Below are 49613 nucleotides of genomic sequence, written 5' to 3'. Positions count from 1 at the left end.
CGCCGAGCGGGCGACGACCGAACCAACGAACCTGAACACCCGTCAACCCCTCCTGACCAGCTGATCAACATCTCTCGCGCAGCGGGGGAACCTCAGAGTTGAAGGCGGAATGAAACCACCGTGTGACGTGCGACATATTCAGTTGACCGCGTGAAGTGAGGATGTCTTTACTTTCCGTACCTTTACATGATCCATACAAGGGGGGGCTCGGTGAGGGTGGAGCAAGGCACAGGTGTGTCTGCGTCCGCGAGACGAAGAACGCGGGGGGCGTTGCTGGGAGGTGTGGCGGCTTCTCTGATGCTGTCGCTGCTGCCTGTACTTCCAGCGGCGATGGCAACAGCGGCGTCGGTATCCGGAGAGGCAGGGCCGGAGTCGGCTTCGGCTCGGGCCCAGGCGTCGGGTGAGTCGGTCGAAGTGACATCGGAGCGCACCGAATACACCACGACGACGGCGAACCCTGACGGTACGTTCACGCTGACGCAGTCCACAGCGCCGCAGCGCGCTAGAGCGGCTGATGGCGGGTGGCGTGACGTGGACTCCACCCTGGAGCGTCGTGCGGACGGCAGCATCGGGCCGAAGGCTGCTGTCGTGGACCTGCGCTTCTCCGATGGCGGGGACGGCGACGGCATCATTCATCTGGGTGGCAGAAGCGGTTCACTCACGCTCGATTGGCCAACGGCTCTGCCCGTGCCGACGTTGTCGGAGGACACCGCCACATACTCCGAGGTGTTCGACGGCGTTGACCTGCAACTGACGGCGACCCCTGAGGGGTATCGCGAGGTACTGGTCGTCAAGACGGCTGAGGCAGCCACGAATCCGGCGCTGGCACAGATCAAACTGGATGTGCACGCGGATGGCCTGCGAGTGGTCGCGGGTGCGGGTGGCGGTATCAGCGCCTTGGACGAGAACGGCAACGCCATCTTCAAGGGGCCTGCGGGGCTGATGTGGGACTCTGCCGGCGCATCGGCTTCGTCGGCAAGTCCGCAGATGGTGACCACGAAGACCGTTGGATCAGTGTCTTCGTCACAGGCCACGTCGGTCGAGGAAGTGGGAGAGCAACCGGAGGACAAGGGTGTCGCCCCGTCCAAGGGTGATGCCAGTGCGGTTCTTCCGGTCCAGGTGCATGACGGCGCGGTCTCCGTCGCTCCCGACCTCGGCCTGTTGCGCGGTACGAGCACGGTCTATCCGGTCTACATCGACCCGCCCCTGGGCCTGGGTTACTCGGAACGCACGGTGCTGTCCTCCGACGGCGACCGGTTCTGGCAGTTCAACGGTGAGTACGGCGTGGGCCACTGCGGCAGCGCGGACGGCTACTACTGCGGCAACAACTACACCAACCGCATGTACTACGAGTTCGCGCCGACGAAGCTGGCGGGCAAGAAGATCCTCGACGCCACCTTCCGCGCGTACGAGACATGGTCGTTCAACTGTGACGCGCACTGGGTGGATCTGGTCCGCACGGACAACATCTCCGAGGCAACCCGCTGGCCAGGACCGACGCAGCGCGACTGGATGGGCGACCGTTACGTCTCCAACGGGCGAGGGGATCTGTGCAGTCCGTCGCAGCCCAAATCCTGGGTGGAGTTCAACGACAATCCGGCTGAGCCGGACGAGAACCTGACGCCCGCGGTGCAGGCGTTGGCGGACGGCAGGATCGCTCGCCTGACGCTGATGCTCCGGGCAAAGGACGAGGGCGATCCGCGTGCGTGGAAGCGCTTCAACCAGAACGCCGAGTTGCAGATCCAGTACGTTCCCAAGCCCGGGGTCCCCACTCAGGTTGGTGTGATCCCCGGCGACGGAACGACCGCGTACTGCGAGCCCGAGGCCAAGCCCACGATCGTCACACGGGCGGACCCGATCGTGCAGGCGGCAGTCCAGACACAGGTGCAGCCGGCGTCCGGTGAGTACCAGGGTGCGCTGCGTTCCTTCCTTTCCGTGGAGAAGAAGGGGGCTGACGGAAAGTGGGGTTCCTCGTGGTCGGCGACGTCGCCTTCGACGGGGTACCACGTGGACAACACACTGGAGAAGGTGCGGATCTCGGCCCGCGAAGACGGTGCACTGTACCGGTTGAGGGCGCTGACCCAGTCGCACTGGACGTATGCCGGCGTCACGTCGAGCGCCTCGTCGTCGTATTCGCCTTCGTCATGGTGCTACTTCAAGATGGACACGACCGCCCCCAAGGCTCCTCAGATCACCCCTGCGGAAGGCAATCCGTACACGTGCACGGCAGCGGCCACCTGCGCGGGTACCGGGGGTCCCGGGGTGGTGGGCAAGTTCAAACTGACGCCTAACACGAGTGACAAGGACATTGAGGGGTACCGCTGGTACCTCCAGGATCCGCGTACGGTCCGGGAGACGGATCCGGCCCAGCCCGCCTCGGAAGCGGTCGTCGACGTGACACCTCGAACGGGTGGCACGCTGACTCTTGTCGTCGAGGCACGGGATGTACGCAAACGGTGGGGGCCGAAGGCGGAGTACTCGTTCAAGGTGGCGCTGCCCGCAGGACCCACCGGCGAGTGGAGGTTCTCGGAAGGAACCGGAACGACGGCCGCCAACACCAGCCCGGACGGATCCCGGCAGCCCGTCACGCTGTATACCCAGTCCGATGCAGCCGCAACGTGGTCCGTACAGAGCCGTCGCGGTGAGGGCGACCACTCCCTGCGACTGAACGACGACCTCAGCGACCCCGCGAAGCGCGTCGGCTACGCGACGACTCCGATCCCGGTGAACACCGCGAACTCCTTCACCGTGTCGACGTGGGTGATGCTCACCGACGCCTCCTCCACCAGAGCGGTGCTGGCGGCTCCCGGCACGAACGGCGTCGCATTCACCGTCTACTACTCGGCGGGGGACAAGAAGTGGGTCCTCAACCGCACGAACCACGACGGCACGACCGGACTGGTCGCAATCCGGTCCGTGGCCGACTACACCAACCCGCCGGTGAACGTGTGGACCCACCTGGCCGGTGTCTTCAGCACAGGGACCTGCACGCAAGCTCCGTGCGCCAATGGCCAGCCGGTGGAGGCGGACGACACGCTGCAACTGTTCGTGAACGGCCGTCCGCAGGGCTCGCCGGTGAACCTGAAGAGCACTTCGTCCACGTACCAGCCGTGGTCCGTCACCGGTGACATGCAGATCGGGCGGGCCCGGGTGAGCGGTGCCTACACGCAGTACTTCATGGGTCGCATCGACGAGACCAAGGTGTGGCAGCGCGCTCTGGACGAGGAAGATCTGCGCTGGGAGAGCGCGCTCAAGACGGACAACGTCGCCGCCACGGAACTCGTGGGCCAGTGGAAGGCAGACACCGCCGCCACGGGTGCGACGACGATCAGTGAATCGACCCCGTACCCGGCGGGCGACCTGAAGCTCACCAACGCCACCGTGGACAGCGACGGCGTAGTGGCGCTGAACGGCACTTCCGCCTACCTGAGCACGACCGGCCCTGTGACCGACGAGTCCGCCTCCTTCACGGTCACCGCGTTCGTCAAGCTCGACAGCGCCAAACTCGCGGACAAACCGGTCGGCTACCGCGCGCAGGTCTTCGGCCAGGCCACCCCGGCAGGCGGCCAGTCGTCCTGGGCGCTATGGGTGGAGAAGCTGGAGGCGAACACCTTCGTATGGCGTTTCGGCCGCACGGCGGTCGACGGCACAGGCAAGGTCGTCGCGACCGCAGTAGTCGGCAGCGACGATGTGGCGGTCCTGGACGACGGGGTCCAGATCACCGGCGTCTACGACGCGACGGAGATGACGGATTCGGGCTCCTTCGGGAAACTGCATCTTTTCCTGAGTGACGCCGAACAGGTCACCGACACCGCAGCCGCCGACTTCTCCGCTTACGGCCAGGGCAGTGGAGAACTCGCTGCCGGACGTGGTGCGGCTGCCGGAACTGTCGGTCACTACCTGCCTGGTTCGATGAGCGACGTGCGGGTCTGGGCCGGGGCGATGTCCGCCAATCAGATTTCCGCACAGGTCCTGCTCCCTGTTCCCACGGCGTAACACCCGATTCAGGTGGGCGGCGGTACGACAGACCGCCGCCCACCGCGACAACGGGCCCCGTTCTGTCGGGCCCATCTGTGACGACGCGCCATGTATCGCTGAGCTGTGCCTCCTCGGGTGCTCCCGCGATGCCTGGCGCCCGACGAGCGGAAGAGGATGAACAGACACAGATCCCTGCTGCCGCGCAGTGACAGCACGACGAGAAGACGTACCTGGACACGCCGGACAGCCTTCGTCGCCGGCTTGCTGCTGGTGCCGGAACTCCTGGTGCCGGTCGCCTCGGCAGAAGGAACCGCCGCTGCTCTGGGGCGGCCCACGCTCCCCGCCCACCAGGCGGACAAGGTCTCCCCGTTGACCGCGAAGGTCGACAAAAAGACCGAGGCCGAGATGAGAAAGGCGGCGGCGGAGACCCGCGCGGCCATCGCGCGCGCCGCCACCGACCAGGCGAAGAAACCGATATGGCCGCAGGTCGGCAAGGCCACTTTGACCGTGCCCGTCTCCGGAACGGCCTCCGCCAGGGCCGGTTCCCTGCCCGTAACTCTGTCGCCCCCAGCAGCCACACCGAAGAGCAAGAAGAACAGGGCGTCAGGCTCCCTCACGGTCGAGGTCCTAAGCCGTGCCGAGACCAGCAGGCTGGGCGTCAAGGGACTGGTCGTCAAGGTGACCGGCCCGGCGGCCGGCGGCTCGGCAGCGCTCGGCGTCGACTACAGCGGCTTCGCGTCCGCCTACGGTGGTGACTGGGCGGGCCGCCTGGAAGCCTCGCGCCTGCCGGACTGCGCCCTCAGTACCCCCGCCGCAGCCAAGTGCCGCGCTCTTACGCCTCTCACGTACGCCAACGACCGTGCCGATCACCAGCTCACGGCACAGCTCGACTTCCAGCCCTCAACCGCAGGCCGTCAGAGCCAGGCCGTGACCGCCGCCTCCGGTCCGACGATGCTGATGGCCCTAGCCGCCGGTGGCGCTTCCGCACGTGGTGACTACAAGGCGACGCCCCTGTCCGCGTCGTCGTCGTGGGAAGCCGGCGGCTCGTCAGGCTCCTTCACCTGGTCCTACCCATTCAGGACTCCGCCGGCCGCGGCCGGCCCGAGCCCGAGCCTGTCGATCTCCTACGACTCCGGCAGCGTCGATGGACGCACCGCGTCCACCAACAACCAGGGCACGGCGGTCGGCGAGGGCTTCGACCTCACGTCGTCCTACGTCGAGCGCAAGTACGGCTCCTGCGACGACGACGGCCAGAGCGACAAGTTCGACCTGTGCTGGAAGTACGAGAACGCCTCCCTCGTGCTGAACGGCAAGGCCACCGAACTGGTCAAGGACGACACCTCGGGTGGATGGCGGCTGAAGAACGACGACGCCTCCACCGTCACCCACTCCGTAGGAGCCGATAACGGCGACGACGGCGGGACCCTCGACAAGGGCGAGTACTGGACCGTCACTACCGGCGAGGGCACCAAGTACGTCTTCGGCCTGAACAAGCTCGACGGCGCCGCAGCCGCCGACCGCACCAACTCGGTCTGGACCGCCCCGGTGTTCGGCGACGACGCGGGCGAGCCCGGCTTCACCTCCGGCGACACCTTCGCGGAACGAGGCAAGAAGCAGGCGTGGCGATGGAACCTCGACTACGTCGAGGACACCCACGGCAACGCCATGTCGTACTGGTACGAGGCCGAGTCCAACAACTACGACCAGCTCGGCGACGACAACACCGGCACCTCCTACACGCGCGGCGGTTACCTCAAGGAGATCCGCTACGGGCAGCGCAAGGGCGCCCTCTTCACGACCACGGCGACCGCTCCCGCCGCGTCCGGCAAGGTGGTCCTCGGCTACGACAAGCGGTGCGTCCGCGAACTGGGGTCGTCCTGTGCCGAGCTGACGGAGGACAGCAAGGACGAGTGGCCGGACGTCCCGTTCGACGCGATCTGCAAGGACGGCGACAAGTGCACCGGCAACGTCGGCCCGGCGTTCTTCACCCGCAAGCGACTGACCACCGTCACGACCTACGCCTGGAACGCGGCAGCAGCCACGCCTGCGTTCGAGCCGGTCGACGAGTGGAAGCTGAAGCAGACCTATCTCGACCCCGGCGACACGGGTGATTCGGCGGACCAGTCCCTGTGGCTCCAGGAGATTCGCCACACCGGCAGACACGGCACAGCGCTCACCCTCGACCCGGTCACCTTCACCCATGAGTTCCTGTCCAACCGCGTCGACGGAACCACCGACGACATCCTGCCGTTCCACAAGCCCCGGTTGAAGACCGTCACCTCGGAGAGCGGCGCCCAGACAATCGTCAGCTACCTGCCGGAGGACTGCGTCGCCGGACAGACTATGCCGGCGGTCGACAAGAACACCCGGCGTTGCTACCCCGTCCGCTGGGCCCCCAACGGCGGCAAGACCACCATCCTCGACTGGTTCCACAAGTACCCGGTCCAGGCCGTGTCCACCACCGCACCCAAGGGCGGCCTGGAAGCGGTCGAGCACACCTACGCCTATGGCCCCAGCGGGGGCGCCTGGCACTACGCCGACGACCCGCTCACGAAGGAGAAGGACCGCACTTGGTCGTCCTGGCGCGGATACGACCAGGTCACCCACGTCGTCGGCAAGGCCGGCGGCACTCAATCCAAGACCGTCACCTACTACCTGCGCGGCATGAACGGCGACCGCGTCCTGGGCGCCGACGGCACGCTCGACCCCGACGGGCGCAAGACCGTGTCCGTCACCGGTCTCAAGGCTGCTGCCTTCACCGATCAGGAACAGTTCGCCGGCTTCACCCGTGAGAGCGTCGTCTACAACGGCGCCACCGCGATCACCAGCACGGTGAACACTCCCTGGTCCAGGCGCACCGCCACCCAGCACAAGTCCTACGCCGACACCGAGGCGTACTTCGTGCGTACCGCTGCGACCACCACGCACACATACATCACGTCAGGCGGCACACCGTCCTGGCGCACCCGCACGGTGAACACCACCTTTGACGACACGTACGGCGTGCCCGTCACGGTCTCCGACCGCGGTGACGACAGCAAGCTGGGTGACGAGACCTGTACCCGCACCTGGTACGCCCGCAACAACGCGGCCGGCCTCAACAACCTCGCTTCCCGCACCCGTGTAGTGGCGAACACCGAGACCAACCCGGTCACCGACCCCTGCACCATCAAGGAAGCGGACCTGGACCTGCCCGCCGACTTCGGTAGGCCGGGGCAGATCATCTCCGACACCGCCACCAGCTACGACACGGCGTCCGAGTGGAGCGCCACCCAGACACCCACCGTGGGCGAAGTCCGCTGGACCGGCCGTGCCAAGGGCTACACGAACGACGACCAGCCCCAATGGCAGAAGACCGCCACCCTCACCTACGACACGCTCGGCCGCACCGCGACCACGGCGGACACCAACGGTCTCATCACGACGACCACCACCTACGACCCTCCCGCCTCCGGTCCCCTGACGTCGACGACGGTCAAGAACACCCTGCAACACGGCACCACGACCCTCGTCGACTTCGCGACCGGGTCCCCCACCAAGGTCACTGACCCGAACGGGAAGATCACCGAGACGGAGTACGACGCCCTCGGACGCCTCACCAAGGTGTGGCTGCCCAATCAGCTGAAGGCCCTCAACCGGTCCCCGAACCAGGTCTACACCTACAGCGTCACCAACGCGGCCATGCCCTGGGTGTCCACGGCCACCATCAAGGGCGACGGCTCCGGCTACAACACCAGCTACGTCCTGTACGACTCACTGCTGCGCCCGAGGCAGACCCAGACCCCCTCCCCGGCCGGTGGCACGGTCATCGCGCAGACCCTGTACGACTCACGCGGCCTCACCGTCTCCGCCCAGGCGGACATCTGGGCCAACAACCTCCAGCCGTCCGGTACCCCGGTCGAGATCGACGGCGGACAGCCACCCGTCCAGACCGACACCACCTACGACGGCGCCGGACGCGCCGTGAAGACGGTCACCAAAACCCGCAACGTCGCCCGCTGGACCACCGAGACGGCCTACCTCGGCGACACCGTCACCACGACCGCACCGGCCGGCGGCCAAGCCACCGCCGTCATCAGCAACACCCTCGGCCAGACCACCGAACGCCGCGAGTACGGCGGAGCGCAGCCGACCGGCAGCGACTACACCACCACCAACTACACGTACACCCCCGCCGGGAAGCAAGCGACGATCACCGGTCCGGACAAGGCCACCTGGTCCTACGCCTACGACCTGTTCGGCCGCCAGACCTCATCGACCGACCCGGACAAGGGCACCTCGACCAGCGTCTACAACGAGCTCGACCAGATGGTCAGCGCCACCGACGTCGGCCGCGGCAAGACCCTCGTCAACGCGTATGACGGCCTCGGCCGCAAGACCGGACTGTGGGACGGGATCAAGGACCAGGACCACCAACTTGCCGCCTGGGAGTACGACAAACTTCTGAAGGGGCAGCAGGACACCGCCATCCGCTACGACGGAGGATCCGGCACCACCGGCAAGGCGTACACACGGAAGGTCAACAAGCGGGACAACCTCTACCAGGTCACCGACAGCAGCCTCGTCCTACCCGATGGTGACGCCCTGGTGACGGCGGGCGTTCCCAAGACCCTGACCTCCACAGCCGTCTACCTCCTCGACGGCAGCGTCAAGCAGGCAAGCAATCCCGCCGTCGCCGGGCTCGCCGCCGAGACCGTCTCCTACAAGTACAACCCCATCAGCGGCCTCCAGACCGAGGCAACAGGCGCCACCGGATACCAGCTCGGCGCCACCTACGACCCCCTCGGCGACCTCACGCAGGCCGTCCTCGGCACGGACGGCACCAGCTCCGCCAAGAAGGCGTACCTCAACTACTCCTACGAGGCGGGTACCCGTCGCCTCACCCGGTCCTACGTCACCACCGACGCCCACAGCTATCCGCTCCAGGATCTCAACTTCACCCAGGACGACGCGGGCAACGTCACTTCCATCCTCGACACCACCACACTCGGCGGCACCGCCAAGGCCGACAACCAGTGCTTCACCTACGACGGCCACAGCCGCCTGACCGAAGCCTGGACGCCGAGAACCGCCGACTGCGCGACCGCGGGCCGCACGACCGCCAACATCGACGGCGCGGCGCCCTACTGGACGTCGTACACCTACACCCAGGGCGGCCAGCGCAACACGGAGACCCAGCACACCTCCACCGGCGACCAGAGCACCACCTACACCTACAACGACATCACAGACGCAAAACCCCACACCCTCGACAAGACGACCGGCGCCCGCGCCGCCAGCTACATCTACGACGCGGCCGGCAACACCATCGCCCGCCCCGGCCCCACCTCCCAGCAGACACTGACCTGGAACTCCGAAGGCGAACTCGCCAAACTCACCGAGAAGTCCAAGGAAACCGGCTACCTCTACGACGCCGACGGTGAACTCCTCATCCGCAGAGCCAAGGCAGACGGCGACACCGTCCTCTACCTGGGCGGCACCGAGGTCCGTCTGACCGTCACGGGTACAGTCAAAACCCTTACGGGCACCCGCTACTACACTGCCGCCGGGCAGAACATCGCGGTCCGCACAGCGACATCGGGAGTGTCGGGCACCAAACTCACCTTCCTGGCCGCCGACCACCACGGCACCTCCAACATCGCCATTGAAGCCAACACCTACACACTCACCAAGCGCTACACCACCCCCTTCGGCGCCCCCCGAGGCACCACCACCAACTGGCCCGACGACAAGGCATTCCTCGGCAAACCCGCCGACGAATCAACAGCACTCACCCACATCGGCGCCCGCGAATACGACCCGGCAATCGGCCAGTTCATCAGCGTCGACCCTGTACTCGACCCCAGCCAGCACCAGTCTCTCAACGGCTACGCCTACGCCAACAACACCCCCGTCACCTCCAGCGACCCCACAGGTCTCTGGATCGACGACGGAACAGGCCACAGCGAACCCAACCCCGGCGGCGCTGGCGGCCCCACAAGCCCCACCCCCGGAGTCCCCTCCGGCGGCAAAGGCCGGCCCGCTTGCTATTACTACAATTCCTGCGGCCAGTCTCACAGCGGTGGCGGAACAGCCTCTACCGGATCAGGGTCTAGTAGTAGCGGGTCATCGACCTGTATTCCGATGACCTACTGCGGAAGAGCTCCGCTCGGCCCTGCCGTCGGACCGAAGTCCACTTTTACCCCCTACCTGCCTCCAGGCGTTGCACACCCTGACTACTTGCAGATGCGCAAGTGCGCCGGACAACCCATTTTGCTTGAGTGCAACCCGGAGGACGCGACTCTCGGTGGGGGAAGCGACGATCTCCGACTGATTGGAGTCAAGTGGTTCACTGGCGATCTGGAATCGAGCGCCCTCTACGGAGAAGACAGTCGAGTGGCTGAGCAGGTAATGATGAGCGATGTGTCTGCCAGCCAGCGGACTGCGATTGTTCAGAAATGGATAAATGGACAAACAGAAGGATCTCTTAAATCCTATTCAATCGGGGAGAAGTCCGGAAGGGAGAAATTTCGACAATTCCTCTCCGATCAATGGTCCATCGCTACTGGAGATCACAATACGGCAACCGCCGTACTCGGCTCCTATACCGCCAAGTATAAGATCCTTCGAGCTAATACGACGGGAATACAGGCGCGAATCACGATAAAGAACGATATGACCTTGTCGTCTTTCGCCCATATAGCCACTGGCTACGGAACCCTGGCGGATAAGGCTGTCCAGAAGTTCGATTCGGACGGTATACCAGTCTCACCGTACAGCTTTTTCGGCTCCGGAGCGTCACATCAGATGACCATCACGTTTCGGATCATGATCCCCTTCTAGATAGAAGGTCGCACCACTAGTCCGGCGGACGGGCCGCTTGGGTTCGGGTAACCTTACCGTGCTTCTTCGGCCCGCCGCCGAACTGGCTACAGGTGTCTTCATTGTGAAATCCGACAGGGAGCGCAGAGTGGTAAAAATATTGCATAAATCGAATAGTGGGAGCGCTTCCGGCCTCGCCTTTGGAGGCATGCTGACTGTGGTTGCCATTCTCACTTCCGGATGTTACGTAGATACGGGCCAGGGGAAGTATCCCGAGAGTAAATACATGGCGAGCGAGTCTCTCGTTGGACGATGGAAAGGAAGCGGCTCCATCGAACTTGACGCTGCGGGTAGATTTTCCACCAAAGAGCTCAAGATTGAATATTTCCAATGCTCACCCAGTGGGCTATCGAAAAAGACGGGTGTTGGATCCTGGGATGTCGAAGAAGAGGGTGGCGGCACCACGGTGAGCCTCCGCTTCGATGACGGCTGTTCAGCGTCTCTCTGGGCTGGTGAGTCACATGGTAAAGCTGTTCTTTGGAGTGTGGATACGGAGACAGATCAAGTTTCCATTTTCGAGCCCTGAGGCAGAATATCGATAAACCCGTCAACCGAAGAACAATTCCGTAGCGCCCAGATCACCTCCTATGCAATAATTTTCGGGTAGGTCGATTCGTTACAGAACCCTCCAGAAATCCACCGCTACAGCCGTTTTGGTAACACCAGCGCAGAGGCCGAGGAACACTCAGGAAGCCCAGATCGGCAACAATGCACCCTCGCATCGGTCGCGCCCGACCAGGGCTCTTCAACAAGATCGTGTCACGAGCTCTAAGGAGAAGTTCTACCCATGCCAGGGTTGAAAGTGACCATGTGTACCGGAAATCCGGGTAAATTCCGGACGGCGCAGGAACATCTCTCCCCCTGGGGGATCGAGGTGGAACAGGTGGCTGTGGACCTGGACGAGATCCAGACGACGTCCGTCTCGGAGATCGCGCACCACAAGGCCCGGCAGGCGTTCGCGCTGCTCGGACGGCCGTTGTTCGTAGAGGACTCGGGCTTCTACATCGAGGAGTTCGGCGGCTGGCCGGGCCCGATGGTGAAGCAGGCGTTGGAGGCGTTCGGTCCCGAGGGGTTCACGCATCTCGCGGACCGTACGGCGACGCGGGCGTGCAGGTTCGCGAGTGCGGCCGTGTACGTCGATGCGGAAGGCGCGCTGCACACGTTCGCCGACGATTCCCGCAAGCCCGGCACCATCGCGAAGACGCCGGACCGGGGCAGCGGTGAGCGTTCCTGGTCCGACCTGTGGTCGATCTTCGTCCCGGAGGGCGCCACGACGACGCTCGCGGCGCTCCCGGACGCCGAGCAGGAGCGGGTGTTCGCGGAGTGGCGGTCGACGTCCGTCGTGGCCGCACTCGGCGCGTGGCTGGCCGAGACGCCGTCCCGGGCCTGACCAGCCCCCGCCCCCTGTCGGCTACTTGGTGGCGACCACGTACACGCTGGCCCATTCCCGCTTGGGGTTGGCGATGCTGGGGTCGAACGGCCAGGGCTCGACCGTCGCGAATCCGGCCTCGGTGAAGAGCTGGACGAGTTTGTCGTGGTCGTAGGCCCAGTAGTGCGGGTGGTAGACGGGGTCGTCGTCCTGGTCGCGGAACACGTAGTTGATCAGGTCGAGTTGGGTGTTGATGTGGTCGAGGCAGTCGCGTCTGCCGTACCACTTCTTGATCATCGTGCGGGTGTCCGCGTCGCCGGACGGGTAGCGGGAGAGGACGAAGCCGGCGTCGGGGACGCCGGTGACGACACGTCCGCCCAAGGCGAGGACGCGGTGGGCCTCGCGGACGTAGTGCTTGGCGGAGTTCGGGTAGTCGATGTGCTCCAGGAAGTGTTCGGAGAACAGGTCCTCGACGGAGTTGTCGTGGAGGGGTATCCCCTCGCGGACGTCCCACAGGAGATCGGCCGGGGGTACGGCATCGATGTTGAAGTAGCCGTCGATGCGGTGGGCACCACCGCCGATCTGGACCTTGCGAGGCGCATCGTCGATCCGCCCGTCGGGCCACGCCTTCAGTGCAGCCGTGTGGGTGCGGTGGACGTCGAGTTCCTTGAGCGCGGCGCGCAGAGCGCGGGCCAGGCCGTGGGTGGTGGTCGGCTGTGCGAGCAGCTCGGCGATCTGCTGCGACACGGTGTCAGTGGTCATGTCGAGGGTCTCCTTGCGGCTCAAGTCCTGGACAGGCTGCGGCTGTTGCGCATGAGGGTGTGTTTGATGTCGACGAGGCGCGGCGCGATCGTGAGGTCGAGTTGCTGTACGGGGTGGAGGTGTCCGGCGTCGTCCTGTTCCGCCCGCCAGACCCGGTAGGCGAGGTCGGGGTAGGCCGGGTTGATGCCGATCTCCCCTTTGGGGATCGTCCCGTTGAACGGCGTGAGGATGTCCATGTGGTTCCAGTAGTTCCACGCCTGGAGCGCCTTGTGCTGGTCGAAGTAGAAGTAGAAGTGGGGGTAGCGGCCGAAGGTGCGCAGTTCGCGGTGGATGAGGTGGCCCAGGAGGGGGCCGAGGTGGGTGGCGAGGCTGTCGAACTCCCAGCGGGTGTGCCGCCATTCCTCCGGGGTCTGGCCGGGGGTGAAGAGGCGTGCGGCGATGAGGTGGCTGACGCGTTCGGTGAGGTGGCGGCGGGCGTGCTGGGGGTCGAGGCTCGGGTCGACCTGCGCGAGGAGCGTGGCGAACCGGGCGGGCGGAGGACGGAACTTGGCGAGGTCGAAGGTGCCCGCCATGGCCAACTCGGAGGAGAAGATCAGGTCCTTGTAGAGCTGGTTGTTGAACTCCCCGAGTTCCGCCAGGCGCCTGGTCTCGGCGCTGGTGGAGTACAGCATCAGGTACTCGGCGAGCGCCTCGAAGTACACGTACCCCAGGATCGGCAGGCGCGGGATCGCCGAGTCGAGCAGTTGCAGGAACAGCTCGGGGTCGACGGTGGTCTGCCCGTGGGCGACCGCGGAGGCGAGCGCGAGGAACCCAGCGGAGTTCTTCGTCCGGCTGGTGATCGTCTCGCGGAGCTGGTGGCGTTCGGTCTTGGAGAGGAGGTATTCGAGGAGGCTGTAGATCCGCAGGTGGATCCCGCCGAGCCGCAGGTAGTCGATACCGGCGAGTCCGCGGTACGCCTGGTGCGGCACGTCGATCTCGAAGACCAGCGGCGTCGGCACCGCGCCGGGCCGTCCGATGCGTCTGAGGAACGCCGGGGCCTCCCGGTTGAGGACGTATGCGGCGAGGTTATGCATCCGCAGGCCGTTGCCAGTGGGGGTGAGCGGGGCGCAGTAGATGCTGCCGACCAGGCATCCGCCCGAGGGGTAGAGGACCCCGTGTTCGCTGATCTCCTCCAGCGCGTGTGTGACGTGCAGGAGGTGCAGGGTGGTGTCGTTGGTGAGGGCGTCGAAGAGCGCGTTGTTGTGCAACAGGGCGCCGTTGGGGGCCTCTTGGGCCAGCCGGGTTTCCCACGCGGCCGTCGGTACGACGCTCTCGGCAGCGCCGGGGAGGACGGACGCGCCGTAGAACTCGTGGGCGTCGGCCCATAAGTGGTACGCGTCGAGGAAGTCCATCAGCCGATCAACTCCCGCCGCGCGAACGCCTTCAGGACGGCGGACGTGCTGTCCGTCCCCGCCACGTGATCGGCCTCGGACCACAGCACGAGATCGAAGGCGACGGCCTTCAACTCCTCGAACGCGTCCACGCGCACGTGCCGGGCGTCGGGCCACCATGTGAGTTTCGGCAGGCGGTAGCGGTCGAGCGCGTCGGCCGCCTTCACCACGTCGGTGACCACCCGAGCCGTCGCATAGTCCGTCTCGTCGTCCGGCGTGAAGTCCGGATACGGCACTTCGTGCAGCCGGACCGAGACGGCGGCCTGCCGCACGGCGGCCGGTGCCATCTCCAGCCGGAAGCGCCCCCACACGTCCTCGGCGTTCACGGTCAGCCAGCGCGCGGCCCGCGCACCGTGTCCCCGGTCGTCCTGGTCATGGAGGCGCCGGCAGTCGTGGACGGCGGCGGCGACGATGACCGTGGCGACGTCCGCCTCACCGAGACCGGCGGCCTCGGCGAGGAGCGCGGCGAGCGCGGCGGTACGCATCCCGTGCCGCACACCGTGCAGGGAATCGTGGAGCCGGGGTTCCGCGAGCCACGCCGCCGGCATCGCCGTACGCACCAGGAGCCGACGCGCTACAGGACCCAACCTCGGTGCACCGTCGTCGAGTTCGCCAGGCCGGTGTTCCGCGATCCACCGCACCGTCTCGGCGTCGGTGAACTGGTGCCGGGGAAGCTCCTTGCGCGCCGCCAGTTCCACCAGGCTCGGAGTCGTACTCATCACGACTCGGAGGCGGACCGCGCCGATTCGAACGCGGCCGTGAACTCGGCGAGTTCGCTCTCACTCATCAGGGTGACGCCCAGCTCGCGGGCGACCGCCGCGATACGCTCGTGCGCCGCCACCACCTCGGCCGGGTCCGGCTCCTCGTCGAGGAGCACCTCGAACTCCGCATGATGCCCCCACGCCTCGCTCCACTTCACGGCGATCTCGACCTCGCCGAAGCGGAAGTTGCGGCGCGCGTTGTACGCCTCGTGCATCGTGCTCTCGAAGCCGAGCGTGTTGAAGATCCGGACGGCGGCGGGGACGTCGTCGTGCGCGATGGCGATCTCGGTCTCCGGGAAGGCCGAACCCTGGCCTATCTTCCCGTCCTTGAGGGTGATCTTCGCGGTGGTGGCGGTGATGTTGTCGGTGACCTTCAGCAACCGGTCGGGCAGGACGTAGAAGTAGATGTACTTGTCGTCCTGGCCGAGGTCCTCACCGTCCCGTTCCAGACGCGCGACCAGCCGGTCGTGTACCTCCTGGCTGAAGCGGGCACGCATTTCGATCTCGACAGGCACGGAAACCTCCTTGTTTCGGGCATGGGTGATCCGCCCGGACCGGCCCAGGGGTGGGGCCTGGGGGTCCGGCGGGGCGCGGTATTCAGATGGGGCGGCGCGGACGATGTCCACGCCGCCGGTGAAGATCGGTCAGGCGATGTCGCCGAACCGGTCCCGTACGACGCCGTCGTGCAGGTAGTTCGGGAGCAGCACCCCGCCCACCGACACGCGCCGGGTGGCGACCTGCTCCAGGGAGTCACTCGGGAACCCCTCCAGCAGGCGCAGGCACTGCTGCACCCACTCGCGCGAGGTGTTCCAGTCGGCGGCGTCGCGGTAGCGGACGGCCAGCGCGTACGCGGTCTCGGCCGCCGTCCACCGGTCGGTGCCGATCTCCCGCTGGAAGCAGGTCTCCAGCTCCTCGACGGAGGCGACGCGGGTTTCGCTGGTCATGGTGCCCTCTCTCATCCGGTGGTACCCGGTGGTGTTCAACGCGGCGACGGCCCGCCGGTGACGAGGCGGCCGTCTAGTAGGTGAAGAGCTCGGCGAGGGTGCGGTAGTCGTGCAGTTCGTCCTTCTCGAACCACAGGCCCACCTCCATCTCCGCCTCCTCCTTGTTCCCCGAGGCGTGCACAAGGTTGGCGACCGCCTTGCCGGAGGCCACGCTCGCGGCCCGGCTGTAGTGGGAGAAGTCGCCGCGGATCGTGCCGGCGGGGGCTTCGTTGGGGTACGTGCTGCCGACGATCTTCCGGACGGTCGCTACCGCGTCCGCGCCCTCCAGCACGAACGCGATGACCGGGCTCTGCTGCATGAACGTCGCGGTGAGGTTGTAGACCTCGGCACCGAGCCGCTCTTCGAGGTCGAAGTAGTGCTTGCGCGTGAACTCGGCGTCCATCTGCTTCATCTTGACGCCGACGATCTTCAACGCCGCGTCCTCGAACCGGGAAATGATCTTTCCGGCGTATCCACGCACCAACGCGTCCGGCTTCAGCAGTACGAGGGTGCGCTCCACCGGCTGTTCCTGATCCTGGGCCATCGGTTCCCTTTCAGCTTTCAGGCAAGCGATATGACGGACTTTCAGCTTGTCATCGACCCGGGATCACCGGGGCCGGAACAAGTGCTCCGGAGCGAAGCGGAAATCGAAAATCCCTGGATGAGCCCCTGAGCCACGCAGGGCCGCGTAGTCCCCAACCGTGCCGCCCTGCGTGGCCGTGCAGTGAGACTCCCACCGGACACCGCCCGTGAACGGACAGACTGTCCGCGTGCTTCTCGTGCGATTCGCTGCGAAGAGAACCTTCTTGTGATAGGGAGTCAACTTCCTTTACTAACAAGTCAGTTGAGCACTTCGCCCTCTGTCAAGGCTCCGCGCGACCGAACGGTACGGACAAGTTGTCCGCGCACCGGCCCTCGCGGACTGGAAAGGTTCCTGGCCGGCGGGGTGGCGATCTTCCGGACGGTGCCGCGAGCCGTCCGGGAGGCCGTCACCACGTTCACACCGCCGAGTGCCGGGAACCCCCACGAGCGGTTCCCGGCACTTCTCTCCGGTCAGACGAAAAGGAGTCCGCGTGCTTTCTGTGGAAACCCCCGCGAGGACTGAGCTGGGCAGGTTCTTCGAGGTCTCGGCCCAGCAGTTCGCCTCCGATCAGCCCGTACCCGAGATGTTCTCGGCCGCCGTCGACGCGGAGTGGCACCGGCTCCTGAACGACCCCGGGTACGCGGCGTTCTGCGCCGAGCACGCGGGCCGACCGGTCCGCCACGTCGAGAACTCCGGCTTCGGCAGGATCTCGTGGGTCGACGCGTACGAGGAGATGTTCGGCCAGCTGCCGCAGGTGTGGTTCACCGACGCCGACGGGGTACTGAACGAGCGGGCGTTCACGCGCTACCGGGAGACCGGCGAGGTGTGGGCGGAGTGGGACTGCACCCCTCTCCCCAGCGACGACGTCGTACCACCCGTTGCCGGATGACGACCGGCCCACGAACAGGAGCGCCCCGGACCCCCGTCGGGGCGCTCCGCCTCGTCGAGGCGCAGACGACCGAGCCCCGGACGGTGGACATCGCGGGGTACGTGGACGCGGTGTCGGCGCACTGCCCCTACCTCGCGCCGTCCGTACGCCGTGGCCTGACCACCTGGACGGTCTACGAAGTCGCGAGCGACGACCGCGAGTTCGTAGAAGCGGGGCTGTTCCACGCGGGCGTCCAGGCGGCGGAATGGGTCCGCCCCCTCGCGGCCCGTCCGCACGGCGCGCTGGTGTGCGAGAACGTCGTCGTCCTCGGGGACACGGGCCGTCTCCTGGACTGGCCGCACTGGGCGCTGAAGCACCTGTACGGTCCGGTCGGCCTGATGATCGGCAAGTTCCACCACGGCGAAGAACGGCTCGACCGCGAGGACCGCCCCATCCCGCCCCCGCCGTACTCGTTCCTCCCGGTCCGCCCGGCCGTCCGCGTCCGGGACCCCCGTTTCCTCGCGGACACGCCCGAACTCGCGGACGCGCTCGCGGTCGCGGTGGACGATGGCCGGGACGTCTTCGCACACCTCTCCCACAACTGGCAGGCGGTAAAAGCATGGTCACGTTCCCTCCCTGTCCCGCAGAAGCACGAGCGGCAGCGGAAACCGCCTGCGGAGGCCCCGTAGAGCTGAAGGAGCTGACGAACCGCCGGGGTTCGGCGGTCTGGAAGGCCACCGGCCCCACCGGCGCGGTCGCGGTGAAGACCGGCTACGACGACGGCGTGAGCGTCACGGTGAGGGAAGCGGCGATGCTGACGGCCCTGCCCGGCCACAAGGTGACCGCTGGCGGATACGACGGCGGGGCGTGGCTGGTCACGCCCTGGTACGACGGCCCCTCGACCTGGAGGAGCTTCACAGCAGCACGAGCGGGCGACGGCGACCGTGAACCGGCCCTCCGCGCGGCCGTCGCCCTGTGCCTGGCCGTCGCCGACCTCCACGCCTCCGGCTGGGTCCACGCCGACCTCCAGCCCGCCCACGGCATCCACACCCCCGACGGCGTCCGCCTCATCGACTTCGCCTGGTCCCGCCCCGAAGCCCACGGCCCGGTCGACGGCTACCGCGGAGGCATCGTCCACCTCATGGCCCCCGAACTCGCCCTCGCTGCCCGCGACAAGCAACCTGTCCTCGCCACCCGGCACAGCGACGTATACGCGCTGGCGGGCGCGCTGTGGACCTGCGCGTCGGGAGCCTGGCCCCTCGACTACCAAGCCGCGGGCATCGACCGCCAGGCCGTGGGCCAGGACGGCATCCGCGACGCCATCGCCACCGGCGGCATCCCCTTGTCCCCGGCCACCTGGCCCGAGTTCCACAACGCCCTGCGCCCCGCCCTCACCGCGTCTCCCGAACACCGGCCGACAGCAGCCGAGTTGGCGCAGATCCTGTGTGCTGTTCCGGCGTGATCTCGCTCCGCGAGCTGCGCCCGGACGACGCACCCGCCGTCCAGCGCATCTACAGCGAACCGTCCGTACGCCACCTGCCGAGGCCGGCCATGACCGCCGCCTCGGCCACCGCATGGCTGATGGCCTGCATGGCCGAACAGCGCGCGACCCCAAGGACGTTGTACTGCTTCGGCATCGACCACACCGGCGACCTGATCGGCGTGATCAAACTCCGCGTTGAGGGAACGACCGCCGCGCTCAGCTACATCCTCCGCGACGACACCTGGGGCCACGGCCACGCGACCACGGCGGTGGCGCTCGTCCTCGACTTCGCGTTCAGGACCCTCCACCTGACCTCGGTCAACGCCAAACACCACCCCGACAACCACGCGTCAGCACGGGTCCTGGCGAAAACCGGCTTCACCTGCACCGGCCACTGCACCTACAGAGTGGCCACGGTGCGTAGCTGAATGGGTCCCGTCGACAGCGGGGACGGACCAGGGATGCACACAATCTGTCCGTAGACACTTTTCGGCAACCCCTTGACGACCGGCATACGAACTCACCTCAAAACTGGCCCATTTAACACGAATAGCACCGCTTCAACCTCTTCACGAACACGCGATGCGAGCCCTCGCCCTGACATCCGCAGCCTCCGCGCTCAAGGCGCCGCGCTGTCGATCCCGTTAACGCTCGGCAACCACAGGCGCGGGACAACTCCCTTTCCGTACCCTGATTCGAGTCCTCCATCGCGAAGGGAAAGAACCACCGATGAGTGAAAACCTGACGCTGGGACGCCGACTCCGCACGGCACGCAAGACCCGCCAACTCTCCGCCGCCCAGCTGGCGCAGAAGGTCGCGGTCTCCCCGAGCTACATCCAGAAGCTGGAGTCCGGTGCACGGAAGGCTTCACCGTCGCTGATCCTGGCGCTCGCCAAGGCGCTGCGCTTCGGCCCGGAGGTACTGACCGGCCAGCCGTACTACGGGGAGCCGGAGGCGGAGGACCGCGTCCACGCCGTCATCCCCGAACTCCGCCGTCTCCTCCTCTGCTACGACAGCCCGGACGACCTGGAGATCGCACCGCGTTCCCTCGCCGTGCTCGCGTCGGAGGTCGACCAGGTGACGACGCTACGCCGCGACGCGCGGTACGCGCCGATGGGCCCCCTGCTCCCGCCGATCATCACCGAACTCACGCACGTGGCCCTCAACAGCCGGGGAGAGGAACGCAGCAAGGCGTTCTGGCACCTCGCGCGCGTCTACCGCGCGGTGAACTCCCTCGCGCACAAGATGGGTCACCACGACCTGTCGAGTACGGCGCTGGAGCGGGTCCGCTGGGCGGCGGACCGTTCCGACGACCCGCTGATGCAGTTCACGGCTGGCTACCTGGTCACGGGGGCAATGCTCCGCCAGGGCGCCTACACCACCGCGCGCCGCAAACTCCTGCAACTGCGCGGGGAGTTGGAACGCCTCCAGCCCGAGCGGTCGTACTCGGACGACGCCCTCGCGATCGACGGCGCACTGCTGCTGAAGCTGGCGGTCCTGGAGGCGCGGGAGAACAACGCGGACCGCGCGGACGCGTACCTGCGGGAGGCCGAGCAGGTGGCGGCGCTGGCGGGCAACCGGGACTCGGCGGCGTACGAGATGTCCTTCGGCCCGACGAACATCCACATCCACGAGGTCCACGCGATGATCGACATGGGCGACACCGAGCAGGCGCTCGCCCGGCTCACCGAATGGGCCCCGGCCTCCGGCGGCGAGTGGACCCCACCGGTGACGACGGTCGGGGAGCGGTCGAGCCACCACTTCATCGACGTGGCGTCCGCGAAGCTGGCCGTCGGGGACAGGGCGGGCTCCTTCGCCGACCTCAAGCGTGCGAGGAAGGTCGCTCCGAACCACACCCGCTTCCACCCGTCCGTCCGGGAGACGACGGCGGCGCTGCTCAGGGTGGAGTCGCACCCCTCCAACGAGCTTTCTGCGTTTGCGAGTTGGACGGGCCTAAGCTCAACGTGACCCGTTGTCAAGGCCCTTGGGTCATGGACCCTACGGACTATCTGTCCGCGCACCGAACTCGCTGAATGGAATGGTCTCTTCACACATAGTGGTGAGGAGGCCATTTCCATGTCCGACGTCAATCCCGCGGCCCACGTCCGTCCGCCGCGCTGGATGCCCATCGGGGAAGAGTCCGAGCTGTGCTCGGTGGGCGTGTGGTGGGACGTCGTCCGTGCCGGGGAAGCCGTGGGCCGCCGCGCGGTCGAGATCCTCCGCGAGAACCGCGAGCCTCTCGGACCGGTGATCATGGACTTCGGGGGCGCGGAGCCCCGGTTGTACTTCCTGGTCCCCGTGGGAACGGCGGCGAACTGGACGGAGCCGGAGACGGTCGCCCTGGGCCAGAACTGCCACGTCGTCGTCCCCTCCGCCGAGACCACGGCGCCGCCGGGGATGCACTGGTACGTCCCCGCGAGCGGCCCGCGAACGCTGACCCTCCCCGCGGCCCTGCGCCGCGCGCTGATCCAGGCCCGCGCCGAACAGCGCGGCCCCGCAGGGGAACCGGCGCCCTGATGTCCCTGAGCATCTCCTTCGCGCTGCTGTTCGGGGTCCTCGTCTTCGTCCTGATCCGGAGCAAGACAGTGAAGCCCGGTCCCGCGACCGTCTGCGTGCTCTTCGGGTTCTTCCTCGCGAGCACGTCCATGGCCCCGAGCATCAGCCAGATCGTGACGAGCTTCGCGGACGCGATCAGCGGACTCCGGCTCTGAAACCCCCTTGCATCTCCCCCCACTCCCGTCCGAGGTCCCCGATGTCACCGACGTCCGATTCCCTCCGCCCGGCACCGCCACCCGTTGCACCGCGCCGCCCCCGCTGCTCTCATCATGGGAAGGCACACTGATGCGCCTCGTGTACCACCCGGCCGGCCACGACGACGAACTCCGCGTGGCCCTCGTCGAGTTGGAGGCGGGCCGTTGGAGAACGGCACGGGAGCTGCTGCTCGCCACGGGAACGCACGGCGCGCTGCGGACATCGCGTACGCAGGCGCTGGCCGTGGCCGCCGCGAGGTCGGACGTGGTCGGCGTATGGCTGCGGGAGGAACCCCACCACTACGACGCACACCTCATGAGCGCACGGGTGGCCGTCGAACGCGTCCTGCGCGCACACCGCCAACACCACCCCCGTACCTGGGAGTTCGAGGCGGACGCGCGGCGCGAGGTCCTGGCGGCGGCCCGCCGGGCACCGGACGACCCCGTCCCGTGGGTGTGTCTGCTCGCGCTGGCCCAGGTCGACACCCGCCAGCAGTACTACGAACACCGCATCCCCGCACCGGAGTTGATGCTTCCCTCCGGCCCGTGGGGCATCCTCGACCAGGTCGACCGGCGCGACCCCTACAACCGCGAGGCGTACCACCGAACGGTGCAGTTCCTGCTCGCGCGCGACGCCCTGCCCACCGCCTCCCAAGCCGCCGTCTTCGACCTCGGCCGCAGCGTCGTCTCCCAACAGCCCCTTGGCTCACCGCTGTTGCTCCTCCCCGCGTACGCGCTCGTCGAGCAGCGGCGGCGCATCAAGGTGGACCCTCTGTGGCGCCGCCAGTGGCTGGAGGAACCGCATGTCGGCTACAGCCTCAACGCGTTCCGCAACTGGTTCCACCGGGCATCCCCCACCCTGCGGTCGGTCGCCGACCTGAACCTCCTCGCCTACGCCCTGTGGGCCGGCGCCCAGTACCAGGAAGCCGCCGAGGTGTTCGCCGCACTCGGCCCCTACGCCTCCCGCGAACCCTGGTCGACCGTGTGCGAACGCACCACCGGGCCCGACTCCGGTGAAGCGCTCCTCCTGCGGGCACGTGCGGAGTCCCTCGCCTACGCACGCCGCACCACGCACCACCCCTGATCTTTATTGGCATGAACCTGACCATTCTGTTTTCCGATCCCTGGAGGTGGACCTGTGAGTCCCAACCGCCATTCCTCACACCGAAAATCCGATGATGCCTACCTGCGGGAACTGGGATACGAACCCGTCCTCACCCGCCGCATGGGCCCCTTCGGGAACTTCGCGGTCAGCTTCTCCGTGATCAGCGTGCTGTCCGGGTGCATGACCCTGTACGGGTTCGGCATGAACACCGGCGGCCCGGCGGTCATGCTGTGGGGCTGGGTCGCCGTCGGCGCCATGGTGATGTTCGTCGGCGCCGGACTCGCCGAGGTCACCTCCGCCTACCCGACGTCCGGCGCCCTGTACTACCAGGCCGAGCAGCTCGGCGGACGGAAGTGGGGCTGGTACACCGGCTGGCTCAACCTGCTGGGGCTGCTGGGCGCGATCGCCGGGATCGACTACGGCGCCGCCCTGTTCACCGGAGCGTTCATGAACCTCCAGTGGGGGTTCGAGCCGACGCCGGGGAAGATCATGGTGATCTTCCTGTGCATCCTCGCCCTGCACCTCACGCTGAACTGGTTCGGGGTGCGGCTGGTGAGCATCCTCAACAGCATCAGCGTCTGGTGGCACGTCGGCGGCGTCCTCGTCATCGTCGGCGCCCTGGCCATCGTCCCCTCCCGCCACCAGTCACCGGAGTTCGTGTTCGGGGAGTTCGTCAACAACACCGGCTGGACCAGCCCGGTGTACGTCGCCCTCCTGGGCCTGCTGCTCGCGCAGTACACGTTCTGCGGCTACGACGCCTCGGCGCACCTCAGCGAGGAGACCACCGACGCCCAGGTCTCCGCCTCGCGCGGCATCATCCACGCGATCGGCTGGTCCTGGCTCGCCGGGTTCGTGCTGCTGGCCGGGCTGACCTTCGCGATCCAGGACTACGCGGGAACCGTGGGGACGGCAACCGGGGTTCCGCCCGCTCAGATCTTCCTCGACGCCCTCGGCCTCACGGGGGCGAAGCTGCTGCTCCTGGTCGTGATCGTCGCCCAGCTGTGCTGCGGCAACGCGGAGACGGCCGCCGCGTCCCGGATGGTGTTCGCGTTCTCCCGGGACGGCGCCCTCCCCGGCTCCGCCCACTGGCGGCAGGTCGACACCCGCACCGGCACCCCGCGCAAGGCGGTCCTGCTGGCCGTCGTCTGCGCCGCGCTCCTCGCCCTGCCGAGCCTCTACAGTCCGGTCGCGTACGCGGCGATCACCAGCATCAACGTCATCGGCATCACCCCGGCGTACGCGATCCCGATCTTCCTGCGGGTGAAGAACCGCCACCGCTTCCGGCCCGGACCGTGGAACCTCGGGAGCTGGGGCGTGATCGTCGGGACGATCGCGGTGGTCTGGGTGGTGTTCGTGACCGTCCTGTTCTGCCTCCCTCAGACCAACCCGGTCTCCGTCGACACCTTCAACTACGCACCCGTCGCACTGCTCGTCGTCCTCGTCCTGGCCTGGGCCTGGTGGCGCAAGCAGGGAAGTTCGTACGAGGTCCCGGCCAGCAGCTCCGACCGCTCGACGTCGTCCTACGAAAGCGAGATCGTCTGATGACGGCCACCGTCAACAACACCCACCTCATCCCCCAGCGCGAAGCGGGCCTTCCTCTCGCCGACCTCGTGAAGGCGGGGACGATCGACACGATCCTGTTCGCCCTCCCCGACCTCCAGGGCCGCCTGAAGGGCAAGCGCTACGACGCGCGCCACTTCCTCACCCGCATCGCACCCCACGGCGCCGACATGTGCGCCTACCTCCTCGCCACCGACGTCGACATGAACCCCGCCGACGGCTTCGCCCTCACCTCGTGGGACACCGGCTACCAGGACCTCCCCGTACGCCCAGACCTCACGACCGCCCGCCGCATCCCGTGGATGCCCCGCACCGCGATCGTCCTCGCCGACGCGATGACCCCCGAGGGAACCCCCGTCGAGATCGCGCCCCGCCACATCCTGGACCGCCAACTCACCCGCCTCGCCCGCCACGGCCTGCACCCCAAGACCGGCATCGAGACGGAGTTCGTCCTCTACAAAGGCACCCACAACCAGCCCGGCCCCCGCCTCCTCCACCCCCTCACCACCGAGAACCTCGACTACGCCCTCGACCACGATCCCACCTCCGACCGCTTCTTCCGCCGCCTCCAACGCGCGCTCGCCAAAGCCGGAATGCCGGTGGAAGCCATCAAGACCGAAGCAGGCCCCGGCCAGGTAGAAGTCACCTTCCCCTACGGCCCCGCCCGCGACGCCTGCGACAACCACCTCCTCTTCAAACACGCCGTCCGCACCCTCGCCACCCGAGCCGGCCTGACCCCCACCTTCATGGCCGCCCCCGAAACCGGCCGCGCCAACGGCCTCCACCTCCACCTCTCCCTCTGGTCCAACAACACCCCTCAGCTCAACGCCCCCGACGGCGACCTCTCCGACACCGCCCGCCACGCCATCGGCGGCCTCCTCACCGCCCTCCCCGAACTCGCCCCCTTCTACGCCCCCACCACCAACTCCTACAAACGCTTCACCCCCGACTCCTTCGCCCCCGCCACCTTCAACTGGGGCCACGACAACCGCACCTGCGCCGTCCGCGTCATCGGCCACGACGACACCCTCCACCTCGAAATCCGCGTCCCCGGAGCCGACGCCAACCCCTACCTCGCACTCGCCGCAACCCTCGCCGCCATCACCCACGGCATCGACCACAAACTCGACCCCGGCCCACCGGAAACCGGCAACTCCTACCGCACCCACCACATCCCCGTCCTCCCCACCCTCGCCGACGCCCTCACCGTCTTCGAAGACAGCACCCTCGCCCACGACGCCTTCGGCACCGACGTCATCGACCACTACGCCCACCTCGCCAAACTCGAACTCGACCACGAACGAACCCACGTCACCGACACCGAACGACGGCGCTGGCTCACCCGCGCCTGACACAGGCACATGTCCCCTCTGCACCGAGCCGCCCTCTGCCCGGCGGCGGGATCTCGTCTCGCAGACGGGACAGATACTCGAAAATGTGTTCGCACGCCGCGTGCCACCATGCTTGGATCAAGGGGACCAGGCATGGACACGACATCACAACGTGTTCATGCCGCTTGCCCAAAAACAAGGGGGGCACAACTTGAGATTGAAGAATCTGTTGGCCACCGGGGTCATCACGCTGGGTCTGCTGAGCAGTTGCCTCAGCGCTGCCCAGGCAGCCGACGACCCCACCGTGGCGGAGATACCCACGCAGGTCGTGAGCCAGGCCACGGAAGACACCATCCCGTTGCCGGAGGACCTGGACGAGTCGTCGGTCGAACTGGACGACCTGGTCTCCTCAATGCCCGATCCGCACGAAGACACACCGACGACATTGGACACCCCGTCGGACGGGATGTCCCAAGAACAGAGCATCGACTCCGATCCGACGGCGACCGCCGGTGAGATCCAGTCGAGTTGCCTCGTGCAGAGGGCCATCGCCGCTGCCAAGGGCAGTGATGAGCCCGTCTCGTGCGCGAACTGGAGCACGGACATACCCGAGGCCGACATGCGCAAGGCGTCTTCCGCCTGGCCCACACCGAAATGGTGCGGCGAGTCCGGCATGAACAGGTGGCTCGTCAACCGGTTCAGGGCTTGCGCGGTCTTCTCCGCCAAAGTCACCATCTGGGACCCGCGCAGCGGTGCGGTGGTCGGCACTCTCAACTACCTCGTGCGCGCTTATGCCTACAGCGCTCGGGACTCGAAGAACTGGGCCTACCAGGTCGAACTGATGGAGGTCTCCAGCACCGCCCGGGCCAAAGGGCTGACTGTCTCCGGCAGCACGACGTGCTCTGGCAAGTGCAGGGTGACCAAGAGCACCTTCCCCGCCCAGGTCATGAGCCAGACCAAGGACGTTGTCGGGCAGTCGTTCATGGAGCCCACGATCGCCCTTTCACCCAAGGGACAGAGCGGCTGGGGACAGGCCACTGCCGGGTGGGTCTTCACCCGCCCCGACATAACCCCGACCAACCGCATCACACTGCCCACCCCGGGCGTGCGGTGCGACAACGCCTTCCCCGGAATGTCGAAGCCCGGCTGCGTGATGCCGTACATCCCGGAGCTGGCCTACGCACGGCACGGGGAGTACCCGGAACTCGCCGATCACATCCAGGACGCGCAGAACAGCGGTCTGCCCGGCAAGCACGGCACAAAGAACTACCTCACCCGGGTCACGAACAAGACGCGGATGAGAGAGAACCGGGACGCATCATGCCCCACAAGCCTGCCCCGACCGACCGGCAAGGACTGCGACGAGTACCCCATGGCCTCGACGTGGCAGGGCGGCAAAACCGGCAAGTTCAGCCGACGCATGATCGACAAAGACCAGAACCGCAGCGGCGGCCGTGCCCTGGCCAACTTCTACCTGTACAACCGCATCATCGAGAAGGACCGTTTCCTGGTGTGGATCAAGTAGACGCTACAGACAGGCGAGGAACGTAGTAATGGGCAACGAGGCGGTCGAGCGACGCAACGGCGACGTTCCGGTTCAGTACCACCAGTTCGACATCAAGGACGAGGACGGCCCTACCGGCCCCGAACTCGACTACAGACAGAACGGGATCATCGGAGTCCTTGACGGCGTCATCGTCGTCACGACCGGCATCCACACCGGATCCGTCGATGTCGACATCGCCCTCCACGAGACGGAGCCCGCTCCCGACGACGGAGCCTGGGAGGAGATCGTGGAGATCTCCGCGCACTCCGTCTCCGGTGACCTCCAGGTCCGCGGAATGATGGACGATCTAGACGAGGAACTGCCCGTCCTGGCCTTCCAAGGACCTGGCGACTACCGACTGCGCCTGCACGCACGCGGCAGGGACACCGCCGTCGACCTCGCCCCGGACGAGACCACCGAGTGGTACCTCATCCAGGTCTGGCCGGAGCCCAACCGACCGATGACCGTAGTCCGCCAGACCGACAGATTCGGTGCATCCAACCGCGGTTGATGAAGCGAACAGCCCGTCTGCCCGTCCACAACACAGCCCTCTGTGGACGGGCAGACGTGGCCGACTGGCAGAGCCCGGTACTCCACGGCCACGAACTCAGAGCCCCTCCACGGGCAGTGGATGAGACGGCTCAGGACCGGGGAAGTAAGTGGCTGCCTCAGTTCCGCGCTTATGCGCGACCTCGTGCCGCCGAGAGTCTTTGGCGACAGAACCTGAGTCCTCGAACCTGTCGTCACCAAGCGTTCGGCTTTCCAGTTCGGCACGGAGTTTCGCCTCCCGCTGAGCCGCGCCCTGCGCCAGGCTCCGGGCCCTACGCGCCTCCACCTTCAGCTGCTCAGCGGCCTGTTCATCATCACCGTGAGCACGGTGAAGCAGGACAGCTTGATCATTCCGGCTCCTCTCCTCGTCAGCAAGAACTCCTTCGTGTTCTTCGACTGGCCCAGCCGGGACAGCCAGTCCAGGGAGACGACCGTGCAGAACTCGTAGATCACGAGCCGCTTGGGCGTCGTACGCACGCAGGTTGTCTCGTTCGGTCTCAGCAAGGACTCGCTCCTCGCCACGCAGAACGCGTCGGCCGAACCGACCGACAGCGGCCAACCGCTGTTCGAGTTGGTGCAGCCGCTCCGAAGCCCTGATCCGGACGCTGGTGCACTGATCAATGGCGGTGGTGATCGTCCGGACCTCGCAGATCGCCGCAGCGCGCACAGAGAGATCCTCTTGCTGTCGCCGGAAAGCCAGCACCGCAGGGCCAGTGCCGGCCAATGTCTGTTGAGCGGCGTGAGCAGCCTTCGACTCCGCCCTGTCCGCTGCCGCCGAGGTACTGCGGGCGGCCGTCGCTGCCTTGCGGATCGCATCGCGCAGGGCGTTGTTGCTCAGGTGGGCGTACGGGCGGTTGGTGGTCGGCGCGGTGGCTTCCGGGGACGGTGTTCCGTGGGTGCTCGGATTCGCGGTCTCCGGCTCGGCATCGTCGTGGGCGGGTTCAGCGGCCCCCGGGGCTCGCGGAACAGGTAGGTCGGCAACGGCATCGCGGATGTGCTTGGGGACGGCGTTGTTCGGCAGCTCGGTGAGGATCATCCGCTCCTCGGTCCCCGACTCGACCTCGCGGATGAGCCCGGCGACCGCGCGGTCCAGTTGCTCCCGCTCGCTCTCCGGTTCCCCCTCACGAGCACGGTCGGCGTCCATCTCGTAGACGGACAGCGGAAGGAAGAGATTGGACTCCTTCTTGTCACGGGACAGCATCGTGTACAGGGCGTTCGTCTGCGCGCCGGGGCCGTAGACCAGTGCTTCCTGGACGCTGAGGCCCTGGCTCTTGTGGCCGGTGATGGCGTAGCCGAGGCTCAGGCCGCCGTGGGCGATGTAGTCGGTGTCGACCCATTCGGCGTGGTCCTGGTGGCCGTCGGGGGTCTCCTCGCGCCACTCGACGAGGACGCGGCGTTCGTCGTCGACGGCACGCACGATGCCACGGAAGCCGTTGAGGACGTCGCCGCTGGCGCCGCCGGTGCGTCGGGCACGGTAGTCGTTGGTGCGCAGGAGGACTTGGTCTCCGACCGACAGGACGAGTTCGCCTCCGCCGGCGAGCGCGTAGGTGTGTTCGGGGCCGACAAGGTCGCCGCCTGCTTTGCGTAGCGCGCGGGCGCCGAGGTTGAGTTCGTCGACGATCTCGTTGGTGGCGGCGAGCATCAGGAGCTGCTGAACGGCGGTGTGGTCGTCGTCGTACGCGATCCGCTTGTCGGCCCAGACGGTGAGCATCGCGGCGAGCGTCTCGTCCTTGTCGGCGAGAGCGTGGACGCGGCCGGTCGCGGCGAAGGTGCGCAGGGACTCCATGCGCTTGTTGTCGCGCCAGAGCTGGAGCGCACGGCGTTCGGCGGCGTCCTTCTGCCGGAAGTTCTCGGTGAGGGTGAGGCCGCCGACGAGGTGGTGGACGGCGGCGAAGTGGCCGCCGACGCCGGGTGAATGGAGCTGTTTGGGGTCGCCGATGCCGACGACCTTCGTACCGGTCTTCGCGGCGTGCGCGAGCAGCTCCGCGATGTCGCGGTCGTCGCACATCGCGGCTTCGTCGACGACCAGGACGTCCACGCCGGCCAGGCCGGGGCCGTCGGCACGGATGCCGGTGAGCCAGGAGGCGAGGGTGCGGGAGGTGATGCCGGCTTCCGCCTTGAGGTTGGCGGCGGCGACGGCCGCCGTGCTCGCGCCCGCGACGACGAGCCCGTGGGCCTGCCAGGCTTGGCGGGCGGCGTCCATGATGGTCGTCTTGCCCGCGCCCGCGACGCCGATCACGCCGTCGATGCCGTGCCCGGCGGTGAGCAACCGGTCGAGGACGGCGCGCTGTTCGCCGGAGAACGCGAAGCCCTGCTGGGCCTCGACGGTGGACAGGGTCATCGCGACCGTGTCGGTGCCGACGACGGCGGTCTGTTCGCCGAGGCGGCGGGTCGTCTCGGTGACGATCAGGGTCTCGGCGGCGACGATGTCGGCGGTGGTGTAGCGGGCGGCGTGGGTGTAGTGCTGGGCGCCCTTGGGCTTGAGCTGGACCGCGTAACCGGCGTGCCGGAGAACGGAGTTCGTGAGCTTCTCGGCCTCGTCGGCGGTCGCGATGCCGTAGGGGAGGGCGTCGAGGACGGCCGCGATGGCGGCGGCGTGGGTGAACTCCTTGGAGTGCGCGGTGAGTCCGGTCTTCGGGTCGAAGACGGTCGCGCACAGCTCGTCCAGACCAGGGTTGGACACCTGGTTGTCGTCGTGGACGGCGGCGGTGATGGCGTCAGGGTCGTCCCCAGCAGCGCGGCCTTCGGCCTGCCAGTACGCGCGCAGGACGTCGTCCGCAGCGCCCGCCGCCTCGCCGTTCTTCGCGGCCTTGGAGACGGCGGAGGCGGCGGTGCGTTCGCGCAGGGTGGCGCTGTCGTAGTCGAGTCCGAGGCGGGTGAGGAGTTCACGGACCTGGCTGTCGCGCTTGCTGAAGAGCCGGATGGTGGGCTTGGGGATCGCTGCTATCTCCCAAGCGCCGGTGCGGTCCTCGCGGCGGAAGCGGATGCCGTAGCGGTCGGCGAGTTCGCGTCGTACGCGGGCGTTCATCAGGGCCTGCGTCGCGCGGGCGTGGCGGTGCAGGTCGCGGCCTCCGGCGGCGACGGTGGACCACTGGCCGTCGGTGCCCTTGACCATGTTGGCCAGGGTGAAGTGCAGGTGGAAGTGGGGATCGCCGTACGGCGCACCGCCGACCGGGCGGGCCGCGCGATGGATCATCATCCAGCCGGAGAACCCGCTCGTGCCGACCGTGCGCGCCTCTTCGCCGTCGCCGTGCCGGCCGCGCATCGCGTACGCCGTCCACCGCTCCAGCGCGTCCACCGACTCCCGGCCCGCCGCGACGATGACCGACTCGACCTCGGCGGCCATCTCCTGGGGCGCGTACGCGAGGAACACCGACTGCGACTTCGGGAGGTCGAGGGTGACGTCCGCGCCACGGTTGCCGACCTCGACTCGTCCCTCCCGCATCGCGGCCTTGATCTCCTCCGCGTCCCAGACCTCGGCGGGGTCGACGCCCGCGGCCTTGGCCATCGCGACGGCCTCGCGTACCGCCATCGGCAGATCCCGCAGACGCCGTCCGGCTTCGGCCTCGGTCTGGAGGTAGCGGCGTTTCATGGACGCGGAGTTGAAAAGGTCGGTGGGCTGGCGGTCTGCTTCGCGGGCCTTGTTCTGTACGGCGTGCAGGAGCGCACGGGCGTCGAGGCGTCCGCCCGCCTCGGCGCGGAGGGCCTGCTCCAGGGGCTGTTCGCCGTACAGCTCGACGGCGTCGATGCCGATCGCGTCCGCGAGGGTCACCAGGGTGGAGGCGGGGACCTTGTGGGCTTCGCCGTACCGGACGAGCTGGCGTTCCATCCGGCCAAAAGCGTCCTTCTTGCGCTTCGAGTCGAGCAGCGTCTCCGGCTTCACGCCGCGTTCGGCGGCGGTGCGGCGGATCGCGCGGACGAGGGGTGCGGCGGGGAGCTTCGCGGCGGGGGCGACGGCCAGCTTGGGTTCCACCAGCGTCTGACCCGTATGCGGGTCCTCGCCTCGCATCAGGCGGCGGGCCGCCGGGAACTGGTCGGGGGACAGCACGCTGCCGGGGGTGATGTCGAACTCGGTGAGGCCCTTGCCGATCCACACCAGCGGACGTTCGCTCGCATCAAGGTGGTAGTCGACCTGGCCGTCAGCGGCAGGAGCAGGGAGAACCTCCTCGCCGTACAGCGTGCGGGCATCGAGCCCTGCCGCGGCGGCGACTTCGACGGCGTCGAACCCTGTGAACCTCGCGCGTCCGGTGTTGCGTATCTGGGAGCGGGCGCGGAAGAACGCCTTCTTCGCCTCGGTCGCGCCCAGGAGCCCGGCGACGGAGGTCCCGGTCTCCTCGGCCTTGGCCTCGATGGCGGCGATGAGAGGCGCGGCATCAACGGTGGTCGCCTTCCCACACCCATGACCTCCGGTCAGGCGGTACTCGACCTGCCCGTCCGACGGGCCGATCATCGTCACCCACCCCACCGGCCCACCCACCCCCGTTCACGAACCGACCAGATCCGGTCATCTTGGCTAATTGTATCGTCGCGAAGCGACGATACCTTGGTCCTCCAGATCTAAAAGGGCAGGTCAGACGGACTAAGCAGTGCCCTGGGAGCTGAGACTTTCTGGATGATCGCCATCGAACTGTTACCGCTGACGGGGCAGGGTGCGACATCGGCCTGCTTCTTCAATGGCAGACGCCATGCGCCTCGCCAGATGACCGCACATACCCCGTTCTGCTGTGCCACGATGAGAATGCTCGATTCAAAGAACACAAGGCTGACGGCGGGGGGCGGCACCCCGTCTCAAGTCTTCGCTCTCCTGGGGTCGACGTGCCAGGAGAACGGAACACCCATCGAAACCCGGCCCGGAGGCGATGGCGCTGACATCCTTGGGAGGCGGCCAGTAGATGCGGGTCGGCTCCGCGCGGATCTGAAACGTCGGCAGGTCCTCAGCTAGTGGCCACTGTTGTCAGGTGGTCGAGCTGAGGCTGCCATCGCACCGGGTTCGACCACCGCTAGTCGGATTGGTTGAAGGTCGAGATCCGCATGCTGCCGCACTTCAGGACCCGGCTGATGCTTGTCGTCATCGCCGTGCTCTTCTCCCTCGTGGTCGCTCTGACCACGGCTCTCCTCTTCTACGCCGCGAAGGGGAGCCTTCTGTTCGCGTTGACCGCCGGGGCCGGCGCGTTCGTCGCAACGATGACCTTGGCACTCGGCGTTCTCTCACTACTCCTCCCGTAACGAGGGACGCCGAACTCCTCATATCCCAGTGGGGCGGACCCTAGGGTCCACCCCACTCAGCTTCCCGGCATGCTGCCGCAGAGTCAGCCCGCCCGAAGGGGCCAGTCGTCGAACGGGATCGGTGAGCGGCCGGTCGCTTCGCGAACCGCTTCGTCGGTCCCGCACGGCATGCAGATCAGGACCTCGCGGTCTGCCGTCAGCCGGGAACGCGCCGGCCTTTCGCCGAGCGGCCCGCCGCAGCGCGGGCAACGGCTCTCGGGCACGGTCACTCCTCGGGGTTCTCGCGGGCCGACTTCAGGATCAAGTGCCAGACGGTGCGGGAGGACTCCTTCTCCGAGAGCCCCTGCAATTGCCCGATCAGCTCGGCATTCTTCGCCCCAGGATTCTCCGCGAGCACCCGCCGGGCGAGGGCAAGCCGTTCATCTCCCTGATAGGGGTAGGCCAGTCCGCGGCGTCCCTTCGGCCGTCCGCCCGCGTGACCGCGCCCCTTGCGCTCCGCGAGGTACTGCCAGAGCCTCCAGCGCTTCCACTTCGGCCGCCGCCGGGTGGGGAGGATGTCCCAGTCGTCGGGTTCGGGCCAGCCCTCCGGCGGGTTCTTGACGTAGTGGGAGACGGTGGCGGAGTCGGCGAACCCGCAGATCTTCGCCGCTTCGGCGGGGCCGACCAGTTCCTCGGGGTCACCGTCGAGCTTCGGCGGGTTCGTCGTGCTCGCTGCGGCCCGCCGGCGCTGAAGCTCGTGGTGCCACTTCGCCCAGGTGTCACCGTCCCAGTGCATGACGCCGTCGAGGGTCGCGGTGACGGGCGGGTGCCCGTTGTTCTCGCGGTCGGTCCAGAGGTTCTGGAGCGTCGACTCGCTGATGTTGTGGACCTTGCGCAGGTCGGCTCGTGAGTAGAGCGTGCGGCCGGTCTCGGGGGCCAACGTTGGTCTCCTGTTCGGGGTGGTCATGGGAGGTCGTCCGGTTCCGGGGCCGACGTCCACGTGCGGGTGCCGGTCGGCTCAAGTCTGGTGAGGGTGGCTATCTCGCGCAGAGGAACGGCGGCGGCCCAGTCGGCGCGGCCGGGGTGGCCAGCGGGAAGGTTGAGCACGAGGTGCCGGCCGGTCGGCGGGAAGTCCTCGACGATGACGAAGTTGTCGGTGTCGTCGGCGCTGATGCTGTTACCGCTCTTGAGCTGGGCGAGGTCGCCGGGCTGGGGACAGTCGGGGTGCCGGTCGCATAGCATGGTCGGGTCTTTCTGGTGAGAGACATCGACGGCCAGCGCCTTGTTGCCCTTGTGCGCTGGCCGTCATTTCGTTGTGAGGGTTGGTGCGGCGCTCGGCCGCCCGGAGGTTGCCCTGCTCCGTTGACAGCCGAGTAATTAAACCACCTTTGAGGTGACCGGGGTGGGCCTCTGGCCCAGGGGACGGCGGCCATCAGAAGAGCGCCCCTTGATTCGCCGGGCCGTCGTCCACGAGGTCCGGCGGTCGCTCGACGCGGAGTTCGTAGCGGGGACGTCCCGCGTGCGGTGGAGCGTGCTCTTCGCGGCAGTAGCGATTCCAGACCAGGACCGGAGCGCCCTGGTACACCCACCCCTCCGGGTACTGGGACGTCAGCTGAAGCCAGCGGTGCCGGCTCTGCGGGATCTCCCACCTGTCCTTGACGCTGGTGATCGGCGGAAGCGTCCGCCACCCCGGGAACGCGTGGTCGTGGGCGTCCTCCACTGCCTCGTTGTCGCCGTCGCGTACGGCGCCTTCCCAGTCGCAGGCGAGGCATCCGCCCCGGAACTCCTGCTGGTACCGCCGCCCGATCAGCTTGCTGCGGGTGAGCAGGGTGGGGGTGTGGTGCGTGGGCGGCTCCAGCTCGTGTCCGAGGTCGCAGTACGCGCCGCCCGGGTGTCCGGCCTGGATGTGCCACATCCCGAACGCGCTGTGTGCGGGAACGCGTGCACGTCCGTTGCGCACTCGCCAGTGATACGTCTGGCGCGCTCGTGCGCCAAGGGGCTCGGTCACGACTCCTCGCTTCGGATGGCGGCGAGGACTTCACGAAGAGGGTCGGCGAGCAGGGCCTGTTCGGCGGGGGAGTCGAGAAACCGCAGGCCGTACGCGCGGCGAACCGCACGGCGGGCGTCCTGGTGGCGGCTGCGTTCGGGGTCGTACTGCGACCGTTCGAGCACGTCGTAGCCGTGCTGGGTGAGTACGTCGGCGATGAGAGATCGGATCTGTACGGCGTCGACGGTGCGGAAGTCGGTCTCCGTGGGGGCCGCGAGGAGTACGCGGATCAGCTCGGACGCGCTGAGGCGGGGGTGGAGGGGGACGGCGATCCGGTGGACGCCGTCCCGGCTCGGGGTGGCGCCTCCTCGGCGGCTCGGTGTCCTGGTGGTGCTGCGGAATTCCATCGTGTTGACCTTCGAGTACTCGGCGGGCGCTGTCAGAACAAGGCGCGACCGGCGGCGATGCGGAACGCGCGGGCGGCGTCGGCGGCGGTACGACCGGGCTCGGCGCTCCAGCGGTCGATGACCTCGCGGTGCAGAGCTTTCGCGGCGGCGGGCTCGGCGGCGGTGACCGGGGACCCCGTGAGGGTTTCGGCGAGGATGCCGAACGCCTCGTCGCGGGCACGGTGGATGCGGTCCCAGTCGTACCTCCGGCCGGCGGGTGCCCGCCCGTGTCCGGCGGCGACTTCGAGAGCGCCGCGCGGCCAGCAGGGCAAGGTGACGGTGCGTCCGGGACCGTCGAACAGCCGGGGACCCTGGTGGATGCCGACGTGTTCGATGTGGCGGGCGGCCCATTCGAGGATCTCGGCCGGGGTGTCCGCGATGACGACGCTTGCGGGGCTGTAGTGCATGGTGAAGTCCGTTTCGGGGACCGGGGGCGGCAGCGCACCGCCCCCGGGGTCGGTCTACTGCTGGTAGGCGGGGATGAGTTCACGGACCCGGTCCTTGCCGACGCATCCGCCCTCGTGACGGTGGGCGCTCGGCGGAGCACCGTTGCGTCCACGCAGGTGGCTCCAGAACTTCGGCCCCTCCCACGGGCACAGTTCGCAGGAGAGAAACCAGTGGTTGTCGGATCCCGGGAACCCCGTGAGGACCGCCCGCCAACGGTGAGCCGCGAGCCCCGCGAATGCCGTCCGCGCGCTCCGGATGTTGCGGTCAGTGGCGGGCATCCGCGGGTGAAGCAGGGGCACCGGTCCGTGGAGCGGCTGGAGAGCTTCGGCGCGTACGTGGTCCAGGGGGACGGCGGTGATGCGTCCGGCGGCGTACTCCTGGACGAGGTGGGCGGCGGCCATCTCGATACCCGGTACCCCCGTAGGCGGGCGGCGGAGGTTGCGCTCCCCCGTGTTGGTGTCGACCCACCAGTCCCGGTGCCACCTGTAGGCCCGGCCGATGACCTGGTCCTCGCCGATGATCACGGGGTACCGGCATGCGATGTCCGGGGTTCCGATGCGGTACGGCAAGGCGGTCTGGAGAGAAGGGTGCGCCGCGGATTCGCGGGTGTCCCGCTCGGCGTCGGGGACGGTCAGGGACCGTTCGAGAAGTTGGGTGGTCATGGTGGTGCCCTGTTCTGGTGAGAGAGGGACCCGCACCAGCGGCGCTCGGCCGCCGGCGCGGGCGAGCGGTCGTTACGCGGAGTCGGCCGTGGTGGTCTGCCGCATCTCGTCAGCGCTCCGGCGTCCCGAGACGTCGTCGTAGGGAACCGTCCAGGTCCATCCGTCGAGCCGGTTGCCCTCGGCTCGTACGACGTCCCGTCCCACGCCGTTGTGGATGTGCGGGATGGTCACCGACTTGAGGTTGACGCGCAGGACCTCGTACCAGGTGCCTCGGCAGCGTACGAAGTCCCCGCGCTGGAAGTCGGCCCGCGACCAGACCTTGAAGCCCTTGGCTTCGGCGTCCTTGATGACCGCTTCCCAGTGCTCGATCTCCTCGGTCAGCTCCTGGTGTTCGGTCACCAACTCGGGGTTGGCCGGGTTGCGGGAGTATCCCTTGGCGGGCTCGCCGCGCTGCCACTTCTCGACCGCGCGGAGGTCGGCCCGGAGCTTGGCGAGACGGCGGAGGGTGCGGCCGGGGTCCTTGCGGAACCGCTCGTAGTTGGCGGCAGCTGCCTCGCGGTCGGCCCAGTACCGGGCACGGTCGCGCTCGCTGATGCTCTTGCGCATCGCGTTGTCCATGCGCTCGTGATCGCGGCGGGCGCGGCCCTCGGAATGGTGACCGACAAGGATGGGCTGGCCGAAGGCGAACCGTTCGGACATCTCGTGGCTCGCCTTCCATGCGGCCTCGGAGTTCCGGGCCGCGTTGCCGGCGTATCCGCCGAACCGCTCGGCGCGGCTCTCCGCTCGCTCCTCCCGCTCCTGCTCGGCTTCGCTGAAGCTGCGGCGGTCGGCGTTGTCGATGGTCAGGGTGACCTCGAAGTCGGCGTCTCGGAGGCGCTGCGCGAGGAGTTCGAGGGAGGGGGTGTGGGTGGCGTGGTCGCGACTGTGGGGGAGGTACCAGCAACCGAGGTTCCTGCTCCAGCGGAAGGGCTGGCGGCCGGTCCTGCCGTACTCGCGGAGTTTCAGGATCGCTGCTGTCTTGTCGCCCCGGGTCGTGCCCTCGACGAGGGTTCCTTCCCTGCGGGTGTGCGTGATCTCGATAGTCACTGAACTGATCTTCTCTGGTGATGAGTTGGGTCTGTCCGGAGGACGGACCTTGTGTTGGAGACGGTCCGCACCACAGGCGCGGGCAGTGAGGGACGAGCGGCTCGCGGGCCGTCGCGCCTGCGCGACGGCAGAGGCTGCCGCGTCCCCGCGGGACGCGTCCTTCACGGTCCGGTGCCCGTCGGCGGTCGACGAAGTCGGCCGGCGTCGGTGAACGCACCGGACCTGTCCTGCCACCCCTGAAGAGGTGTCCGCTCTAGCGTTGAGGGCCTGCTGGTCCGGGGGTGTTGCCCTCCCCCGGACCAGCGGGACCGTGGTCAGCCGTGGTGGAGCGTGCGCCGCGCGGCGAGTTCGGCCAGCCCGGTCCGCTCGCGCCACGCGTCGAGAACGGCGGCACGGAGTGCGTCCCCGTCGTCGTAGGCGAACCGGCCGTGGCGCATCTTGCGGACGATGTCGCGGAACGTGTCCTGGTGCATCGTGGTCAGCGTGTCGTCGATCGGGGTCAGCTCGTGCGGGAACATCGCCTGGACGCTGTGGCCGGGCTGCGGGGCGCCGAGAGTGAAGTACCAAACGACCGCCATGGTGGCACTGTCCGCGAACTCCGGTCCGCCGAAGGGGCAGACGACGACGGCGGGGAGGGTGTTGTACTGGCGGGCCTGGTGCCAGGGTCCGGCCAGTACGAGCGTCGCAGTGGGGAAGTCCTGGACGGTGGGGATCTGCTGGGTGGTGAGCATGTCGTTTCCTGTCTGGTGAGAGGTTCCGCCGGGGCCGGTCGGCCCCGGCGGGGGGTGTCGGTCGGGGGTGTTGCCCTCCCCCTCCAACATGTTTAATTAAACCATGTTTTTTGATGAAGGTCAACCCACGGGGGCAAGTTCGCGTTGGCGCTCGACGGCCGTGGCGACGGCGTCGGCAATGGCACGGCCGGTCTCGATGACGCGGACGGCGGACTCGTGGACCGGGGGCCTCCTGTCCTGGGTGACGATGCCCGCGAGCGGCGGCATGACGGCCGGTCCGGGGTCGATTCCGAGGATCAGCGCGGCGACGTGCGCCGCCGACGCAACCTCGGACGGGTGCTGACCAGGGAGGGGGGCCTCAACCTCTGCGATACGTCGCCACGCGTGGCCGTACAACAGGATGCGTACGGCGGCGTCGGGGGCCTCTCGGCTGAAGTCGAACCCTCCGGCCTGCTCGGGGTCCTCGTGATACCAGTCCCGGAACTGCCCGACCAGAATGTCCCGGACGGTCTCGGCGGCGAGCGAGGTAATGACGGGCAACTCGTGGGCGTCGCCGTCGGTTTGGCTGATGTCGAACACCGGCCCGGCCTTGTAGCCGGACACCCGCCGCCCCGCCCCCTCGACTGCGTCAGCAACAGCCCCCTGCTGCCCACCGTCGGCCGTGGCGTCCTGCGCGCCTTCGGTTCGGCGCGTGATCGGCGTCCATATGCGGATGGAGGTGGACCCCTTCACCGGGAAGCGCCCAACCTTCCGCCAGTCTCCGGCGCTGAGTACGCGGGTGACATGGGGGCACTGGGCGGCAATCGCGATGGAGTTGACGGGGCTGCGGTCCGTCAGGGTCGCGGCCGTTCGCATCACCGTGGCCCAGAATTCCTCGTCGGTGACCATCGCGCCGTACGCGCGGTCCATCACGGCTTCGAGTTCGCCGCGCATCTTGGCACTGTAGGCGCGGCGCTCTTCATCGGTCATCTTCGGCTTGCGGGGCATTTCTCGGTCCTCCTGGTGAGAGTTCGATATCCGGGGCCGGTCGGCTCCGGCGGGGTGCCGGTAAGGGGGTTACCCGCCCCTTCCAACATAGTTAATTAAACCATATTTATGAGGTAGGGGCAACCCTCGCGGCGAGATGGAAGGGGTTACGGCGAACGCGGAACACCGTCCCATCGTCGGCAGTGACGCACTCGCCACGCGCCATATCCTCCAGGAATCCGCCGAGTTCGCCGGTAGCAAGCTCGGCCGCCTGCATCAGGCGCATCAACGATGCCCCGGCCTCGCGCGGCTCGTCGCCCTCGTCCACCCCGACCCACGCCCGATATCCGACCGGCAGCACCTCCGCGACGTATGCGCAGGTGCGAGGCGGAAGCGGCACGCCCTCAAACAGGCCGAACCGCTCTATGCCGTAGTCCTCCACCGCCCGCTCCGCCACGTAACGGCCGCCGCCCGGATAGCCGTCAACGTCGGCCAGATGCAGCAGGTCCGCTATCAGACCATGAATCATGTCCTTGTGCGAGTCGCAGTAGACCTCCCACGCCCTACGCGCACGATCGGCACTCTCCGACGCGGTCGAGTCGCCACTCGACACGGTGTCACCCATAACCAGCCCTTCCAGCAAGAGACCCCCGAACCGGTTTGACCCGGGGCGGTCGGGACACTCACCCTCCCGATGTCATTAATTAAACCATATTCTATGGGTGAGGTCAAGCTCCACACCCCGCTGACCTGCCTTTCCCTCGCCGCCGGACTGGCACCGCTCCGCCGGGCCCGGCCACAACGGGCCTCGGCGGGGTTCCCTCCTCGGTCGGACAGCTCCGCCGGATCAGGGTTCCGGGCGCGGCGTCCAGGCTCGCGAAGCGACCGCGAAGCGGCTCGGCCTGGATGCCGTGTCCGGGTTCCTGATACGCCCCCTGGGTGTCCGACCGAGGAGGGAACCCCGCCTTTCCCCACCCGCACCACGACGTTCCCGCACCCGACCGACCGGCCCCCTCCGAGGGAGGACCCGCCGGAGGCATGAAGTCTTTGAACCGACGCCCAGCATCTCCGCAAGTAGGGCTGTACGACAGGCTTCCCTCTCGCCCAGCTACGAAAGGTGACCGGTACCTGGTCCCTGAACGCGCTGGAAGGGGGCCGCCCCCAGAAGGCCAGCCCCCGGTGCCAGGCCGGGATCAGCAGGACGCTACCCAGCGGTGGGAACGGAGACTGGCGTTGAAGCTGCTGTCCCGTCCCCCGTTCTGCGACAGACAGCCGCTGTAGTTGGTGTAGTTGGCGCCGTGGTAGAAGGCGACGCCGTCATAGGCGGACGAGGTGCCACGGTTCCAGGCTGACCGGGCGTTCTGTGTGTCGGACCACGAACACTGGACGGAACCACCCCACCAGTCCGGGTCGGCGCTGGACCAGGCGCAGCGGCTGCCGGTGCCGTTGGTGCCGCTCCAGACGCACACGTACCCGACGGGACACTCCCAGGCCCGCACTGCGGCGTTCGCCGTGCCGGGCACTACCAGGCTCAGGGAGGCCAGAGCGCCGGTGAGGCCGACGACCGCCAGGCCCCTGCGGAACCGACGTCGCCCGGGCGTGCTCTCGTGCTTGTTCGAGGACATACCGATCCCCTTCTCATGGTCGGTGCCGAGATCCGCTGTGGACACCACGACCGCGGTCGAGCGACGGCGGCGTCGGATGATCCGTATCCCCGTTCCGGTCGGCGGATCCGGCTGGCGTGAACTTATGTTCCGCGCGCCCTCCACCTGCTGTCATGCTCGTGCGAGCCCACTGAAACATCGCAGATGGCAGAGGGGCAGAGAAGAGGAAACGGGATGCTCCGCTTCCATTTCACGCCGGAGGACCTGACCCGCCTCAGAGTGGCCGCCGGGCCTCATCCACTCTGGGAGATCACGGTCAGTCTGCACCGCTTCCAGACCCGCGAGGGCCGCTGGGCCCACGCGTCCTGGTACCGCACCGCCTGCTCCACGCTCCGCGAGACCGGCTTGGACCGTACTGTGATGCCACTGCTCCTGCCGCTCTTCCCGCGAGCCCGCTACTTCCCGGACTTCCTCACGCCGACCGAAGGCATCGAGGGGCTGGACGCCGGTCTCGACAGCATCCTGTCGACCCCGCGCCGCCGAGTAGCCGACGAGGTCGCGCGACTCCAGAGCACCGTGGGTGCGCCGGCCTGGGTGCACCGGGTCGCCGAGGGGGAAGCGAGGAGACAACTCGTACACGCCCTGCGCACCTACTACCGTACGGTGATCGCCCCGCACGAAGAACACATCCACGAACGCCTGCACGCCGAGCGGGCCAGGTACACCCGCACGCTGTCCCGCGTCGGCATCGAGGCCGTGCTCGCCGACCTGACCCCGGCGATCCGCTGGCGCCACCCCGTACTGGAGATCCCTGCCTACCCGCACCGGCGTGACGTCCACCTCGACGGGCGCGGGCTGTTGCTGATCCCCTCCTACTTCTGCTGGAACACCCCCGTCGCCTTGGCGGACCCTGGCCTCCCGCCCGTCCTGATGTATCCCGTCCAGCACATCCCGGCGACGGCGCCCCCTACCGCCTGCGCACCTCTGAACGGCCTGCTCGGCCCCACCCGCGCGGCCATCCTGCGCGCAGCCGCGTCCGGCTCCACCACTACCGAGGCCGCCCGGCACGCCGGTGTCACCCCCACCACGGCCAGCCACCACACCACGCGGCTACGCGACGCCGGGCTGATCACCAGCCACCGGTACGCCAACACCGTCCTGCACACGCTGACCCCGCTCGGCGCCGCCCTGCTTCAGCGCAACAAGCGGAGCCAGGCGGGCGCATGGCAGTCCCTGGACACTGACACCGGCGAATCGGGCACCTGACCGGACGAAGCACGAGCCGCGACCGGTCAGCGAACCTGGCGGGCGTTGAGGCTAGCGGCCTAGCGTGTTCTCGGGCTTGGGTTGTTCCTCATGGATGTTCGGTGGTGCGGCCGGGCGCGCGCCACGCCCGACGGGGGGGTGGCCGCCATGGTCGCGCGGAGCGCGGCAGACAGCACCGTCGTGCCCTCCAGGGCACGCCCTTCGGCCCGGCGTCCGGACGGTCCGGTAGGGCCGCCTTCGGCCCGGACGTTCCGGCCGGCTGCGAGCCGGGCCAGGCTGAGCCGTCCTTCCGGGACGTCCTTCGCGGGGTTCCCGCGCTGTCGGCCGCGCTCGCACCAGAAGCTCGGCCGGCGATAGGCGCGCGGGACGCGGGCGGCTCGATGCCGGCCGGGTCCCGGCCACCCGCCGGGGGCCGGTCGGGCGGCGGCAGTGCCGCCCGACCGGCGCCGTCACGCGGCGACCAACTCCCGTTCCTCGATGGCCTCGCGCTCGGTAACACGGCACCGGGTCAGTACGGTCTGTGCCACCTCGCCGTAGGTGTTGTGGTCCTTGACCGTGCCGGTCACCTCGACCTCGTCGCCCTGGTCGGGAACGTCGGCCGCGCTGCTGAACCAGACATAGACGTTGCCGCTCGCGTCCTGGAACTTGACCAGTCGACGGCGCTGGGCGCGGTAGCCGTAGTGGCGCTCCTCCAGCTCGATCACGGTCGTCACGGTGGCGGCGACGGTGAGCCGTTCTCCCACTTTCCCCTGAGGGACCGAGCAACTGGCCGCGCGCTCGGCTGCGGCTCTCTCCTGGTCCCGGTGCCATCCGGCGATCGCGGAAACCAGCGTCGGAAGGTGCCGTTGGCCGACCGTCTCTCCCTTGGCCAACTGGGCAATCTTGTGGCGGTAGTCGTTGGTGCTGCCGTACCCCTGAACGGCCCACTCCCGTACGGCGGCGGCCGTGGCGTCGGCGCCGGGCTGGGCGTTGACGTCCGCGCGCCACTCCTCGGAGATCCGGCGGTCGAAGAAGTAGGCGGACACGCTATCGGCGGTCGGCGTGGCCTTCTTCCGCTCCTCGGACCGGGCGTAGAAACGACCGTCCATCGACACGACGGCGGCGGCCACCTGGAGCACCCTGTCCACGGGCAACCGGACGTCGGCGGGAACGCCCTCGGCTCCCAACTCGTCCCAGTCGGTGTCCTTGATCTTCTCCAGCTTCCACAGTGCCTGAAGTCCCTTGATCGGCAGGCCCGTGTACGGCTCGACGCACGTGGTGCCCAACTGCCGGTACTCGCCGTTCTCGTGGCGCGCGAGGTAGGTGATGGTGCGGTCGCGCTCGACCTTGCATCCGTAGCAGAAGTTCTCCAACACCCGTATCCCGAGCGCCTCTTCGGCAAGCTCGTCGGAGAGTCCGGGGAAGGTGCTGAGGATCGTCTCGCCTTCGTCGTCGTGGTCGAGTCGGGCGACGACCGTCCACCCGGCGTGGCGGGGGATTCCGCCGGTGAGCGTGACGGTCACGAAGTACCGCTTGCCGATCACCCGGCCGTCGCAGTCCCTGTAGTCCGCGAGGAACGGCGGGGACATCTCGAACGCGTAGGGGTTCAGACCGTGGATCGCGGCGCGGGCGTTGGTGGCCTCGACAAGCTGGCGGACGTGGCTCTCCGCCGTCTCCGGGACGTCGAAACGCAAGACAGAGCTGTTCATCGGATTGGTGCTCCTGCTGGTGAGAGGGGGATCGAGTGCCCGGCCGGGCGGGTTGCCCTCCGCGTGCGGCCGGGTGTCGGGCCGATGGCGGCCCGCGTGTCGGAGGGGGTGTTGCCCTCCCTCTCCGACACATTTAATTAAACCATGTTTTCAGCTCTGGGGCAAGCATCCCGACCAGGAATCTCCAGTGCGGCACGGTCGCGGAGGAACGCGGCGAACAGGGCGGCGGTGTAGCTGTCGGCGGTGCCGTAGGTGCGGCGGCAGTCCAGCGCTCCGATGCGCTTCCCCCGGTAGTGGACGGGGAACGGCTGGCCGGGGGCCGGGATGACCAGCACGTACAGGCCGCGCGGGGTGTCCACGCGCAGAACGACGGCGGCGGCCTGGTGGTCGTAGGCGGCGGACCAGCGGGCAGGACCGATGCCGAATTCCGCGAGTCCGGCCGCGATCGCGCGGGCCTGCATGATGTCGGCGGTGGTGCCGGGGTCGGGTTCACCGGGGGCAGGGACGCAACCGCATCCGTGGTCGTCGGCATGGGTCTCGAACAGAGCTGTACGGGTCACTGCGGGGCTCCTGGGGTGACCGGGGGCGGGAGGGGTCCCCGCCCCCGGGAGTCGGGCTGCTGAGGGATTCAGGCGGCGGCTTCGTCGTCGTTCGCCGGTTCCTCGGCTTCCTGCTCGCCGGTCTCCTCAGCGGCACCGGCCCCCCGCTCCGCTCCCTGCTCGCCTCCGGACGTGATCGCGGCGCGGGGCTTCTTCTTCGTCGGGTCGTACGGCTCGTCGTCCACAACGGACTGCTCGATCGGAGTCAACGGGTACCCCAGCGCTTCCAGCACCATGAACCACCGGCCCGTGGGCTTCCGGCTCCAGTCGGACCGCTGACTGTCCGTCCGCCACGCCGACCGCGTCGCGCACTTCTCGCGGACTGCGGCGAGCGCCGCGAACTGGAGTTGTGGAGCCCTGCGGGGGTCCTTGGCCACGTGCCCGGCGAAACCGCCCCGGTTCTTGGCCTGCTGGCTGTTCAACCCTAGGAAGGCGGCCAGGATCTCGGTGGTCGGCTCCTTGTTCAGATCCTCGGAGATACCCCAACTTCCGTTGAGAAGTGCATTGTTGACGTGCCCGATCAGGTCGTTGGTGATGTTCTTCGGCAGGTTGCGCCGCTTGATCAGGTCCGTGATCCACTTCCGGCGCAGGGCCTCGGCGGCGTCCCAGTCAAGGTTCCCCTTCTTCACGGCGGCGCGGGCGGCGCGCTCGGCCTCGACCTCGGCGGCGGTCTTCGTGGCGCCGCTGCCGCTGGCGCTCACGGGCGCCGTGTGGCCGTACAGACCGGGAGCGGAGCAGTACGGCTCGTACCGGTCGCCCCGCCGCTCGTCGAACACCCACACCAACCCCTTGCAATCGGCGTGCTCCTCGGCGCTGATACCGCGCAGTCGCCACACGGCAACCGCGCGCTCGGACAGTTCCTCAGCGTCCCTGACCTTCTGTCCGGCCGCCTCCAGCTCCGCACGGTGGGCTTCGGCCTTGGCCCGCTGGTCGCGCTTGGTCCGCTCGATGGCAATGGCCCAGTCGATGTCGCTGGCGTCGGCGTCCTCCTCGGCGGCGGCCTCGGTGATCGCTCCGAGCGCCTCGGCGTCGTCGGCGAACTCGGCGAGCGCGGCCATGTGCTCGAACGTCCACGCGTAACTGCTCGCGCTCGCGACGGCGGCGCTCAACTTCTCGTCGGACCGGACCTTGACGACCGTCCTGACGTCCTTCTGCCGTACGCCTGCGGCTCGGGCGATACGGCCCACCTGCGCGCCCGCCTCGGCCGCGCTGAACATGGCCTGGTTCACCTCCGACGGCGTCAGGCTCTTGCGGTGCTGCGCGGTGGTGATCATGTCGAGGAACTGCCCGGCGGCATCGCGATCTTCCTCGTCCCACTCGTACGGCAGGTGCGTAAGCCCCGCGTCCTTCGAGCCGTGGAAGCGGCGGTTGCCGTCGTTGACTTGGAGCACCCCGCCGTCAAGTCGCTGAATCTTGACGGGAATTCGGCATCCCTCGGCGCGGAGGGACTCCACGAACGCCGCGTTGATGTCCAGGTCTTCACGGGCGTTCTTCGGGTGCGGGGTGAGCGCGTCGATGCGGATCACCGGGCGGAACGTGACCGGGACGGCCTCCAGACCTGCGGCGACGGCGGCGGCGAGACGCTGAAACCCGTCAACGATCTGCGGCACATCGCCGTGGGTCCGCACGACGTACAGCGGCTCCTTGACGCCGTTCTCCGCCACGTCGGCCAGCAGATCGGCCGGGGTCTCGATGTCACGTAGGTTGCCCGGGTGCGCGGCAAGTTCGGCGACCGTGAGGGTCGACCACAGGGTGGGGGTCGCCTCGGAGCCGGCTCGGTTCTTGACGTTGAGCATCGCTTTTCTCTTCCTGGTGAGTTCCGTCGGGCCGTTCGGCCCGGTGAAGGGTCGGGAGGAGGTGTTGCCCTCCCCCTCCCAACGTCATTAATTAAACCATGTTCTATCGGATGGGGCAATCCGAGACGACGTGATCGGCGCCACTCAGGCAGCGGGCTGCGGCGGCGCGGATCATCGCGGCGGCCTCATCGGTGGTGCGCTCGGGCGCGTCCCCCCAACACCACAACACGGTGCGCCGGTAAGCGTCTTCGGTGAGCCGCAGTTTCCTCCACCGAAGACTTGGAACGGCGCGGCCGTTGATGTGGTCGCTGAGCACCACCAGGGAATCGGCAAGGGCCTGGTGAAAGACTTCCCACGGTTCACCGCGCACGGTCCAGCGGGGCCGCGCGGCGCGGACTCCTCGCTCCCATGCGTGCAGCACGGTGCAGGGGGCGGCGTCGCCCATCCGGCCGGGCTGCCAGAGGTGGTCACCCTGGTAGAGGCCGACTCGTTCGATGTGGTTGGCGGCGGTGGTGAGGATGCGGGAGGGGGTTGCGGGGCGGTGACGTGCTGACATGCTGTGACCTCCTGGGGTTTTGATCAGCACTCGACCGTGGCCGTCAGAGCATCAGGATGTTGGGGGCATCGGGCGTAGTACCTCGAACCGACCGTGCTGGACGGCCACTTGCGACAGACAACGCGCGTCAGGTTCTCGGTGGACCCACAGACCTCGCACGACACCCACGCTCTACCGGCCTGCATCTGGTCGTTGTCGCTTCTCCACCGCGCCGGAGGGCGGTTCTTCAAAGACATGGGAATTCCTTCCTTCCGACAGAGCCGGGGACGACGGGGCCGCCGCCCCCGGCGGAGTTGACCACTAGGAGGCGAGCGCCCCGGCGACCGTGGCACCGATACGGCGGGTTCCGCCGATATCGGCCCGGTTTCCAGCAGCGGCACCGGCGCCGTACCCGCTACCGCTGTACGAGCCACGCTGCGTCCGCACGTGCGGGTTCTCGACCTTGAAAGCGGCCTGGACCATGGCGTCGCGGTCGGCCAGCACAAGTTCACCGCTGCGTCCGGCGGCCGACGTCTCTGCGCTGGCGGCGGCTCGGGCGGCGTCCTCGGTCGCCTTGAGCCGTTCGGTCACCCGCACGATGAACCCGATCTGCCACGAGTTCCGCCACGCTCGCGCGCTCCGGACTCCGTACGGCACAGCTTGCGCGTTCAACCCGTTGAACATCTGAAGCTGAAGCGAGGCGTACAGGATCTCGGCGCGCTGCACGTCGGACTCGAATCCGACGATCTTGACCCGTCGCGTACCGGGCTTCTGCCCACCGATGTGGAGGGGCTGGCATCCGACGGCTTCCGCGATGAAGTACATGAGGCGGGCGCGCGGCATGGACCACGGGTTGGGCAGGTCGACGTACCGAGCGACGATCCCGTCCCGCGACGGCTGACCATCGCTCAACAGGGCTTCGTCCACACCGTACTTGGCCATCATCTCCATTGCCCGTGTGCGGGCAAGCTCGGCTTCCGCCTCGGGGGTCGCGGAGTTCTCGGCCTTGGCGAGTAGCGCCTTGATGGTGGCCAACTTGGGGTTCACGTCTGCTTGGGGAGTACCCATAGCTCTGCTCCTGGTGAGAGTGACTAACCGAGGCCGACTGAACCTCGGGGTGTCGGTCGGGGTGTTGCCCTCCCCTCTCGACATGTTTAATTAAACCATGTTTTAAGCTCCCGTGCAACCCCCCTGCGGTTCCTCCCCCCGGCCTCCGGCTGGCGCCTCAGCCACAACGCGCCTGCGGTGGGGTTCCCTCCTCGGTTGGACGGCACCGCCAAGCGTGCAGTGGTGCAGGGGTGCGAGGTGGAGCGCCCGGAAGCTGGGACTTTCTGAGGTACGAGGAAAGTCCCAGACCCGGACGTACGACCTCGCACCCCTGCGGCGCGGTGCGCTCCGCTGGGACGACCGACCGAGGAGGGAACCCCACCGCCACCCCCACCCCGACCACGACGGCGGGCCAGCCGACCAACTCACCCCCCTCCCCCTCCGAGAGCGGACCCGCCGGAGGCACTCTCTTTGAGCGACAGCAACCCGCCCAGGTAGTCAACGGACCGAATACAAGGGGAACTTGCTCTCGTCGGCGGCCTGTTCCAACACCTCACAGTTACTCGTCAGACCGCGCTGCTTCCTCATCCTCCTCGACATGTGAGTTCTTCCTGACCTCACGCCTACGGTGCCCACCATGAACCACCACCCCAGTCGGCGCTGTGCAGACGCCCTCGGCGCGCCAACCTCCTGGCGCAGGATCAACTCACCGGTTCCGAAAGTGGGTTGCTGAGATGACGTCGCCGGACGGCGTAACAACGGCGGAGCTACGGCGACGAGTACGGGCCGTAGAGACCCTCCAGATGAAGACCCGCGAGTTGGCTGCTCAGAGCGTTCTGACCACACGAAAAGCCGCTGTAGAAGCGGCAGTTGCCAAAGAAACGGCAGACCGCGAAGCCCGCGAGGCGACCGCAGCGGCCTTGCGCCTGTACGACCAGGACTCGGAGCTGGTGGCCGACCTCCTCGGTGTTCCCGCCGAAGAGCTGGAGCGGGACGCGAAGGCTGTCACCGCCGCGCGCGCCAAAGAGGTCATCGAGGCACTGCGCACTCGCGCGGGCCGCCCACGCCCCCGCCGCTCACGGCCGGCCAACTCCACCTCTCAACACCACTCTCAGGAAACCGGAGTTGTGGAGACCACCGCCCTGAACGACACCCAGGGCAATGTCACATGACCGGCTTCCCGGCCTCTTCCCGCTCTCCACCATGCACGGCCACGCCGCGTCGCCTCAGGAGGGTCCCGAACAGCTCGCGCTGATCGGGACCCCGTCTCCCGTACGCATCCCCGCCGTCGAGTGGTCGGCCTGGCTGTCCGACGCATCGACACAGACCCGGTACTGGGCCAAGGTGCATCGCACTACGTCGGATACGGACTGCTGGTTCTTCTACGGTGCGATCTCCAGCACAGGCCACGCCAGCTTCCGCGCGGCCTCCCTCCCCGGCCCGACCCGACGAGGCACCGTCCCCGGCCACCTCTACGGCTACCAGCTCGCCCACGGCGTGATCCCCCGCCTGGGCTGGGACAACGATAGCCCGGGGCCTTCCCCCGAAGCGTGGACACCGTTTGCTATGCGGCAGTGGTCAGCGTAGCTGATCGCTGTTCGAAGGCGATGGGGCTGATGTAGCCCAGCC

43 protein-coding genes are annotated in these 49613 nt (G+C 67.8%); 20 read left to right on the top strand and 23 right to left on the bottom strand.

All coding sequences use genetic code 11. From position 1 onward, the window contains the following. The first annotated feature begins 297 nt into the window (after positions 1-297). From PV682_RS40025 to PV682_RS40010, 4 genes are all read left to right on the top strand, one after another. Positions 298-3996, top strand: coding sequence for a LamG domain-containing protein (locus PV682_RS40025; protein ID WP_319737308.1), 3699 nt, complete (start codon positions 298-300; stop codon positions 3994-3996). Positions 3997-4152: 156 nt separating this feature from the next. Then, positions 4153-10800 (top strand): RHS repeat-associated core domain-containing protein, encoded by a 6648-nt coding sequence (locus PV682_RS40020; RefSeq protein ID WP_319737306.1) that lies wholly within the window; start codon positions 4153-4155, stop codon positions 10798-10800. Positions 10801-10903: 103 nt separating this feature from the next. Then, a complete protein-coding gene (locus PV682_RS40015; protein ID WP_319737304.1) occupies positions 10904-11365 on the top strand; it encodes a hypothetical protein in 462 nt (153 codons plus the stop codon). 261 nt (positions 11366-11626) lie between these two features. Then, positions 11627-12229, top strand: coding sequence for a non-canonical purine NTP pyrophosphatase (locus tag PV682_RS40010; RefSeq protein WP_319737302.1), 603 nt, complete (start codon positions 11627-11629; stop codon positions 12227-12229). A gap of 21 nt (positions 12230-12250) precedes the next feature. Here the strand turns inward: PV682_RS40010 and PV682_RS40005 are convergent, their stop codons facing one another. The 6 genes from PV682_RS40005 to PV682_RS39980 all read right to left on the bottom strand — a co-directional run bounded on the left by PV682_RS40005 (position 12251) and on the right by PV682_RS39980 (position 16688). Then, complete coding sequence (locus tag PV682_RS40005; protein WP_319737300.1) at positions 12251-12970, bottom strand: class I SAM-dependent methyltransferase; 720 nt, start codon at positions 12968-12970, stop codon at positions 12251-12253. Positions 12971-12990: 20 nt separating this feature from the next. Continuing rightward, positions 12991-14361 (bottom strand): hypothetical protein, encoded by a 1371-nt coding sequence (locus PV682_RS40000; RefSeq protein ID WP_319737299.1) that lies wholly within the window; start codon positions 14359-14361, stop codon positions 12991-12993. Further along, entirely contained in the window at positions 14361-15119 is a 759-nt protein-coding gene (locus PV682_RS39995; protein ID WP_319737298.1) for a hypothetical protein, read from the bottom strand. Before PV682_RS39995 ends, PV682_RS40000 begins: the two co-directional genes overlap by 1 nt. Beyond that, entirely contained in the window at positions 15119-15676 is a 558-nt protein-coding gene (locus PV682_RS39990) for a hypothetical protein (protein WP_319737297.1), read from the bottom strand. Before PV682_RS39990 ends, PV682_RS39995 begins: the two co-directional genes overlap by 1 nt. 129 nt (positions 15677-15805) lie before the next feature. Continuing rightward, positions 15806-16105, bottom strand: a complete 300-nt coding sequence (locus PV682_RS39985; RefSeq protein ID WP_319737295.1) for a hypothetical protein — start codon at positions 16103-16105, stop codon at positions 15806-15808. A 73-nt stretch (positions 16106-16178) separates the two neighbouring features. Further along, complete coding sequence (locus PV682_RS39980; protein WP_319737293.1) at positions 16179-16688, bottom strand: nucleoside-diphosphate kinase; 510 nt, start codon at positions 16686-16688, stop codon at positions 16179-16181. A gap of 529 nt (positions 16689-17217) precedes the next feature. Between PV682_RS39980 and PV682_RS39975 the strand changes: the two genes are divergently transcribed. The 12 genes from PV682_RS39975 to PV682_RS39920 all read left to right on the top strand — a co-directional run bounded on the left by PV682_RS39975 (position 17218) and on the right by PV682_RS39920 (position 27881). After that, positions 17218-17616 (top strand): hypothetical protein, encoded by a 399-nt coding sequence (locus PV682_RS39975; RefSeq protein WP_319737291.1) that lies wholly within the window; start codon positions 17218-17220, stop codon positions 17614-17616. Beyond that, complete coding sequence (locus PV682_RS39970; RefSeq protein WP_319737289.1) at positions 17613-18284, top strand: DUF6875 domain-containing protein; 672 nt, start codon at positions 17613-17615, stop codon at positions 18282-18284. The genes PV682_RS39975 and PV682_RS39970 overlap by 4 nt, the downstream gene beginning before the upstream one ends. Further along, complete coding sequence (locus PV682_RS39965; protein WP_319737286.1) at positions 18215-19057, top strand: protein kinase family protein; 843 nt, start codon at positions 18215-18217, stop codon at positions 19055-19057. Before PV682_RS39970 ends, PV682_RS39965 begins: the two co-directional genes overlap by 70 nt. Then, a complete protein-coding gene (locus PV682_RS39960; RefSeq protein ID WP_319737284.1) occupies positions 19054-19506 on the top strand; it encodes a GNAT family N-acetyltransferase in 453 nt (150 codons plus the stop codon). Before PV682_RS39965 ends, PV682_RS39960 begins: the two co-directional genes overlap by 4 nt. Positions 19507-19807: 301 nt before the next feature. Beyond that, entirely contained in the window at positions 19808-21046 is a 1239-nt protein-coding gene (locus PV682_RS39955) for a helix-turn-helix domain-containing protein (RefSeq protein ID WP_319737281.1), read from the top strand. Positions 21047-21154: 108 nt separating this feature from the next. Further along, positions 21155-21595, top strand: coding sequence for a hypothetical protein (locus PV682_RS39950; RefSeq protein ID WP_319737279.1), 441 nt, complete (start codon positions 21155-21157; stop codon positions 21593-21595). Continuing rightward, positions 21595-21789: a hypothetical protein gene (locus PV682_RS39945; RefSeq protein ID WP_319737278.1), complete on the top strand. Its 195-nt coding sequence runs from the start codon at positions 21595-21597 to the stop codon at positions 21787-21789. The genes PV682_RS39950 and PV682_RS39945 overlap by 1 nt, the downstream gene beginning before the upstream one ends. Before the next feature lie 130 nt (positions 21790-21919). Then, complete coding sequence (locus PV682_RS39940) at positions 21920-22912, top strand: hypothetical protein (protein WP_319737277.1); 993 nt, start codon at positions 21920-21922, stop codon at positions 22910-22912. A gap of 54 nt (positions 22913-22966) precedes the next feature. After that, positions 22967-24475: an amino acid permease gene (locus PV682_RS39935; protein WP_319737275.1), complete on the top strand. Its 1509-nt coding sequence runs from the start codon at positions 22967-22969 to the stop codon at positions 24473-24475. After that, positions 24475-25845 (top strand): glutamine synthetase family protein, encoded by a 1371-nt coding sequence (locus tag PV682_RS39930; RefSeq protein WP_319737274.1) that lies wholly within the window; start codon positions 24475-24477, stop codon positions 25843-25845. Before PV682_RS39935 ends, PV682_RS39930 begins: the two co-directional genes overlap by 1 nt. A gap of 157 nt (positions 25846-26002) precedes the next feature. Next, a complete protein-coding gene (locus tag PV682_RS39925; protein ID WP_319737273.1) occupies positions 26003-27349 on the top strand; it encodes a NucA/NucB deoxyribonuclease domain-containing protein in 1347 nt (448 codons plus the stop codon). Positions 27350-27377: 28 nt separating this feature from the next. Next, on the top strand, positions 27378-27881 hold the full coding sequence (locus PV682_RS39920) for a hypothetical protein (protein ID WP_319737271.1): 504 nt from the start codon (positions 27378-27380) through the stop codon (positions 27879-27881). A 96-nt stretch (positions 27882-27977) separates the two neighbouring features. Here PV682_RS39920 and mobF read toward each other — a convergent pair whose 3' ends face one another. After that, positions 27978-32369, bottom strand: coding sequence for a MobF family relaxase (gene mobF, locus PV682_RS39915; RefSeq protein WP_319737270.1), 4392 nt, complete (start codon positions 32367-32369; stop codon positions 27978-27980). A gap of 581 nt (positions 32370-32950) precedes the next feature. Between mobF and PV682_RS39910 the strand changes: the two genes are divergently transcribed. Then, positions 32951-33145, top strand: a complete 195-nt coding sequence (locus PV682_RS39910) for a hypothetical protein (protein ID WP_319737269.1) — start codon at positions 32951-32953, stop codon at positions 33143-33145. A 265-nt stretch (positions 33146-33410) separates the two neighbouring features. On the opposite strand, the gene PV682_RS39905 is transcribed toward PV682_RS39910, so the two are convergent. The 11 genes from PV682_RS39905 to PV682_RS39855 all read right to left on the bottom strand — a co-directional run bounded on the left by PV682_RS39905 (position 33411) and on the right by PV682_RS39855 (position 41074). After that, on the bottom strand, positions 33411-34064 hold the full coding sequence (locus PV682_RS39905; RefSeq protein ID WP_319737266.1) for a hypothetical protein: 654 nt from the start codon (positions 34062-34064) through the stop codon (positions 33411-33413). Between the two features lie 23 nt (positions 34065-34087). Then, positions 34088-34366 (bottom strand): DUF6211 family protein, encoded by a 279-nt coding sequence (locus PV682_RS39900; protein WP_319737265.1) that lies wholly within the window; start codon positions 34364-34366, stop codon positions 34088-34090. Positions 34367-34556: 190 nt separating this feature from the next. Continuing rightward, complete coding sequence (locus PV682_RS39895) at positions 34557-35132, bottom strand: DUF6349 family protein (protein ID WP_319737262.1); 576 nt, start codon at positions 35130-35132, stop codon at positions 34557-34559. Next, entirely contained in the window at positions 35129-35518 is a 390-nt protein-coding gene (locus PV682_RS39890) for a DUF6181 family protein (RefSeq protein ID WP_319737260.1), read from the bottom strand. Before PV682_RS39890 ends, PV682_RS39895 begins: the two co-directional genes overlap by 4 nt. A gap of 32 nt (positions 35519-35550) precedes the next feature. Further along, positions 35551-35964 (bottom strand): DUF6197 family protein, encoded by a 414-nt coding sequence (locus PV682_RS39885; protein ID WP_319737258.1) that lies wholly within the window; start codon positions 35962-35964, stop codon positions 35551-35553. 54 nt (positions 35965-36018) lie between these two features. Then, positions 36019-36666 carry a hypothetical protein gene (locus tag PV682_RS39880; protein ID WP_319737256.1) on the bottom strand — a complete coding sequence of 216 codons (648 nt, stop codon included), beginning with the start codon at positions 36664-36666 and terminating at the stop codon, positions 36019-36021. Positions 36667-36738: 72 nt separating this feature from the next. Further along, positions 36739-37752: a DUF3560 domain-containing protein gene (locus PV682_RS39875; protein WP_319737254.1), complete on the bottom strand. Its 1014-nt coding sequence runs from the start codon at positions 37750-37752 to the stop codon at positions 36739-36741. A 314-nt stretch (positions 37753-38066) separates the two neighbouring features. Then, the gene (locus tag PV682_RS39870; protein WP_319737252.1) at positions 38067-38483 is read right to left on the bottom strand and encodes a DUF6409 family protein; all 417 of its coding nucleotides are present in this window, start codon (positions 38481-38483) and stop codon (positions 38067-38069) included. Between the two features lie 120 nt (positions 38484-38603). Beyond that, entirely contained in the window at positions 38604-39470 is an 867-nt protein-coding gene (locus PV682_RS39865; RefSeq protein ID WP_319737251.1) for a hypothetical protein, read from the bottom strand. A gap of 106 nt (positions 39471-39576) precedes the next feature. After that, a complete protein-coding gene (locus PV682_RS39860) occupies positions 39577-40074 on the bottom strand; it encodes a hypothetical protein (RefSeq protein WP_319737249.1) in 498 nt (165 codons plus the stop codon). Positions 40075-40642: 568 nt separating this feature from the next. Next, the gene (locus PV682_RS39855; protein ID WP_319737247.1) at positions 40643-41074 is read right to left on the bottom strand and encodes a peptidase inhibitor family I36 protein; all 432 of its coding nucleotides are present in this window, start codon (positions 41072-41074) and stop codon (positions 40643-40645) included. Between the two features lie 213 nt (positions 41075-41287). On the opposite strand from PV682_RS39855, the gene PV682_RS39850 reads away from it, so the two are divergent. After that, a complete protein-coding gene (locus PV682_RS39850) occupies positions 41288-42319 on the top strand; it encodes an ArsR/SmtB family transcription factor (protein ID WP_319737245.1) in 1032 nt (343 codons plus the stop codon). A gap of 449 nt (positions 42320-42768) precedes the next feature. Here PV682_RS39850 and PV682_RS39845 read toward each other — a convergent pair whose 3' ends face one another. From PV682_RS39845 to PV682_RS39825, 5 genes are all read right to left on the bottom strand, one after another. Next, positions 42769-44007 carry a hypothetical protein gene (locus PV682_RS39845; protein ID WP_319737243.1) on the bottom strand — a complete coding sequence of 413 codons (1239 nt, stop codon included), beginning with the start codon at positions 44005-44007 and terminating at the stop codon, positions 42769-42771. A gap of 137 nt (positions 44008-44144) precedes the next feature. After that, positions 44145-44567 carry a hypothetical protein gene (locus tag PV682_RS39840; protein ID WP_319737241.1) on the bottom strand — a complete coding sequence of 141 codons (423 nt, stop codon included), beginning with the start codon at positions 44565-44567 and terminating at the stop codon, positions 44145-44147. A 68-nt stretch (positions 44568-44635) separates the two neighbouring features. Then, on the bottom strand, positions 44636-46402 hold the full coding sequence (locus PV682_RS39835; RefSeq protein WP_319737240.1) for a ParB/Srx family N-terminal domain-containing protein: 1767 nt from the start codon (positions 46400-46402) through the stop codon (positions 44636-44638). Between the two features lie 103 nt (positions 46403-46505). Continuing rightward, positions 46506-46958 (bottom strand): DUF6197 family protein, encoded by a 453-nt coding sequence (locus tag PV682_RS39830; RefSeq protein WP_319737238.1) that lies wholly within the window; start codon positions 46956-46958, stop codon positions 46506-46508. A gap of 300 nt (positions 46959-47258) precedes the next feature. After that, complete coding sequence (locus tag PV682_RS39825) at positions 47259-47972, bottom strand: DUF2786 domain-containing protein (RefSeq protein WP_319737237.1); 714 nt, start codon at positions 47970-47972, stop codon at positions 47259-47261. A gap of 815 nt (positions 47973-48787) precedes the next feature. Between PV682_RS39825 and PV682_RS39820 the strand changes: the two genes are divergently transcribed. Continuing rightward, entirely contained in the window at positions 48788-49156 is a 369-nt protein-coding gene (locus PV682_RS39820) for a hypothetical protein (protein ID WP_319737234.1), read from the top strand. Continuing rightward, a complete protein-coding gene (locus PV682_RS39815; protein WP_319737231.1) occupies positions 49146-49571 on the top strand; it encodes a hypothetical protein in 426 nt (141 codons plus the stop codon). The genes PV682_RS39820 and PV682_RS39815 overlap by 11 nt, the downstream gene beginning before the upstream one ends. The last annotated feature ends 42 nt before the right edge of the window (positions 49572-49613 follow it).

Origin of the sequence: Streptomyces niveiscabiei (assembly GCF_033794345.1) — a bacterium.
Classification (GTDB): Bacteria; Actinomycetota; Actinomycetes; order Streptomycetales; family Streptomycetaceae; genus Streptomyces; species Streptomyces niveiscabiei.
Note: the sequence above shows the minus strand (reverse complement) of the source record. Positions and strands in the feature narration are given on the sequence as shown.

Excerpts from the sequence above, each read along its gene's own strand:
- PV682_RS39845 (WP_319737243.1), bottom strand. The coding sequence starts at position 44,007 with ATGAACAGCTCTGTCTTGCGTTTCGACGTCCCGGAGACGGCGGAGAGC.
- PV682_RS40025 (WP_319737308.1), top strand. The coding sequence starts at position 298 with ATGCTGTCGCTGCTGCCTGTACTTCCAGCGGCGATGGCAACAGCGGCG.
- PV682_RS40010 (WP_319737302.1), top strand. The coding sequence starts at position 11,627 with ATGCCAGGGTTGAAAGTGACCATGTGTACCGGAAATCCGGGTAAATTC.
- PV682_RS39855 (WP_319737247.1), bottom strand. The coding sequence starts at position 41,074 with ATGTCCTCGAACAAGCACGAGAGCACGCCCGGGCGACGTCGGTTCCGC.
- PV682_RS40020 (WP_319737306.1), top strand. The coding sequence starts at position 4,153 with ATGAACAGACACAGATCCCTGCTGCCGCGCAGTGACAGCACGACGAGA.
- PV682_RS39930 (WP_319737274.1), top strand. The coding sequence starts at position 24,475 with ATGACGGCCACCGTCAACAACACCCACCTCATCCCCCAGCGCGAAGCG.
- PV682_RS39885 (WP_319737258.1), bottom strand. The coding sequence starts at position 35,964 with ATGCACTACAGCCCCGCAAGCGTCGTCATCGCGGACACCCCGGCCGAG.
- PV682_RS39940 (WP_319737277.1), top strand. The coding sequence starts at position 21,920 with ATGCGCCTCGTGTACCACCCGGCCGGCCACGACGACGAACTCCGCGTG.
- PV682_RS39860 (WP_319737249.1), bottom strand. The coding sequence starts at position 40,074 with ATGGGTGACACCGTGTCGAGTGGCGACTCGACCGCGTCGGAGAGTGCC.
- PV682_RS39890 (WP_319737260.1), bottom strand. The coding sequence starts at position 35,518 with ATGGAATTCCGCAGCACCACCAGGACACCGAGCCGCCGAGGAGGCGCC.
- PV682_RS39920 (WP_319737271.1), top strand. The coding sequence starts at position 27,378 with ATGGGCAACGAGGCGGTCGAGCGACGCAACGGCGACGTTCCGGTTCAG.
- PV682_RS39900 (WP_319737265.1), bottom strand. The coding sequence starts at position 34,366 with ATGCTATGCGACCGGCACCCCGACTGTCCCCAGCCCGGCGACCTCGCC.
- PV682_RS39880 (WP_319737256.1), bottom strand. The coding sequence starts at position 36,666 with ATGACCACCCAACTTCTCGAACGGTCCCTGACCGTCCCCGACGCCGAG.
- PV682_RS40000 (WP_319737299.1), bottom strand. The coding sequence starts at position 14,361 with ATGGACTTCCTCGACGCGTACCACTTATGGGCCGACGCCCACGAGTTC.
- PV682_RS39950 (WP_319737279.1), top strand. The coding sequence starts at position 21,155 with ATGTCCGACGTCAATCCCGCGGCCCACGTCCGTCCGCCGCGCTGGATG.
- PV682_RS39865 (WP_319737251.1), bottom strand. The coding sequence starts at position 39,470 with ATGCCCCGCAAGCCGAAGATGACCGATGAAGAGCGCCGCGCCTACAGT.
- PV682_RS39995 (WP_319737298.1), bottom strand. The coding sequence starts at position 15,119 with ATGAGTACGACTCCGAGCCTGGTGGAACTGGCGGCGCGCAAGGAGCTT.
- PV682_RS39945 (WP_319737278.1), top strand. The coding sequence starts at position 21,595 with ATGTCCCTGAGCATCTCCTTCGCGCTGCTGTTCGGGGTCCTCGTCTTC.
- PV682_RS39815 (WP_319737231.1), top strand. The coding sequence starts at position 49,146 with ATGTCACATGACCGGCTTCCCGGCCTCTTCCCGCTCTCCACCATGCAC.
- PV682_RS39985 (WP_319737295.1), bottom strand. The coding sequence starts at position 16,105 with ATGACCAGCGAAACCCGCGTCGCCTCCGTCGAGGAGCTGGAGACCTGC.
- mobF (WP_319737270.1), bottom strand. The coding sequence starts at position 32,369 with ATGATCGGCCCGTCGGACGGGCAGGTCGAGTACCGCCTGACCGGAGGT.
- PV682_RS39980 (WP_319737293.1), bottom strand. The coding sequence starts at position 16,688 with ATGGCCCAGGATCAGGAACAGCCGGTGGAGCGCACCCTCGTACTGCTG.
- PV682_RS39965 (WP_319737286.1), top strand. The coding sequence starts at position 18,215 with ATGGTCACGTTCCCTCCCTGTCCCGCAGAAGCACGAGCGGCAGCGGAA.
- PV682_RS40005 (WP_319737300.1), bottom strand. The coding sequence starts at position 12,970 with ATGACCACTGACACCGTGTCGCAGCAGATCGCCGAGCTGCTCGCACAG.
- PV682_RS39850 (WP_319737245.1), top strand. The coding sequence starts at position 41,288 with ATGCTCCGCTTCCATTTCACGCCGGAGGACCTGACCCGCCTCAGAGTG.
- PV682_RS39925 (WP_319737273.1), top strand. The coding sequence starts at position 26,003 with ATGCCGCTTGCCCAAAAACAAGGGGGGCACAACTTGAGATTGAAGAAT.
- PV682_RS39835 (WP_319737240.1), bottom strand. The coding sequence starts at position 46,402 with ATGCTCAACGTCAAGAACCGAGCCGGCTCCGAGGCGACCCCCACCCTG.
- PV682_RS39870 (WP_319737252.1), bottom strand. The coding sequence starts at position 38,483 with ATGCTCACCACCCAGCAGATCCCCACCGTCCAGGACTTCCCCACTGCG.
- PV682_RS39910 (WP_319737269.1), top strand. The coding sequence starts at position 32,951 with ATGCTGCCGCACTTCAGGACCCGGCTGATGCTTGTCGTCATCGCCGTG.
- PV682_RS39830 (WP_319737238.1), bottom strand. The coding sequence starts at position 46,958 with ATGTCAGCACGTCACCGCCCCGCAACCCCCTCCCGCATCCTCACCACC.
- PV682_RS39820 (WP_319737234.1), top strand. The coding sequence starts at position 48,788 with ATGAAGACCCGCGAGTTGGCTGCTCAGAGCGTTCTGACCACACGAAAA.
- PV682_RS39970 (WP_319737289.1), top strand. The coding sequence starts at position 17,613 with ATGACGACCGGCCCACGAACAGGAGCGCCCCGGACCCCCGTCGGGGCG.
- PV682_RS39955 (WP_319737281.1), top strand. The coding sequence starts at position 19,808 with ATGAGTGAAAACCTGACGCTGGGACGCCGACTCCGCACGGCACGCAAG.